Source organism: Marinomonas lutimaris, assembly GCF_019426345.1.
Lineage (GTDB): Bacteria > Pseudomonadota > Gammaproteobacteria > Pseudomonadales > Marinomonadaceae > Marinomonas > Marinomonas lutimaris.
On the sequence record NZ_JAHLLW010000011.1, the window covers coordinates 1 to 57,671 of the forward strand.

Annotated in this window: 54 protein-coding genes and 1 pseudogene (1 of these 55 running past the window's edge); 21 read left to right on the forward strand and 34 right to left on the reverse strand. The window is 43.7% G+C overall.

Features of this window, described 5'->3' with window-relative positions; all coding sequences use genetic code 11:
- Positions 1-68: 68 nt before the first annotated feature.
- The 5 genes from cofC to KPL72_RS13270 all read right to left on the reverse strand — a co-directional run bounded on the left by cofC (position 69) and on the right by KPL72_RS13270 (position 5,027).
- A complete protein-coding gene (cofC, locus tag KPL72_RS13250; RefSeq protein ID WP_219703224.1) occupies positions 69-785 on the reverse strand; it encodes a 2-phospho-L-lactate guanylyltransferase in 717 nt (238 codons plus the stop codon).
- Complete coding sequence (cofD, locus tag KPL72_RS13255) at positions 785-1,744, reverse strand: 2-phospho-L-lactate transferase (RefSeq protein ID WP_219703226.1); 960 nt, start codon at positions 1,742-1,744, stop codon at positions 785-787. The genes cofC and cofD overlap by 1 nt, the downstream gene beginning before the upstream one ends.
- Positions 1,744-2,949: a 5-amino-6-(D-ribitylamino)uracil--L-tyrosine 4-hydroxyphenyl transferase CofH gene (gene cofH / locus KPL72_RS13260; protein WP_219703228.1), complete on the reverse strand. Its 1,206-nt coding sequence runs from the start codon at positions 2,947-2,949 to the stop codon at positions 1,744-1,746. The genes cofD and cofH overlap by 1 nt, the downstream gene beginning before the upstream one ends.
- A complete protein-coding gene (gene cofG, locus KPL72_RS13265) occupies positions 2,946-4,076 on the reverse strand; it encodes a 7,8-didemethyl-8-hydroxy-5-deazariboflavin synthase CofG (protein ID WP_219703230.1) in 1,131 nt (376 codons plus the stop codon). The genes cofH and cofG overlap by 4 nt, the downstream gene beginning before the upstream one ends.
- A gap of 273 nt (positions 4,077-4,349) precedes the next feature.
- On the reverse strand, positions 4,350-5,027 hold the full coding sequence (locus tag KPL72_RS13270) for a TetR/AcrR family transcriptional regulator (protein WP_249422249.1): 678 nt from the start codon (positions 5,025-5,027) through the stop codon (positions 4,350-4,352).
- Positions 5,028-5,244: 217 nt separating this feature from the next.
- Here KPL72_RS13270 and KPL72_RS13275 point away from each other — a divergent pair, with 217 nt between their 5' ends.
- The 3 genes from KPL72_RS13275 to hydA all read left to right on the forward strand — a co-directional run bounded on the left by KPL72_RS13275 (position 5,245) and on the right by hydA (position 9,559).
- Positions 5,245-6,486: a Zn-dependent hydrolase gene (locus tag KPL72_RS13275; RefSeq protein ID WP_219703232.1), complete on the forward strand. Its 1,242-nt coding sequence runs from the start codon at positions 5,245-5,247 to the stop codon at positions 6,484-6,486.
- Between the two features lie 83 nt (positions 6,487-6,569).
- Positions 6,570-8,054 carry an NCS1 family nucleobase:cation symporter-1 gene (locus KPL72_RS13280; protein WP_212916703.1) on the forward strand — a complete coding sequence of 495 codons (1,485 nt, stop codon included), beginning with the start codon at positions 6,570-6,572 and terminating at the stop codon, positions 8,052-8,054.
- A 62-nt stretch (positions 8,055-8,116) separates the two neighbouring features.
- Entirely contained in the window at positions 8,117-9,559 is a 1,443-nt protein-coding gene (hydA, locus tag KPL72_RS13285; RefSeq protein WP_219703234.1) for a dihydropyrimidinase, read from the forward strand.
- A 340-nt stretch (positions 9,560-9,899) separates the two neighbouring features.
- On the opposite strand, the gene KPL72_RS13290 is transcribed toward hydA, so the two are convergent.
- From KPL72_RS13290 to nrdR, 6 genes are all read right to left on the reverse strand, one after another.
- The gene (locus KPL72_RS13290; RefSeq protein WP_219703236.1) at positions 9,900-10,382 is read right to left on the reverse strand and encodes a phosphatidylglycerophosphatase A family protein; all 483 of its coding nucleotides are present in this window, start codon (positions 10,380-10,382) and stop codon (positions 9,900-9,902) included.
- Positions 10,383-10,411: 29 nt separating this feature from the next.
- A complete protein-coding gene (thiL, locus tag KPL72_RS13295; protein WP_219703237.1) occupies positions 10,412-11,362 on the reverse strand; it encodes a thiamine-phosphate kinase in 951 nt (316 codons plus the stop codon).
- A 156-nt stretch (positions 11,363-11,518) separates the two neighbouring features.
- Positions 11,519-11,812, reverse strand: a complete 294-nt coding sequence (locus tag KPL72_RS13300; RefSeq protein ID WP_219703239.1) for a DUF6172 family protein — start codon at positions 11,810-11,812, stop codon at positions 11,519-11,521.
- A 216-nt stretch (positions 11,813-12,028) separates the two neighbouring features.
- Entirely contained in the window at positions 12,029-12,553 is a 525-nt protein-coding gene (nusB, locus tag KPL72_RS13305; protein ID WP_219703241.1) for a transcription antitermination factor NusB, read from the reverse strand.
- A 277-nt stretch (positions 12,554-12,830) separates the two neighbouring features.
- Entirely contained in the window at positions 12,831-13,985 is a 1,155-nt protein-coding gene (gene ribD, locus KPL72_RS13310) for a bifunctional diaminohydroxyphosphoribosylaminopyrimidine deaminase/5-amino-6-(5-phosphoribosylamino)uracil reductase RibD (protein WP_219703242.1), read from the reverse strand.
- Positions 13,982-14,473, reverse strand: a complete 492-nt coding sequence (nrdR, locus tag KPL72_RS13315; protein WP_212916712.1) for a transcriptional regulator NrdR — start codon at positions 14,471-14,473, stop codon at positions 13,982-13,984. Before nrdR ends, ribD begins: the two co-directional genes overlap by 4 nt.
- 163 nt (positions 14,474-14,636) lie before the next feature.
- Here nrdR and KPL72_RS13320 point away from each other — a divergent pair, with 163 nt between their 5' ends.
- Positions 14,637-15,542, forward strand: coding sequence for a DMT family transporter (locus KPL72_RS13320; protein ID WP_219703244.1), 906 nt, complete (start codon positions 14,637-14,639; stop codon positions 15,540-15,542).
- 152 nt (positions 15,543-15,694) lie between these two features.
- Positions 15,695-17,356 carry an energy-dependent translational throttle protein EttA gene (gene ettA / locus KPL72_RS13325; RefSeq protein WP_219703245.1) on the forward strand — a complete coding sequence of 554 codons (1,662 nt, stop codon included), beginning with the start codon at positions 15,695-15,697 and terminating at the stop codon, positions 17,354-17,356.
- A 63-nt stretch (positions 17,357-17,419) separates the two neighbouring features.
- Here the strand turns inward: ettA and KPL72_RS13330 are convergent, their stop codons facing one another.
- The 4 genes and pseudogenes from KPL72_RS13330 to KPL72_RS13345 form a co-directional block, all read right to left on the reverse strand.
- Positions 17,420-18,094 (reverse strand): hypothetical protein, encoded by a 675-nt coding sequence (locus tag KPL72_RS13330; protein ID WP_219703247.1) that lies wholly within the window; start codon positions 18,092-18,094, stop codon positions 17,420-17,422.
- A gap of 20 nt (positions 18,095-18,114) precedes the next feature.
- Positions 18,115-18,519, reverse strand: coding sequence for a type II toxin-antitoxin system HicB family antitoxin (locus KPL72_RS13335; RefSeq protein ID WP_219703249.1), 405 nt, complete (start codon positions 18,517-18,519; stop codon positions 18,115-18,117).
- Positions 18,520-18,551: 32 nt separating this feature from the next.
- Positions 18,552-18,644, reverse strand: a pseudogene (locus KPL72_RS21380) (type II toxin-antitoxin system HicA family toxin); the annotation flags it as partial.
- A gap of 277 nt (positions 18,645-18,921) precedes the next feature.
- A complete protein-coding gene (locus KPL72_RS13345) occupies positions 18,922-19,878 on the reverse strand; it encodes a DMT family transporter (protein WP_219703250.1) in 957 nt (318 codons plus the stop codon).
- Positions 19,879-20,014: 136 nt separating this feature from the next.
- On the opposite strand from KPL72_RS13345, the gene KPL72_RS13350 reads away from it, so the two are divergent.
- Positions 20,015-20,476 (forward strand): Lrp/AsnC family transcriptional regulator, encoded by a 462-nt coding sequence (locus KPL72_RS13350; RefSeq protein WP_219703252.1) that lies wholly within the window; start codon positions 20,015-20,017, stop codon positions 20,474-20,476.
- A gap of 77 nt (positions 20,477-20,553) precedes the next feature.
- Here KPL72_RS13350 and KPL72_RS13355 read toward each other — a convergent pair whose 3' ends face one another.
- Entirely contained in the window at positions 20,554-22,167 is a 1,614-nt protein-coding gene (locus KPL72_RS13355; RefSeq protein ID WP_219703253.1) for a methyl-accepting chemotaxis protein, read from the reverse strand.
- 276 nt (positions 22,168-22,443) lie between these two features.
- On the opposite strand from KPL72_RS13355, the gene KPL72_RS13360 reads away from it, so the two are divergent.
- Together KPL72_RS13360 and KPL72_RS13365 are read left to right on the forward strand one after the other, a co-directional pair.
- Positions 22,444-23,769 (forward strand): DUF2868 domain-containing protein, encoded by a 1,326-nt coding sequence (locus tag KPL72_RS13360; protein ID WP_219703255.1) that lies wholly within the window; start codon positions 22,444-22,446, stop codon positions 23,767-23,769.
- 3 nt (positions 23,770-23,772) lie between these two features.
- Positions 23,773-25,149 carry a DUF3482 domain-containing protein gene (locus KPL72_RS13365; protein ID WP_219703257.1) on the forward strand — a complete coding sequence of 459 codons (1,377 nt, stop codon included), beginning with the start codon at positions 23,773-23,775 and terminating at the stop codon, positions 25,147-25,149.
- Here the strand turns inward: KPL72_RS13365 and KPL72_RS13370 are convergent.
- On the reverse strand, positions 25,146-25,871 hold the full coding sequence (locus KPL72_RS13370) for a 1-acylglycerol-3-phosphate O-acyltransferase (protein WP_219703259.1): 726 nt from the start codon (positions 25,869-25,871) through the stop codon (positions 25,146-25,148). The genes KPL72_RS13365 and KPL72_RS13370 overlap by 4 nt on opposite strands.
- A gap of 51 nt (positions 25,872-25,922) precedes the next feature.
- Positions 25,923-28,229, reverse strand: a complete 2,307-nt coding sequence (locus KPL72_RS13375; protein WP_219703261.1) for an EAL domain-containing protein — start codon at positions 28,227-28,229, stop codon at positions 25,923-25,925.
- 175 nt (positions 28,230-28,404) lie between these two features.
- Between KPL72_RS13375 and KPL72_RS13380 the strand changes: the two genes are divergently transcribed.
- Both KPL72_RS13380 and KPL72_RS13385 read left to right on the forward strand, forming a co-directional pair.
- On the forward strand, positions 28,405-29,481 hold the full coding sequence (locus KPL72_RS13380; protein ID WP_219703263.1) for a carbohydrate kinase: 1,077 nt from the start codon (positions 28,405-28,407) through the stop codon (positions 29,479-29,481).
- On the forward strand, positions 29,478-30,383 hold the full coding sequence (locus KPL72_RS13385) for a pseudouridine-5'-phosphate glycosidase (protein ID WP_212916740.1): 906 nt from the start codon (positions 29,478-29,480) through the stop codon (positions 30,381-30,383). Before KPL72_RS13380 ends, KPL72_RS13385 begins: the two co-directional genes overlap by 4 nt.
- Before the next feature lie 205 nt (positions 30,384-30,588).
- Here the strand turns inward: KPL72_RS13385 and rlmF are convergent, their stop codons facing one another.
- Both rlmF and KPL72_RS13395 read right to left on the reverse strand, forming a co-directional pair.
- Positions 30,589-31,572, reverse strand: a complete 984-nt coding sequence (rlmF, locus tag KPL72_RS13390) for a 23S rRNA (adenine(1618)-N(6))-methyltransferase RlmF (protein ID WP_219703265.1) — start codon at positions 31,570-31,572, stop codon at positions 30,589-30,591.
- Positions 31,573-31,645: 73 nt separating this feature from the next.
- Entirely contained in the window at positions 31,646-32,578 is a 933-nt protein-coding gene (locus KPL72_RS13395; protein WP_219703267.1) for a LysR family transcriptional regulator, read from the reverse strand.
- Positions 32,579-32,688: 110 nt separating this feature from the next.
- Between KPL72_RS13395 and KPL72_RS13400 the strand changes: the two genes are divergently transcribed.
- Positions 32,689-33,654, forward strand: coding sequence for a DMT family transporter (locus KPL72_RS13400; protein WP_219703269.1), 966 nt, complete (start codon positions 32,689-32,691; stop codon positions 33,652-33,654).
- 24 nt (positions 33,655-33,678) lie between these two features.
- On the opposite strand, the gene KPL72_RS13405 is transcribed toward KPL72_RS13400, so the two are convergent.
- From KPL72_RS13405 to KPL72_RS13450, 10 genes are all read right to left on the reverse strand, one after another.
- Positions 33,679-34,029, reverse strand: a complete 351-nt coding sequence (locus KPL72_RS13405; protein ID WP_212916744.1) for a DUF6164 family protein — start codon at positions 34,027-34,029, stop codon at positions 33,679-33,681.
- A gap of 86 nt (positions 34,030-34,115) precedes the next feature.
- Positions 34,116-35,669, reverse strand: coding sequence for an EAL domain-containing protein (locus KPL72_RS13410; RefSeq protein WP_219703270.1), 1,554 nt, complete (start codon positions 35,667-35,669; stop codon positions 34,116-34,118).
- A gap of 257 nt (positions 35,670-35,926) precedes the next feature.
- Complete coding sequence (locus KPL72_RS13415) at positions 35,927-36,484, reverse strand: DUF3833 domain-containing protein (protein WP_219703271.1); 558 nt, start codon at positions 36,482-36,484, stop codon at positions 35,927-35,929.
- Between the two features lie 36 nt (positions 36,485-36,520).
- The gene (locus KPL72_RS13420; RefSeq protein WP_212916747.1) at positions 36,521-37,249 is read right to left on the reverse strand and encodes a hypothetical protein; all 729 of its coding nucleotides are present in this window, start codon (positions 37,247-37,249) and stop codon (positions 36,521-36,523) included.
- 25 nt (positions 37,250-37,274) lie between these two features.
- Positions 37,275-37,790 carry a DUF2878 domain-containing protein gene (locus tag KPL72_RS13425; protein ID WP_212916748.1) on the reverse strand — a complete coding sequence of 172 codons (516 nt, stop codon included), beginning with the start codon at positions 37,788-37,790 and terminating at the stop codon, positions 37,275-37,277.
- A gap of 14 nt (positions 37,791-37,804) precedes the next feature.
- Positions 37,805-39,073 carry an SAM-dependent methyltransferase gene (locus KPL72_RS13430; RefSeq protein ID WP_212916749.1) on the reverse strand — a complete coding sequence of 423 codons (1,269 nt, stop codon included), beginning with the start codon at positions 39,071-39,073 and terminating at the stop codon, positions 37,805-37,807.
- A 39-nt stretch (positions 39,074-39,112) separates the two neighbouring features.
- Positions 39,113-39,898 carry a DUF1365 domain-containing protein gene (locus tag KPL72_RS13435; RefSeq protein WP_219703272.1) on the reverse strand — a complete coding sequence of 262 codons (786 nt, stop codon included), beginning with the start codon at positions 39,896-39,898 and terminating at the stop codon, positions 39,113-39,115.
- Complete coding sequence (locus tag KPL72_RS13440; protein WP_219703273.1) at positions 39,892-41,142, reverse strand: NAD(P)/FAD-dependent oxidoreductase; 1,251 nt, start codon at positions 41,140-41,142, stop codon at positions 39,892-39,894. Before KPL72_RS13440 ends, KPL72_RS13435 begins: the two co-directional genes overlap by 7 nt.
- Before the next feature lie 65 nt (positions 41,143-41,207).
- On the reverse strand, positions 41,208-41,960 hold the full coding sequence (locus KPL72_RS13445) for an SDR family NAD(P)-dependent oxidoreductase (protein WP_219703274.1): 753 nt from the start codon (positions 41,958-41,960) through the stop codon (positions 41,208-41,210).
- A gap of 10 nt (positions 41,961-41,970) precedes the next feature.
- Positions 41,971-42,414, reverse strand: a complete 444-nt coding sequence (locus KPL72_RS13450; RefSeq protein ID WP_249422250.1) for a nuclear transport factor 2 family protein — start codon at positions 42,412-42,414, stop codon at positions 41,971-41,973.
- A gap of 266 nt (positions 42,415-42,680) precedes the next feature.
- On the opposite strand from KPL72_RS13450, the gene KPL72_RS13455 reads away from it, so the two are divergent.
- The 3 genes from KPL72_RS13455 (at position 42,681) to KPL72_RS13465 (ending at position 44,263) form a co-directional block, all read left to right on the forward strand.
- A complete protein-coding gene (locus tag KPL72_RS13455) occupies positions 42,681-43,256 on the forward strand; it encodes a sigma-70 family RNA polymerase sigma factor (protein WP_219703276.1) in 576 nt (191 codons plus the stop codon).
- 5 nt (positions 43,257-43,261) lie between these two features.
- Positions 43,262-43,951 carry a ChrR family anti-sigma-E factor gene (locus KPL72_RS13460; protein WP_219703277.1) on the forward strand — a complete coding sequence of 230 codons (690 nt, stop codon included), beginning with the start codon at positions 43,262-43,264 and terminating at the stop codon, positions 43,949-43,951.
- Positions 43,952-44,080: 129 nt separating this feature from the next.
- Positions 44,081-44,263: a hypothetical protein gene (locus tag KPL72_RS13465; protein WP_048814147.1), complete on the forward strand. Its 183-nt coding sequence runs from the start codon at positions 44,081-44,083 to the stop codon at positions 44,261-44,263.
- 84 nt (positions 44,264-44,347) lie between these two features.
- On the opposite strand, the gene KPL72_RS13470 is transcribed toward KPL72_RS13465, so the two are convergent.
- Positions 44,348-45,193: a MurR/RpiR family transcriptional regulator gene (locus KPL72_RS13470; RefSeq protein WP_212916756.1), complete on the reverse strand. Its 846-nt coding sequence runs from the start codon at positions 45,191-45,193 to the stop codon at positions 44,348-44,350.
- A gap of 186 nt (positions 45,194-45,379) precedes the next feature.
- Between KPL72_RS13470 and KPL72_RS13475 the strand changes: the two genes are divergently transcribed.
- Positions 45,380-45,568: a hypothetical protein gene (locus tag KPL72_RS13475; protein WP_212916757.1), complete on the forward strand. Its 189-nt coding sequence runs from the start codon at positions 45,380-45,382 to the stop codon at positions 45,566-45,568.
- Between the two features lie 71 nt (positions 45,569-45,639).
- Complete coding sequence (locus KPL72_RS13480; protein ID WP_219703278.1) at positions 45,640-46,674, forward strand: LacI family DNA-binding transcriptional regulator; 1,035 nt, start codon at positions 45,640-45,642, stop codon at positions 46,672-46,674.
- Positions 46,675-46,899: 225 nt separating this feature from the next.
- Here KPL72_RS13480 and KPL72_RS13485 read toward each other — a convergent pair whose 3' ends face one another.
- The 3 genes from KPL72_RS13485 to KPL72_RS13495 form a co-directional block, all read right to left on the reverse strand.
- Positions 46,900-47,943 (reverse strand): ABC transporter permease, encoded by a 1,044-nt coding sequence (locus tag KPL72_RS13485; protein WP_212916759.1) that lies wholly within the window; start codon positions 47,941-47,943, stop codon positions 46,900-46,902.
- Between the two features lie 32 nt (positions 47,944-47,975).
- On the reverse strand, positions 47,976-49,526 hold the full coding sequence (locus KPL72_RS13490; protein ID WP_212916760.1) for a sugar ABC transporter ATP-binding protein: 1,551 nt from the start codon (positions 49,524-49,526) through the stop codon (positions 47,976-47,978).
- A gap of 62 nt (positions 49,527-49,588) precedes the next feature.
- The gene (locus tag KPL72_RS13495; protein WP_212916761.1) at positions 49,589-50,515 is read right to left on the reverse strand and encodes a sugar ABC transporter substrate-binding protein; all 927 of its coding nucleotides are present in this window, start codon (positions 50,513-50,515) and stop codon (positions 49,589-49,591) included.
- A gap of 437 nt (positions 50,516-50,952) precedes the next feature.
- On the opposite strand from KPL72_RS13495, the gene KPL72_RS13500 reads away from it, so the two are divergent.
- From KPL72_RS13500 to iolD, 5 genes are all read left to right on the forward strand, one after another.
- Positions 50,953-51,759 carry a TIM barrel protein gene (locus KPL72_RS13500; RefSeq protein WP_212916762.1) on the forward strand — a complete coding sequence of 269 codons (807 nt, stop codon included), beginning with the start codon at positions 50,953-50,955 and terminating at the stop codon, positions 51,757-51,759.
- Between the two features lie 49 nt (positions 51,760-51,808).
- Positions 51,809-52,705, forward strand: coding sequence for a sugar phosphate isomerase/epimerase family protein (locus KPL72_RS13505; protein WP_212916763.1), 897 nt, complete (start codon positions 51,809-51,811; stop codon positions 52,703-52,705).
- Between the two features lie 52 nt (positions 52,706-52,757).
- Positions 52,758-53,768: a bifunctional inositol 2-dehydrogenase/D-chiro-inositol 1-dehydrogenase gene (iolG, locus tag KPL72_RS13510; protein ID WP_219703279.1), complete on the forward strand. Its 1,011-nt coding sequence runs from the start codon at positions 52,758-52,760 to the stop codon at positions 53,766-53,768.
- A gap of 441 nt (positions 53,769-54,209) precedes the next feature.
- A complete protein-coding gene (locus tag KPL72_RS13515; protein ID WP_212916765.1) occupies positions 54,210-56,147 on the forward strand; it encodes a bifunctional 5-dehydro-2-deoxygluconokinase/5-dehydro-2-deoxyphosphogluconate aldolase in 1,938 nt (645 codons plus the stop codon).
- Between the two features lie 11 nt (positions 56,148-56,158).
- Positions 56,159-57,671 carry the 5' portion of a 3D-(3,5/4)-trihydroxycyclohexane-1,2-dione acylhydrolase (decyclizing) gene (gene iolD / locus KPL72_RS13520; protein ID WP_219703280.1) on the forward strand. 338 nt of this gene lie beyond the right edge of the window, so 1,513 of the gene's 1,851 nt are visible here — the first part of the coding sequence; its start codon is at positions 56,159-56,161; its stop codon lies beyond the right edge, outside the window.

Sequence of the window (57,671 nt, forward strand, 5' to 3'; positions counted from 1 at the left end):
TTTTTTGCGCTAAATCATCACCTTCCCGAAAGTTCGGTAAGCCCATCAGACGAAACATGCTCATAGAATCAGGCATAGTGACGCTCCTTAATGTGCGATTTATTTATGAATAGCGGTCCACTGTCGCGCCATGCTTTGAAGCGTTCAGGTTGACGAATCACCGCTACTTGCAGGTCTTCGCTGTGATCAATATCCAACGCGAGATTGGCAAGATGCAGGCTGCGACAAACCAGTCGATTATTCATTGCATTGGCTTTATGGGCAGAGGCCGAATCGCAGCCATATTCAAAGTGAATCGCATCAGGTGGTGATGTTAATAACGCATTGGTGCCGCCATCCTTGGCAACGGCAATCACCACTGGCGCATCATGAGCCGCCTTCATCAATGCGATAATTTCCTCTGGGTCCAACGCCGCAATATCGCTAGGGACGATAAGTTGGCTATCGTATCCAGATTGCTTCACCCAATCGCAGGCAAAATCTAACGCGCCGTTTAGACCTTTCTCTCCATCATCAAATAAGGTGTTGGCTTCATAAGATTGAGCAATACTCAGTACTTCAAGGGATTCACTCACCACCAACACGTCTAGCATGGGGAAATGGCGCTGAAAAAATGCCAAGGTGTTTTCAAACAGTGTCAGGGACAAACTTTCACGAGCTGCATCCGACAAGCTACCAACCAATCTTTGTTTGGAACGTTTAGGCGCTTTCATCGGAATCACCACGCACAGCTTATCGATTAAGTGATAAATGCTTGGCGAATACGTTGCAGAATGATGTTTCATTAGGCCGCCCTCTGCTTTTTATAAGACAAGGCGAACTCGACCACTTGAGTGAGTAACGCCGTTTTCTCCTCAGAGGTTTTCATTAGGATTGGCGTGACCAACACATCCAAACCTTGCCCTTGCAACCAAGTGGCGTCTTGCTGATCCACATTGTCAATCACCATGCCATGCAAAAAGGAGCTATAACAGTCATAGATGCCTTTTGAATCGATGCTTTTCCCTGCACTTTCGAGCATTTTATCCGCAGGGCCTTTTACCGTTTTTCCGCCAATTAGTGGCGAAACAGCAATAATATAGGCGCCGCTTTTTTCCACCGCTTGCTGAATTTCCGGCACAGCGAGAATGGCACCAATACTAACGATAGGATTGCTCGGCGCGATGACAATCAGGTCACTGTTAGCAATTTGCTCTAAGGCTTCAAGAGTCGGTTTGGCATCAGCGATACCTTGATATTCAATATCCAGTACGTCGGACTGACAATGCTCGCGTACAAAAAACTCTTGGAAAGACAACCAACCCTGTGGCGTCTTCACTCGGGTTTGCACTACATCGTTGGTCGGCAACAAAATCGGCACGCTAACGCCATGACGTTTTGCCAAGCGTTCTGTTATTTCACTGGCGCTGACGCCTTGGTGCTTTAAATTCGTTCGGTAAATATGCGTGGCGAGATCCAAATCCCCCAGGGTCATCCAAGTGTCTTGCCCTAAGGCTTTTAGCTCGGTGAGTACTTGGTGCGTTTCGTTTTTACGTCCCCAACCTTGCTGGCGGTCGATCTGATCGCCTAAGGAATAAATCAGCGTATCGATATCTGGCGAGACCCAAAGACCGTGAAATTCATCGTCGTCAGCAATGTTGCCAATGATCTTGGTCGAGCTGGCGTATTGGCTTTTTGCCAAACCTTCTGCGGCTTTGGCACCACCAACCCCGCCAGCCAACAAGGTGATATTTAAACCTGTCATTACGCCACTCCCTGAATCGCAATGCGGTTCGTTAATGCTGAGCTGGCACCATTCCCTTCAACTAAATAGTCCTTTACCACTTCATATTTGGTACTGCGCTGCACCGCATGCAGACCCGCCGCTTGGATATTGGCGACCATGTCTTCTGGGAACACTTCTTGACCATGCGTCGCTCCTGCCGCGCGGGAAATACTTTCGTTCATCAAGGTGCCGCCCAAATCATTAGCGCCTGAGCGCAGCATTCTAGCGGCCACATCTGGGCCCATTTTTACCCATGAGGCTTGAATATTATCGATATGACCTTGCAGCATCAGGCGAGCAATGGCGTGCATTTTAAAATGCTCGTCTTGGGTTGGGCCAGGACGAACCTTGTCTGGGTTGTCGTTGTACAAACGGGTTTCGTAATGGATAAAACCTAAGGGAACAAACTCGGTGAATCCGCCGGTTTCTTTTTGAATATCGCGTAATAATTTGAGGTGATTTGCCCAATGAATTGGCTGATCAACATGACCGTACATGATGGTAGAAGTCGTCGGTACGCCAACAGAATGGGCGGCTTTGATAATGCGCACCCACTCTTCTGTAGTGAGTTTATTTTTGGTCAATTGTTTACGTACTTCGGTATCTAAAATCTCTGCCGCTGTGCCCGGCATAGACCCCAAACCAAGATTTTTTAACTCGGTCAGAAAGACTTCTGGCTCAAGGCGACCTTTTTTGCAGCCATACCAAATTTCAAATGGCGAAAAGGCGTGAATATGAATTTCTGGCACACGTTTTTTCACGGCGATAATGAGGTTTCGGTAATAATCTGCGCCAATTTCTGGATGCAATCCGCCTTGAATACAAACTTCTGTCGCACCGCGCGCCCATGCTTCTTCCGCTCGATCTGCGACTTGCTCAACGGTTAAAAACTCCGCTTCTTTGTCGCCTTTCTCTTTGGCGAAATTGCAAAATCGGCAGCCCATGTAACACACATTGGTAAAGTTGATATTGCGCGTAATCACAAAAGTTCCGACATTGCCGACGCGCTTTTCACGTACTTTGTCGGCGGTGTCTAATACAGCTTGGGCTTCTGCACCTTGCGTAGCAAATAGCACACAAGCGTCTTCGACACTCAGCTCTTCGCCCAATAAAGACTTATCCAAAATTGTTCGAACAGATTCGCTCACTTGGGCATTGTTTGACGTTAAAGGAAATAGGTTCATGCGATAACTCCTCCACTCACTTGAGCAGCACGGCTAACCAGCGACGCGACTCGTTGCGTTAAATTAGGTGTTAGATATTTATTGTCCTGATGCTGAAAGCGGTCATAAATAGTCAGACGTTCTGCCAGCGAATAACCCAAACCTTCACAAGCTTGTGCCACGCTACTGATCTGCGGCCATGCTCGTTCTGGGTTAATGAAGTCTTTGGTCAAAGGCGAAATACCGCCCCAATCGTTGATGCCCGCATTGATGTAACTGCCGTATTCGACTTCCAAATTTGGCGGTGCTTGTATGCTGATGTCATCGGGCAAGATCAAGCGCGCAACGGCGATGGTGCGCTTCATGTCGTCTAGATTGGGTTCTTGGTAATTGGCCATTGCCGTGCCTGCTTTGGCGCGAAAGTTCTGAATAATGACTTCTTGGATGTGCCCATAGGCAAGATGGCGATCACGAATGGCGATAAGGCTGTTTACTCGGTCTGTCCAGCTTTCACCAATGCCAATAAGGATTCCCGTAGTGAAGGCGATATCAAGTCGACCCGCTTGCTCTATGGTGTCGAGTCGACGTTTTGGCGTTTTGTCTGGGCAAGCATAATGAGCTTGGCCTTTCTTGAGTAAATTATTGGACACATTTTCAAGCATCATTCCCATGCTTGCGGCGACGGGTTTTAGGCGTTTCAGTTCGTCGAATGACAAAGCACCCGCATTCACGTGAGGTAGTAAGCTTGTGTGAGTTAAGACACTTTCGCATTGGTCATGCAGATAATCTAAGGTACTGTCGTAACCTAAATTAACCAACATGTCGCGAGCTTTCTGATGACGCTCTTCTGGGCGCTCGCCCAAACTGAACAAAGCTTCTTTGCAATCTAATGCCGCGCCTTCTCGTGCGGTTTTTAACACTTGCTCCGGTGTCATATAGTTAGCGTGAGGCGAATCTGGCGATTGCACAAAAGTGCAATAACCGCAGCTATCACGACACATATTAGTCAAAGGTATAAAGACTTTTTTTGAATAAGTAAGCTGTTTGCCCCAAGCGTTATCACGCGCTTTAGCGGCTTCTTGGCAGAGTGCGTACAAGTCTGGCCCAGTAGCAAACTCATAAGATATGGCTTCAGAATCAGAGATCATATTCACTCCACGCTATTAGTGATTTGATGAGGTTAAATTAACTTTTTTACCATTTGGTATAAAAATTAATAGCAATCATTTTGCGCAGAGTAAATTGTTTTTATTAGTGCAAAACACGCACTAATAAAGGGCTAGCGGTCTAAAGTTTAGTTAAGTAATAAGTTAACCAAAAGGTTAAGATGATGAAAATTGGCGTTTTTTTTACACAATTCAATTGGTCATAAAAAACGCCAGTTATGAAAATATCAGCAGGAAAATTCGATGAAATTATTTTTAATTATTTTTTTTGGCACCAAGAGCGCGCACAACAAAGTCGGTCACCGCTAATTCCGCTCGTTCAAAATCATCTTCATCTAAACGATGCTTGCCTAATAGCACTTCCATTTGCACCGAGAAATCCGCATAGGTTTGTGTCGCGGCCCAAATAGTAAAAAACAGATGTTCTGGATCTATATCGTCGACTAATCCTTTATTTATCCATGACTTAACCAACATAACATCTCGATCAAACTGAGGTTTTAAGTGGCTAATTAGGTACTCTTTTAAGACAGGTGCGCCACTGATAATCTCATGAGCAAAAACCTTAGAACCATTCGGATACATGCGTGAAAGCTGCATTTTTTCGCGCACATAACGACGAATAACTGCCTCAGGTGTGTCACCTTGAGTTTCTAGAAAAGACAGCTTTTCTATCCATATATCGAGCATCTCTTTTAACACACGTTTGTAGAGTAACTCTTTGTTTGGAAAGTAATAAATAAGATTTTGCTTAGAAATATTTGCCGTTACCGCAATCGCTTCCATAGAAGATCCGCTGTAACCTTTTTCTGCAAATAACACTTCGGCAGAACGTAATATACGTGACTCTAATTCTTCTCTATTAATTGATTGCTTTGTGCGTTTCGCTTTCTTCTCAACCAAAATCCAATCCGCCTTAAATAAAAAGTACATTCTTTTTTAATCTTATAAGACGCTGTTTTTATTAAACATTATCTTTTTTACAGGTTTTAAAATAGCACAGTCAGATGACTCTAACGAGCCTTTCTCAGCAAACTTGATTAAAACTTGGCCTACTTATTGCTGACCTAAAAGACAAGTTGTTGATGTTTTTTTATCGACATTTTTTACCTTTTGGTAAAGGTATTGGAAGCAGAAGTAGGAGCTAGTAATGCAAGACCTTCGTATCAACGAGCAACGCCTTTGGGACACCTTAATGGAAATGGGCGACATTGGCGGTACAGAAAAAGGCGGTTGTAACCGTCTTGCAGGAACAGACTTAGACAAGCAAGCCCGCGACCTTTTTGTTTCTTGGTGTGAAGCCTGCGGCTGTAGCGTTGAAGTCGATAAAATCGGCAATATCTTTGCTCGTCGCTCAGGCACAAACAATGATTTACCCGCTGTTGGAACAGGTAGCCACCTTGATACTCAACCTACTGGTGGCAAGTTCGACGGTGTCTTCGGCGTTCTTTCTGGCGTTGAAGTATTACGCACACTTCATGAAAACAACATTGAAACACCCACCGCAATGGAATTCTCCGTTTGGACCAACGAAGAGGGCTCGCGCTTCCAACCCGCTATGCAAGGCTCAGGAACTTACGTCGGTCGCTTCGATCTGGAAACCGAATTAAACAAAACCGACGTCAATGGTATTCGTCTCGGTGACGAACTAGAACGTATTGGTTACTTGGGCGAGATGGAACTGGGCAGCCGGCACATGGGCGCATTTTTCGAAGCGCACATAGAACAAGGGCCGATTCTTGAAGACGAAGAAAAAGCCATCGGCATCGTCCGACTAGGCCAAGGTATTCGCTGGTACAACATTGAGGTAGTGGGTCGCCCTTCTCATTCTGGCACCACGCCAATGCACCTTCGCAAAGATGCGATGTTAACGGCTGCTGCCATTGTTACCGAAATGAATGCCATCGCACTTCGCCATGAAAATGGCTTGGGCACGGTGGGTTTTATGCAAGTCTGGCCAAATTCACGCAATACGATTCCGGGCAATGTGAAATTCAGCGCCGACCTTCGTAACCCTAAACCTGATGTATTGCTCACCATGCACGAAGAGCTATTGGCGTTTTGCAAAGAAATCGCTCTCGATCATGGTGTGGAAGTTAACGTCGATCCTTTTTGGTATTTCGCTCCAGTGGAGTTCAACGCTTCCGACGATGTAAAAGCCGCTACGGAAAAACTCGGTTATAGCCACATGGACATCTATGCTGGTGCGGGTCACGACGCCTGTTACATGGCGGATTTAGTACCAACTGGAATGATTTTTACGCCTTGTTTAAACGGTATCAGTCACAACGAAGCGGAATACAGCTCGCCCGAAGAATGCGCCGCCGGAGCCAATGTGCTGCTACACGCCATGCTCGAAGCCAGCGAACGCATAGCTAAAGAACATCAATAACTCATGATGATAAATAAATGAAGAAAACAAAGAACCATTGAATGAAACCAATAAATAATTGAAAAATAGAAGAGGTGGCAAAAATGACCAGCAAGTCTGTTAAACAAGGTGAGTTTTATGAGTTGGAGGTTGATAGCGACCTCCAACAAAGTTCAGCGTATAACGACGATTTAGCGCCAACCAAAGTAAAAGATCGTACTTGGAGCAAGTGGAATATCGCCGCGTTATGGGTCGGTATGTCTATTTGTGTGCCGACTTATACTTTGGGTGGAGTGTTGACCGCCTACTTCGGCTTGTCGGTGATGGAAGCCTTATTTACTATTCTTATCGCCAACATCATTTTGCTGGTTCCGCTAACTCTAAACGCCTACCCTGGCACCAAGTTCGGTATTCCTTTCCCTGTGTTATTGCGTTCATCATTCGGCATGATTGGATCAAACATCCCTTGCTTGATTCGTGCTCTGGTGGCCTGTGGCTGGTTTGGTATTCAAACTATGTTTGGCGGTTTGGCGATTCATTTGTTCTTGTCTGCCGTATCCGATGGTTGGGCAAGCCTGGGTGGCGTCGGCGAAGTGATCGGCTTCTTCATTTTCTGGGCGCTAAACATGTACGTGGTAATCCGTGGCGCAGAATCTATCAAATGGATGGAAACTTTATCTGCACCCTTGTTATTAATCGTTGCCATTGGACTGATGTTTTGGGCGAGCGACAAGGTATCTTTTACTGAGCTGCTTGCAACACCAGCAAGTCGTCCTGCAGACGCTGGCTTTATGGGCTACTTCCTTGGTGGTCTAACGGCTATGGTTGGTTTCTGGGCGACCTTATCATTGAACATTCCCGATTTTAGCCGTTATGCAAAATCGCAAAAAGATCAGGTTATTGGTCAAATCGTTGGTTTGCCTATCACCATGTTCTTCTTTGCAGCCTTAGGCGTGGTGCTAACGGCAGCTTCTACGACACTGGTTGGTGAAACCATATCTGATCCGATTTCTTTGATTGGCAAAATCGATAGCCCATTTTGGGTTGCTGTTGCGATGATCTTGATCGTCATTGCCACGCTTTCAACGAATACTGCAGCCAACGTGGTTTCTCCAACCAACGATTTCCAAAACATTGCGCCAAAACTGATTAATCATACTCGTGGTGCTTTGCTCACCGGCTTGATTGGTATTCTGCTAATGGGTTGGGAACTACTCAAAAAATTAGGTTTGTTGGAATCGGATGTCAGCGTAGAAGGCATGTACTCAAACTGGCTACTGGGTTATTCAAGTCTACTTGGTCCGATTGCTGGCATCATGATTGTCGATTACTTCTTAATCAAACGTCAGCATTTAGATTTGGTCGCACTTTATACACCAAATAGCCTTTATCCAGCGTTTAACAATGCGGGACTAATCGCCTTTGCTGTGCCGGTTGTCATTACCTTAATCGCGCTAAATATGCCGGCTCTTGGTTGGTTCTATAGCTACGGCTGGTTCACTGGTGCTTTCACTGGTGCCATCGTTTACTTCGTACTTGCCAATATGCAAACGGCTTCTGCGACTCAAACCGACGCGCTGCAATCCTAAATCATTTTCACCGCGGCACTGCTTGGTGCCGCGTATACTTTACAACTAGAAAAGGACGACACATGAGTAGTCTATTTATTAAAGGTGGGACGATCGTCACCCACGAAGAAACCTTCAAAGCCGATATTCTTTGCAAGGACAATAAAATCGTCGAGATTGGCGACATCAGCGTGTTGCCAAAAGACGTTGAAACCATTGATGCCACAGGCAAACTCATCATGCCAGGCGGTATCGATCCACATACTCACATGCAATTGCCTTTCATGGGAACCGTAGCAAAAGATGACTTTGCCTCTGGTACTATTGCGGCTCTAGCGGGTGGCACAACGACTATTATCGATTTTGTGATTCCCAACCCTCAGCAGTCGTTATTAGATGCCTACCACCAATGGCGCGACTGGGCGAAAAAAGCTCATTCTAACTACACCTTTCATGTCGCCATTACTTGGTGGGATGACACAGTAGCGGAAGAAATGAAAATACTGGTAAAAGACCATGGGGTAAACAGCTTCAAACATTTCATGGCTTATAAAAATGCCATCATGGCAACCGATGATATTCTGGTGGCTAGCTTCACCAAGTGTCTAGAGCTCGGTGCTATCCCAACCGTTCACGCAGAAAATGGTGAATTGGTTTATCACTTACAAAACAAACTCATGGCTGAAGGCATGACGGGACCAGAAGCCCATCCACTGTCGCGCCCCTCTTCTGTAGAAGGCGAAGCAGCTAACAGAGCGATTAGCATTGCCAATACGCTTGGCGCGCCAATTTATCTTGTCCATGTATCCACAGAAGAAGCCGTCGATGCCATTCGCTACGCCAAAGACCACGGCCAAACCGTATTTGGCGAAGTATTAGCAGGTCATCTCACGGTTGACGAAAGTGTGTATCAAAATACAGATTGGGCCACAGCTGCGGCTCATGTTATGAGCCCTCCGTTTAGACCCAAACATCACCAAGATGCGTTATGGAAAGGTGTGCAAGGCGGTACCTTACAAACTACTGCTACCGATCATTGTGCCTTTTGTGCCGAACAAAAAGCCATGGGCAAAAACAACTTCACGCAAATTCCTAATGGCACAGCAGGCGTGGAAGAACGCATGATGGTGCTATGGGAAAAAGGCGTAAACGAAGGCAAGATCACCATGAATGAATTTGTCGCCTTAACCTCGACCAACACCGCCAAAATCTTCAACATGTATCCAAACAAAGGCTGTATTCGTGTCGGCGCTGACGCCGATTTGGTGATTTGGAACCCTGCCGCGACTAAAACGATTTCCGCAAAAACGCATCACTCGAAAATCGAACACAGTATTTTTGAAGGCATGGAAATCCACGGTGTGCCAGAAACCACTATTTGTAATGGCAAACTCGCTTGGCATGACAATGTACTGATGGTCGAATCTGGCGATGGAAAATATATAGATCGTCCAGCTTACGCGCCTTTCTACGAATCATTAAGAAAGCGCAAAGAGTTAAATCAACCCAAAGCCGTTGTGCGTTAAAGATAAGCAAAAACAACCCCATCCTAACCTTCCCCTTGGAAGTGATAAGGGGAAGGGACAGTGACAATTCAGGTCTGCTCCTCCCCCTTGTGTCTTGAAGGGGGAGGTTGGGAGGGGGTTATGAGTGTAGTTCAAGAGCTGAACCCCATCCTAGCCTTCCCCTTGGAAAAAGGTCGAAAAACAACTTCCACCGATCTTGTAAGTCGCTATTTATCCTAAACAAAAATATACCGACAAAAAACGCATTACGACAAATCACGTCTTGTCGGGCTAAAGCCGCGACCTACAAAAGCAAAATAACGTCACACGCCTGATCACGGTCGTACCTCCCTCATCAGTCCTACAAAACGAATTCCACCAAAGCTTGTAGGACGACAAAAGACATAATGCCGGCCAGTATATCGTCCAGCATGATACCGAAGCCGCCGTGGACGTTTTTATCGACCCAAGAGATTGGCCAAGGTTTCAAGATATCGAATAGGCGAAACAACACAAAGCCCAGCACGATATAAAACCAACCCGCAGGCGCCAGCCACATGGTGATCCAGAAACCAACGAATTCGTCCCAGACGATACCAGCATGGTCATGTACGCCCATGTCTTTCGATGTTTTACCACAAAGATAAATCCCGACCAGTGACGTCACCACCAGCACAGCAAGATACGCCATCGTGCTTAAATCTTGCAGGAACCAAATAAACAAAGGCACCGCAGCCAATGTTCCAAAGGTTCCCGGCGCTTTTGGCGCGGCACCAGAGCCAAGACCAAACGCCAAAAAATGTATCGGATTACGCCATACCGACGCTGGGGCAGAATTTGCCATGAAGCTTTACCTACTCGTTAAATAAAAAATTAGAAATGTTGCCAACCTGTTACTTCGCCATCATAGTTTTGGATCACAAAACCATTGTCGACAACTTCCCCCACCTTGGTACAAGGCAAGCTTAGGGTTTGCGTGATTAGCGCTATCTCAGCGGCTTGAGCTTTTGATGCAGTAAAACATAACTCGTAATCATCACCACCGGTTAGCGCCAACGCCAGCGCAGATTCTGGCTGCCAACGACTTAACTCAGCGGAAATCGGCACACGACTCGCGTCGATATTTGCCCCGACGCCAGACGCTTTAAGTATATGCTGGATATCTTGAGCAAGGCCATCGGAAATATCCATCATGGAATGAACCACTCGCTTCAGCGCCATACCTGCAATCAGCCTAGGCTGCGGACGCCAAAAACGATCATAAAAATAATCAAAGCGCTCACTGGATACTTGCAACTCGCCCGTAACAATCGGCACCGCGGCCGCGGCATCGCCTAGCAAACCTGTGACATAAATATCATCACCGACCTTTGCCCCGCTACGCTTTACCGCCATGTCTGGCTCTACATAACCATGCACTTGCAGCGTAATGGTCAACGGGCCTTTGGTGGTATCGCCGCCAACCAAGGCCAAGCCTATTGGCTCGGCCAGTTCCGCCATGCCTTGTGCCAAACCTGCTAACCATTGCGGATCAGATTCTGGAATAGTCAGTCCCAAGGTAAAAAACGCTGGTTTTGCGCCCATTGCCGCTAAATCGCTCACACAGCTTGCCACCGCGCGATAACCGATATCAACAGGGTCCGCATCGAAAGGAAAATGTCGCCCTTCGACCAAGGTGTCCATGGAAAACACCAGACTCTGACCTTGCGGCACTTGCACCTGAGCACAATCATCACCAATGCCCAACAAAAGATCTCCCCGCCCCTGTGTACTTGCCATCACAGACGCTTGAAAGATGTTTTGTATCAACTCGAATTCTTTCAACAGACTACCCTTCTATTATTTCGGACCTCACATACAGCACCGAAAACACTGGCAAAGCATACCGTATTAAACCGCCGATGTCAGAAGCAAAACAGGGCAGATTACGCTAGGTAATCTGCCCTGTTTTAATTGTACTTTTTAACGCCAAATTCGCGCTTAATCTTCTGAGCGTTTTGCGCGCTGCTTTGGTGTTGGAATCACTTCTAGATAAAAAGATTTCCAATGCTGGCTTTGTGCCGAGCTAATATTGGTATTGATATCGCCTTCGTGAATCGCACGCGCCTTGTCAGCGGTTTGACCAAATTTGCAGTTAAATCCCCAAAAATCCGCGCCATCTGGCAAGGCTTTATTACGCTCTGCTTTGATGTACTGCTTAACTTCGTTTTTCGCTTCTTCAATAAGACGCTGGTATGATTTTTTGGGGTGAGATAAAACAAAGTTCTTTTTCATTATGATCCTAAAAGTATTGAGTAAGGCAGCGTAACAACCACCTTGATACCGCCTATGATAGCGGGTTCAGAATAAACCAGCCATCAATAAGAACAATGTTTCGAAACAAATCGTTATTTGTTGGCTTTAGCCAAGGCTGAACATGAAGACATAAAAAAGCCCCGCTATTAACAAGTAATAACGGGGCTCTTAGGTATCTTTTAGTAATAGGTTCTATTACTTATTGGACTCTTTATTCGCTTCTCGGCGAGCGGCGATTTCTTCGCGGCGCACGCGTTGTGCAAGCTTGTCTAGAATGCCGTTTACGTATTTGTGACTTTCCGTCGCGCCGAAGCCTTTTGCTAGCTCTACACTTTCGTTGATCGCGACACGGTATGGCACGTCTAAACGTTGAGACAATTCAAATGCACCGATACGCATAACGGCCAATTCAATTGGGTCTAGTTCGCTTAATGGACGATCTAGTAATTCTTCAAACAAAGCGTCCAGTTTTTTCGCGCTGGCTGTTACACCTTGTAGCAATTCGCGGAAGTAGACTTTATCGCAAGAATCCATATCACGGTCTTGGTCTATAACGAATTGAGTTTCGATCTCGCTCACGGCAGATTGGTTCATCTGCCACTGATAGACCGCTTGTAATGCCAAACGACGAGAAGCACTGCGCAATTGCGAACGTGAAGGTTTTTTCTCTTTACGTTTTGGTGCTGGAGTTTGGTCGTTTGCTGTTTCCACTTCGCTCATTTTTTGCCTCAATTGTCCAGACTACGTCGCCTTATGGGCTGACGCTTTGGTCTGTTTGAAAGTACCCTTGGTTGTTAAAGAGCTATATTAGCTACTGCCTTTAGACAGCAACTGAGTCATATCGACCAAAGGTACGAATATACGGGTTGTCTTGGGCGGCGATTATAGCAACATTTATTCTAGGTTTCTCGGCAAAGTTGGCGAAATATCAGCAAGAAAAAACGATTTTCAGGCTTTTCTTAAAAAAAGCCTGAAAAAGCAATGACTCAGCTTTTGGCTATTCGTCAAAATCGCCTTCAAAATCTTCATCGAGGTATTTTGGTATATAGACCAAACGCACATCTTGTCCAACTTGGCGAACCGATTTAAGTGTCAGATCAACCGCTTCGTCCATCGCCTCTAAAGGCAATTTAAATAATGGACGGGCACTGGAACCCAATAGTTTCGGTGCCATGTAAACCACGATTTCGTCGATCAGACCCGCTTCTAAAAAACCACCAGCCAATTCTGCGCCAGCTTCTAATAAAACTTCGTTAATGCCTGCATCGGCAAGTTGTTCCATTGCGTCCAGCAAGTCGAGTCGACCATCTTCGCCACGCGGCGCAAAACGCACCGTCACGCCTTTTTTCGTCAGCACTTCTAAATGCTCTGCTTCAACCTCTTCTTCTACAGAAAATACCCAAGCTTGATTTGCCGGATAAAGGATTTTGGCTTCTGGAAGAATCGACAAAGCCGTGTCCATTACCACACGAATCGGCTGACGTACGCTCTTTGGATCTGCTTCTTGGTCATCGTTGTCGATGCGAACCGTCATGCTTGGGTTATCAGCCAATACCGAGCCAATACCAGTGACAATGGCATCGCTTTGCGCGCGTAAACGCTGTACATCAAGACGCGCCGCTGAATCGGTAATCCATTGGCTTTCGCCAGATTCCATTGCCGTGCGGCCATCCATGCTCATGGCAAGTTTCACTCGCACGTAAGGAAGTCCTTCGCGCATACGTTTGATAAAACCGGGATTGAGCGCTTCGCAATCCGCTTCCAAAACAGGACCGATGATTTCAATGCCGGCTTTTTTGATTTTCGCCAAGCCATTACCAGACACTTCAGGATTCGGATCTTGCATGCCGTATACAACACGCGCGACGCCAGCTTTAATCAAGGCATCAGCACAAGGCGGTGTTTTACCTTGGTGGCTGCAAGGTTCCAAGGTGACGTAAGCCGTTGCCCCAACCGCGTCTTGTTTTGCATCCGCCAAGGCATTGACTTCGGCGTGACCTTCTCCGGCTTTGACATGAAAACCTTGGCCAATGATTTGCTGATCTTTAACCAACACACAACCAACGCGTGGGTTTGGATGAGTGGTATAGCGGCCTTTTTTCGCTAGTTGAATGGCTTTCGCCATCCAGTATTCGTGATTATATGCTGTCATGCTTCGTCTTCTTTTTTCGATTCTGGGGCAGCCGTCTTATGGCTTTCTAGGCGGTCAATCGCTTCGCGAAATTCGCTAATATCTTTAAAGCTTCGATAAACGGAAGCAAAGCGAACGTAGGCCACTTGATCAAGACGCTGCAATTCTTCCATCACGGCTTCGCCAGTCCAACGAGAGGGTAATTCTCGCTCACCAGTGGCTTGCATTTTTTCTTTGATTCGAGTGATCGCAGTTTCTACTGCTTCAATGCTAACGGGACGTTTTTCAATAGCTTTGATAATGCCATTGCGCAACTTGTCCTCGTCAAACACTTCTCGACTTCCATCGCTTTTGATCAGCTTAGGCATTTGTAATTCGGCCACTTCAAAGGTGGTGAAGCGCTCTTGGCAATGGCTACAGGTACGACGGCGGCGAACTTGTGCGCCTTCAGAAACCAATCGAGAATCCACTACTTTAGTATCTTGAGTTCCACAAAAAGGGCATCGCATGGTGCTTCCAATATCGCTAATTTGGTGTAAGAATGCCTGAAAATTAGGCCATCGTGTGATGGGTGAAATCATACCAACCCCGCCATAATATAGCTACCGAGCTACTGTGTGCGCTTTTATCATTCTTCTGCATTAAAGAATGAATGAATTTATAAGGATTTATATGCCGTTCGCAGAATTATCGGGCTTGGTTGCTGCCTTGTGTTGGACTATTTCGAGCCTGATGGCGCCAAACTTAATTCAACGTTTTGGCACCATGCGCTTTAATACCTTTCGTATTGTTATTGCCAGCTCCATTCTTTTGGCAATTTGCTTAATCACCCAGCGCTTCAATTCAACCTTGTGGCAACATGCCGAGATAGTCATGCTGTCTGGTTTGTTGGGAATTTTTATTGGCGACACCATGCTGTTTACCGCAGTGCATCGCCTTGGCCCTCGACGCACAGGGGTGCTTTTCGCCACCAATGCGCCTATGTCGATTCTGTTAGGTTGGCTATTTTTAGGGGAAAACCTTTCTTTTAGTCAGCTATTTGCCTGCGGCTTAGTATTAATTGGCGTGGTGATTGCCATATTGTTTGGTCGCAGAAACAGCCTTCATGCTTGGGAACAAACTAAAGGCAAATTGAGCATGGGAATTTTACTCGCACTCGGTGCAGCGCTTGGTCAAGCCAGTGGTGCTCTACTTAGCAAACCTGCTTTGCTTGATGGTGCTGACCCAATTGCGGTGTCTGCATTACGCGTTGGAACTGGCGCTCTCGCTCTGGTTCTGGCATATGGTTTGTTTTATCGACACAAACAACCTGCTGACGCGATTCCCTTTGCTCAACTAACTCGTGTTGATTTCATGGGCATCGCTACCCTCGCCACCATTGGTATGGTTATCGGCATGAGCGTCCTAGTTTGGGGCGTCGGCAACGCTAACGTGGGTATTGTCACTACGCTATCAGCCGTTGTTCCCGTGCTAATTTTACCGGGTTTGTGGATTACCACAGGTCAACGACCTGCCTTTGGCGCTTGGATAGGGGCTATTTTCGTTGTGGCTGGTGCGGCTTTGATTATTCTGAAATAGCCTTGATTGTGCTATCCTTACCCCACTAATTGCATTTGGCTCTCCATCGACTTGCTAGAGTTCTTTTGGCAACTCCGTGGAGCGTTTTAACGAAGTTTATGCACGACATTAATAGTGCATGGATCTCCAATCATAGGATAAGTTGACTCTTTATGGCTCAGTTTGTATACAGCATGAACCGCGTTGGGAAAGTTGTTCCCCCAAAACGCGAGATTCTTAAAGACATTTCTCTTTCATTCTTCCCTGGCGCTAAAATCGGTGTATTGGGTCTTAACGGTTCTGGTAAATCGACTCTACTTCGCATTATGGCGGGCGTTGATACCGAGCATAATGGCGAAGCTCGTCCAATGCCAGGCATCAAAATCGGCTACTTGGAGCAAGAACCTCACCTTGATCCAGAAAAGAACGTGCGCGGCATTGTTGAAGAAGCCTTCGCTGACGTGATTGAAGCCATGGCTCGTTTGGATGCAGTTTACGCAGAATACGCAGAACCAGACGCTGACTTTGATGCCCTAGCAAAAGAACAAGGCCAGCTTGAAGCCTTGATCGAAGCGAAAGAAGGCCACAACCTAGAGCGTGCCCTTGAAGTGGCGGCTGATGCGTTACGTCTTCCTCATTGGGATGCGAAAGTAGAACACCTTTCTGGTGGTGAGCGTCGCCGTGTTGCCCTATGTCGTCTATTGCTTAACAAGCCGGACATGATCCTTCTGGACGAGCCAACCAACCACTTGGATGCCGAATCCGTTGCTTGGCTAGAACGCTTCCTAAAAGATTATCCGGGCACTGTTGTGGCAATTACCCACGACCGTTACTTCCTAGATAACGCCGCTGGCTGGATTCTGGAACTTGACCGTGGCCACGGTATTCCATACGAAGGCAACTACTCTTCTTGGTTGGAGCAAAAAGACGCTCGACTACAAACTGAAGCGAAGCAACAAGCCTCTCACCAAAAAGCCATTAAGTCTGAGCTTGAGTGGGTTCGCCAAAACGCCAAAGGTCGTCAGTCTAAATCCAAAGCCCGTTTGGCTCGATTCGAAGAAATGAACTCGCAAGAGTTCCAAGATCGTAACGAAACCAACGAATTGTACATTCCACCAGGGCCACGTCTTGGCAACAAAGTCATCGAAATCGAAGGCGTTAGCAAAAGCTTCGAACACAAGATGCTACTAGAAGACTTCAACATGGTGGTACCGCAAGGCGCCATCGTCGGTGTGGTTGGTGGTAACGGTGCAGGTAAATCGACTCTGTTCAAAATGATCGCTGGCACTGAAAAACCGGATACCGGTACCGTCACAATAGGCGAAACCGTACAGCTGGCTTACGTCGATCAAATGCGTGAACTTGACGGCGACAAAACCGTTTTCGAAGAAATCGCTGATGGCCAAGACATGATCACGGTAAACAATTACAAAGTTGTGTCTCGTGCTTACATCGGTCGCTTTAACTTCAAAGGGTCTGATCAACAAAAATTGGTTAAGCATTTGTCTGGTGGTGAGCGTAACCGTTTGCACCTTGCGAAATTGCTTAAAGAAGGCGGCAACGTATTGCTACTGGATGAGCCGACCAACGACCTTGACGTAGAAACCTTACGTGCACTGGAGGACGCGCTACTTGCCTTCCCAGGCGCCGCGATTGTTATTTCCCATGACCGTTGGTTCCTAGACCGTATCGCGACACACATCCTAGCGTACGAAGGCGATTCTAAAGCCGTCTTCTTCGAAGGTAACTATGCCGAATACGAAGCTGACTACAAAGCTCGTACCGGCAACGAAGCCACACCAACTCGTATCAAATACAAACGTATTGATGCTTAATTCTATTTAGTAGGATTGGTTGGTTTGAATGGAAAGCCGCTTATCGGAAGGTAAGCGGTTTTTTTATCTCATTCGATTAATCATAATGCTTTTGCATTTACCTAGCTCTACTTTTAGGTTATCAGGGATTTTTAAGAAAGGTGAGACTGTGCTATCTAGTGTTCGGATAGGATTATATTGTTGCCCAACCACATAATCCATTTCCATTGAAAGTAAAAACAAAGCCTTATAAGAATTCTCAAAATCCTCTTCAAAATCCAAATCCGCTTTTTTTAGACGTTTAGCAAGCTCTAAAGACGGTACTCCAATATCTCTTGATTTACTATGAACTAGTTTATTTCTACTTTTTACTAGCTGTTGCAAAGCTCTAAAAGCAGGTCCTGATTTATCCATCTCATTTCCGCATACTAATTTTGGCACTAACACCCACTTGGAGATCACATCCATACTATAAATATGTTTTTCACAGTACTTATCCCCTAACTGAATTCCAGCGTAATCATTTATCCCAGCTTCTACACACATACTAGAAAAAACTATCGCTTTGAGTGAATGCTGATATGCCAACGAAGAAAATTCACTTATCTCAAACTGATCGGTACTTGCTTTAGCCTTCAGTCTACACTCAATCCCCTGGGCAGCTTCTTGCAAAGCAATATCAAAATACGTTTTAGTTTGAGTGTTCACACGGGCCCAAGAGTCTCTTGGATGCTTTATCTCATTAGATTCATTTATCAAAATCATTCCTTCAACTTCTACTAGAATAAGTTAAGAACTCTCTTCGACGCCTCAGCCAAAAAGCCAGAACGCGATTTGTATTTCGGATTTGCAGCGACCATTTTGTCGATCTTAGTTATAAGTAGATGCGGTAATGTCACGTTAATTTTTTCGCTTTTACCCAACAAGGGTGTGATATCAACATTTACCACTGCCCACACGCCATCGGCGTAGTCTGGGTTGTCTTTATGGACAGAGATTGGGCTGGCGGTTGGAATGTCTTCACCCTCTTCGAATAAGAGTTCAAGGTGAGAAAAGATTGCTTCTTCCGCCATCTCAAGTGCTTCATCAAATGTATCGCCAGCTGAAAAACAGCCAGGCACATCTGGCACAGTCACGCCGTAACTAACGCCATTGTCGGTATGTAATACAATTGGGTATTTCATAGTTCGTACCTCTGCTAAAGCCACTAATGAATTTAGTTGAGCTGAGCTTGTTTCTTTATGTTGTTGAAAGTGCCAATCGGTATGTCTTTCTTCGGATGGGGAACCGTCACTGTGCTTCTTTTATCTGGATGCTTAAATTACACATGACTGCCTTTCACTCTAACTTCATACCATCCGTCTTCGACTAGCATTTGGATTACCTCTCGGCTTTTCATATAAATCCTTTCGCCATTCCTTTCCCTAGGATAATTAACAATAACCCTGATAACTCCTGAAAACCAATTGCTTTTCTATATAACCCCAATAACCCTTTAAATAAATAGCTATTACTTTCTGAACGTATAAAAAACAAAACCCCACTTACCATGGGTAAGCGGGGTTCGGGGTTGCTAATTAGTGTGGCTACCGTTTCTTAAAAATCCCACTAGCAATAACGACACCGATGCTGACGAAGATGAGTCCGGCGATGGAGTAGCCTTCTAGGTGTTCGCCTAGTACAGGAATAGCGATGAGTGCGGCGAGTACTGGAGTGAAGGCGCCGATGGCGGCCATGTTTTCCGCACCGAGTTTTTGGATAGCATAACCGTAGGAAAAGCCCGTCATGAGGCCGACGAGTAAGCTTTGCACGAGAATTTGTCCAGCCAACATGTCCCAAGAGGCATCAGCTAGTCCGCTAGAAGCTAGCCCACTTGCCCATAAAAACGCGAGAGCGATCAAGGATACTAAACCCATCAATGCCGTTGATACCAATGGAGGCAAACCTGCGATACGTAAACTGACGGTATACACCGCCCAAAAGAAGCTCGCAGCTAGCAGTAATAGATCACCTTTCCAGGTGTTTTCTGGCGCGGTTAGTAGTGACAAGCTGAATAAAACAATCACGCCGATACAAACTAAGCTCAAGCCGATTTTGCGCGCTTGGCTGACTTTTTCTTGATAGAAAAGTACGGCTAATAAGGTAACAAAGAAAGGAAAGGCACCAAGAATTAACAAGCCAGCATGAGACGCAGGAGCGTATTTCAAACCTGTGGCACTGAGGTAGAAAAATGGCAGGCCTGCGCCACAAACAATACCTAACAAAAGTATGGGAGAAACCGCTTTTACTTGTGCTCTGGCTCGCCATAAAAAAGGAAACAGTAATAATGCTGGCGGAGAAAATCGCAAGATGCCCAAATCGAAAGCCGTCAAAGTATTGGTCATGCCGGCACGCATACTGACCAGCCAAGATGCCCAAATCAAAATACTCACAAAAGCAGCCAATAGACCAAGGCGAAAGCCCCAACCTGTAGCGTATTGTTTGTATTTAGGCGGCTCTTGAGCGGATATTGATGATGTGTGTTGTGTGACTGTTTGGGGCATAACCACCTCGCGGGAAATCGATAGCTTTATTATCTGCTCTCATCCGCGAGCATGTCCTTGCTATTTACCCTCAAGAAAGGCTACTTTTTAGCATATAACACTCAATTCAATTCTATAAATTACTAAGTGTGCCAATATGGATAAAACAGACCTAGATATTCTCTCTCATCTGCAATCAGACGGACGCCTGACCAACGTCGCATTAGCGGAGGAGATTCACCTATCGCCCTCGCCTTGTTTACGTCGCGTGAAGCAATTGGAAGACACTGGTGTGATCGAGGGTTATCACGCACGTATCGATCGTCAAAAAGCCGGATTTTCCATGACGGTGTTTGTGGAAGTGCGTTTGAAGAGCCATGCTGGCGATAAACATATTGTGTTTGAGAAGGCGATTTTAGAGATGGAAGACATTATCAGCGCGCATCTTGTGTCTGGCATTGCGGATTATCGATTAGAGGTGGTGGCAATGGATTTACCAGACTATGAGCGTATTCTAAAAGCCTTACAGTCCTTACCTCATGTAAAAGACATTCAAAGCCATTTTGCTATTCGCTCGGTCAAAACGGCGGCGCCATTGCCATTAAAAAGAATGGCTTAATCGACTTACCTCAGACTATAAATGAAAAAACCGCTTATCTTTCGATAAACGGTTTTAGTTTACGTTACGCGGTAGACCTAAACTTTAAAGCTTCCAACTTGGTGATCAAGGTTTTTATACAGCTTAGTAATGTCTTTGGACTGCTGTTGGATAAGATCCGATACAGACTGAACAGAATCAGTTTGGTCTTTCAACGACACCATGTTTTGGTTGATGTCATTAGCAACAATTGATTGCTCTTCTGTTGCTTGTGCCGTTTGCGCTGCCATCTCTTGAACCTTCGCAAAGGATTCCTGCAAACTATTGAACACCTTGGTTACTTCGTCAAAATTCTCCACAGTAAACCCAGCGTTATCACGGCTGTTCTGTATCGCTTTAGACGACTCAGACACATTAATCTTAAGTTGCTCAATCATGCCTTCAATTTCATTGGTGCTGTCTTGGGTACGCGTTGCTAGGGTACGAACCTCATCGGCGACCACTGCGAAACCACGACCTTGCTCGCCAGCACGCGCGGCTTCAATTGCGGCGTTCAATGCTAGCAAGTTGGTTTGTTCTGCAATGTTGCGAATCACTTCTAAGACAGAGGCTATGTTCTCAGAACTCTTTTGTAATTCATCAGAGCGGCCTAGTGCCAACTCTATATCAGAAACCAGTTCAGTAATCGCGTGCTGTGATTTATTGACTGCAGTCATACCATTTTGCGTCAAACTATTAGAAGTCTTCGCTTCTTCTGCAGTATCACGTGCTACCGTCGCCATTTGTTGGTTAGACATGTCCATTTCATGACCAGCGCTAACAATAGAGGCAGAGGCATTCGCTAATGCGGTCGTAATTCCAGAAGTTTTCATTGCGACGCTATTTAACTGACCTGTCATTTCTCCCAACGCATCAGACTGTTTATGAATATTAGCAATAATAACTCTTAGGCGACCGACAAAATCGTTAAATTCATTAGCAAGATCCCCCAATTCATCTTTAGTAGAAAATTCGATACGTTGAGTTAAATCGCCGTCGCCTTCCGATATTTCACGAATACGCTGTCCTAAATAACGCACTTGGTGAGCCAAGGTTTTAGGCGTTTTATAACTAAACCAAACGGCAATCAGCAAACCTATCGCAACAATAACAATGGCAACTTTTTCAAACGCTTTTTCTTCTTCTATTATGGCTTTTTTAGACATTTCTGCATGGTTATTTACCGCTTCGCCCGCTTTATCGAGGATACCTCTTAAAGCGCTAAAGTCTGCATTGGCTTTTTGCTCAGCGGCAGTAAAAGTTGAAGCATTTTTGTCTAATGCAACAAAGGCGTTAGAAGAGTTTAACCAAGTCGTAAAGGCTTTATCAAAGTCGCCCAGTGAATTATAAATCTGAGGTTCGGCGGATAAGTACTGACGAAATAAATTAAAACGATCTTTTACTTGTTGGGCATTTTCAACACGATCCTTTTCTTCGTCATCAAGCTTGCCCACACCAACCACAATACGTTGCTCAGCAAGCTTAGCTTGATAAAGATCTCGGTCCGCATTCAGAATAACTGCAGAGGCTTTTCCGTAAGAATCTGCTTGCGCATTAAGAGCAGCGCCTAACTGATTAACGATATACACCATTGAAGCTAAGGCCACAATAAAGGTAATACTCATCACAAGAACGGGTAAAGAGCTTTTCACCCTGATGGAATTAAAACGCATAATATTGTCTCCTAACAAAAATCACCGTGTCTAATGTATAACTCATAGTAGAGTGGTTTTGTACGATGAATCAATTCGATGTAACAATTACCTACATTTATACTGCATTTAATAACTTATAAATACTATCCTGTTGATATAGCTCAACAACATTAACATTAGACTTAATTAAAGATAGGTGACTGACCTTTGCCTTTATCAATAACATCAAGTAAAACAAAGTAATAAAGAGGACAATGGGTGCATACGAATCTATGAAAAGAGCAACGCGATAACATGACTTTCCCAACATTCAAAGCCAAACTCGCCCTAGCAGCTTGGTTAGAAACGCATACCGAGTTTCGATTGTCGACTCACGCAAGCGACCTAACTAGTGCGCTAAAAGAACTAGAAGCATCACCTAAATCCACCAGCTATCTAGCTCAGTTTACACAGCTAAAGCGTTACTTTAATCGTGGAATTTTAGGGTTGCTGATCGTTTCTTTGTTGCTGGGTTTTATGGCTGTGCCACCCGCTTTTGCGACAGGCCAATCCAATCAGGTGAATATTTTTTGGTTGTTCATTATCTTGCTGGGATTTCATGCGCTAAATTTTGTCGTTTGGTTTGTTACCATGATAGCCACCATGAAACAACACACAGAAAGTAAAGGTATATTGTTAAACCTGCTGATTTTTCTTAATCGTAAGATAAGTAAGCACTCACATATAAACACAGATGTGAGTGCGGCTTACATCCATTGGCAATGCCCTGCTCATTCGAATAAATGGTTAATCAGCAGTCTTTCTCATGGTGCATGGGGCTGTTATTTATTGGCAGGTTGGGCCATGACTCTGCTTTTGCTACTGACCAATCAAGTCAACTTTGTCTGGGAAACCACGCTATTAAGCGACGATGCTTTTATTCAACTGACGCAAACGCTCAGCGCTATTCCACAGTGGTTTGGTATTGCTCTTCCTAACCAATTAGACATTCTCGCCAGTCGCGTCGATCTTATTTCACAAACCGCTGCCACCAGACAGCATTGGGCGAACTTTCTACTCGCAAGTATTTTTATATACGGCGTGCTGCCGAGGCTAATTTTTACCGCCATCTGTTTGGGGATGTACCACTTTAAGCGATCTATTCAGCCTCTCAGTACGCAAGAAAAAATCATTCAGAATCGTTATCGCCAACAGGAAAGCCAGAGCCGCAATATCTTAGATGCAGACCATCATAAAGCCTCTCGCTCGCCGATGAATTCGGACGGTACAAATAATGATACTCTTGCAAACAGCGCCTTTTCTCAACATTGGGCTTTATTTGAATGGAGTCATGCTAAACCTGATTATTTAAATACTGCGCGTTCTGTCTCGCTACTAAACAGCCGAGAAGAACAAGATCAATTTTTAGCCTCATCCAAGGAAGAGCCTATTTATATTTTAGTCAACGCTGAACAAAGCCCAGATCGCGGCACACGACGATTTTTCACCCAAGCCAGCAAGGCGTACTCGACTTTGACCATGGTCATTGCAGAGCAAGGCAAGGCTAAATTTATCGAAGATTGGCAACGCCTAGCCAAAGAAGCGCACATTTACTCTACCCAACTCAAGCATAAGGACTAAGCCGTGTCGATATCTCTCTTGGTCGTTGGCCACGCAAACACAGGCAAAACCTCGCTGATCCGTACCTTGTTGCGTAAGCAAGACTTTGGTGAAGTAAGCGATAGAGCTGGAACCACTCGCCACGTTGAAAGTGTGAAAATCAAAATTGGCCAACAATCCGTTATCACCTTAACCGACACACCCGGTTTTGAAGATTCCATTGGCCTTTGGCAAATCCGCCATTCAGAAGCATTCCGATCTTACCAAGGCGCAGACTGGTTACAGCCATTTTGTGAAAGCCACTTTGCACAAGACGAGTTTGAGCAAGAAGCGAAAATCCTTAAGCAATTAACCAAGGCAGATATCATCTTATACGTGATTGATATTCGCCAGGCACCTCTCGGCAAGTATCTAGATGAACTGGCGTTATTGGCCAGCGCGAATAAACCCATTATTCCTATCCTGAATTTTAGCGCGTCGCCAAGTGCTCATCTAGAAGCTTGGCGTAAAGTCTTAGCAGAACGCCATTTGCATGCGGTGATAAAATACGACACGGTGGCTTTTTATTTCGAGGATGAAAAACGTCTATATCAAAGTATTCAAAGCCTGATGCCGGAAGATTATGACGCCATCAAACACCTAATTGAATCACGAGAAGAAGCCGCACAATTACGCCTTACTATGGCGGCGAATCAATTAGCCGAATTAATACTAAAAGCGGCTTGTACTCGCATTGAGTGCTCAAACTACCCGCCAACAGTCAGCGAGTCATCAGCTTTCGAAGGTAAGATTCGAACATTGGAAAGCCGTTATATCGCCGGATTATTGCGCCTTTATGAGTTTCAAGAAGAAGACTTAAAAGCCACACCACTGGCGATTAAAAATGATCGCTGGCAACAAGATATTTTTGATGCCGATACATTAAAAGAATGGGGAATAGAAACCAGTACCAGCGCATTAACTGGCGCGGCAATTGGCGCTGGTATTGATGTGATGTCGGCAGGTTTAACACTAGGCACCGCGACGACAATTGGCGCTATTTTAGGTGCCACATGGAAAACAGGCCAACATTACAAAGACACACTAAAAAGCAAATTTACCAAGCGCTATTATCTGTGTCTTGATAAAGCTACGTTAACGCTTTTATGTCTTCGTGGTTTAACGGTGATTCACCATTTACATCAGCGTGGTCATGCTTCTCAGCAAGCTTACGAACTTGCTAATCAAGCCCAAGACGATGATCTGATTGACCAAATTAAACCTTATTGGAAACAAGCTCAACAACACCCAGAATGGGAAAAGCAAAGTTTGCCAGATACCCACTCAAGTAAACAAGGCTTACAAACCGTACTAGAAAAAATCCTTAACTCAGATAAAAGCTCTAATAAGAATCAAAGCTAGTTTTGTTGATTCAGAAGTTCCTGATCCAAACGCAACTGTGTTTCATGCATCTGCTTTTCACAAGTCTCTAACAGATTCATGACATCACTTTCATGTAGCCCTGTTGTGTCTATTGGCGGCAACATTTCAACAATGACTTTGCCATTATCCCAGCGATTCAAACCCACTTGCCCATGCGTACTGCTGCACACAACGGGGACAACAGGAACACCCGCTTGTACAGCAGCATGAAAAGCACCACGTTTAAAGGGTAACCAACCACGCCCTCGACTGCGTGTACCCTCAGGAAACATCCAAATAGATAAGCCAGTTTTTTTCATGCTAAAGACAATTTGATCTATGGTGGCAAGCGCCTGTTTACGATTTTCTCGATTTATCAAAAAATTACCACTGGCCCAATACAAAGCGCCAAAGAAAGGAATCCAACGTAAGCTGGTTTTACCTACTGTCACCACGCCTTTGGGAACGACGACAGCCAAGGTAAACAAATCAAAATTATTTTGATGGTTAGCAACGTAAACAGCTTGGGGAATATTTTTTGCAGATTCGGCCACTCGACCTTCGACCGATAACCCAAACAGAGGGCCAATTTGGGCAAACACTCGACCTAAATAGTACACGCGATTTTTAGACCATAAGGTAAGCAGACAAAACACAATACCTAATAGTGTTACGCCTACCACCAACAATAATAGCAATGCCATCCGTATCAAAAGCAACATATTGGAATAACCTCACGTTAGCGGCGTGTAAGATTGATCTCTTATTGTCATTTATCGTTTATGAAAAGCTTCACGCCATTTAAAGAACTCTTCTGCAACCAAAGGCTTAGAGAAAAAATAGCCTTGTATTTTATCACAATGATATTGTCTTAAAAGCGCCGTTCCCTCCGCATTCTCAGCGCCTTCAGCGGTTACCTGAAAGCCCAAACTGTGAGACAGCTCAATGGTCGCCTTGGTAATAAACTCGTCGCCTTTATTGCTATCAATAAATTGGATAAAAGCTCGATCGATTTTTACTTCATTCACCGGTAACTCACGCAAATAAGCTAATGATGACTGTCCCGTACCAAAATCATCAATAGCAAGGTGAACGCCCATTTCTTGCAAAGCCTTCAAGACATTAATAACTTTCGCTCGATCTTTCATTACGGCACTTTCTGTGACTTCTAGCGCCAAAGCACGAGTTGGTAAACGATTCGCTAGCAATGCTTCAGACACAATAAATGGCAATTGTTCGTCTAACAGATCATGAGCAGATAAATTGACTGCTACACGTATCTCAAGCCCTTCTGCCCACCATTTACTCAGTTGGGACAACACAGTATTCAGCACCCATTTTGTTAACTGTTGGATGCTGCCAGCGTGTTCTAACAAAGAAATAAACTCATCGGGTGGAAGAAAACCTAATTCGGGATGAATCCAGCGAATCAAAGCTTCAGCTTCATTGCAATCATTATCTGCTAAACCCACTTTAGGTTGATAAACAACAAACAGTTGGTTGCTCTTCAACGCACTAGGCAGATCTCGGATAATTGTCAGCTGACGACGGTGGTTTTCATCCTGACCGACTTCATAAAAAACACATAACTCGCTTGATTCTCGTGCTTCATCAGCCACAATATCCAAGCGGCGCATGGCGCTATTTACACTGGCCGTAGCATGTTCAAATGGCAATATAGCAATACTAATATCAAGACGAATTCCAGAGCCTTTTTCTACTTCAAACTCTTCACTAAACAGACATTTTAAATCGCTACAATCTTGCTCAGTTATTGGACGACCAAAAATCAGCAAAAACTTATCACCGCTTAATCGAGCCAACATATTGGCATCATGCCCCCATGTTTGAAGACGTTCCGCCACTTTTGAAAGCAAGGCATTGCCGACATCAAATCCCAACATATTATTGATATCTTTAAAGTGACGAATATTAACAAGCACTAAACCACCCTGTTCTTTGGGTAATGTGTCGCTTAAATACTGCTCTACTGCACTCTGATTGAACAAACCTGTGAGCTGATCATGGGAAGCTCGATAGGTCAGCTCTTCTTCCCTATTAATAATCGAGTCTTGCATTGTCTTCATGGTATGGGATAAAACGCCAAATTCGCCAACCATACTCGGCGCACTAATTTTTTCTTTATTACCACCCTGACCAATTTGCTTGGCGTAGTCGACCAAACGGCTAATCGGCTGAGTCATATTTCGGGCAAGAGCAATACCAAAAAGCAGCGCCAGCGCCAGCGCACCAGTAAAGATCAAAACTAACTGGTTACGAGTGTTGTTGTAACTCTGTAGCCAAGGACCGTAAGGCAGATGAATAATGCCCCATTGATTTGGCATCCCAAGATCTACACCGAGCGATAGATACTTTTCATCATTAGAAAAAACGGGAGATTTAAGAATACTTTCAACGTTACCAATATCCTTCAGTAGAGCATCTTTCTCTTCTAACGGCAGGGTCGATCCACCAGAAAGAGAGTGTTCATTATCAACTTCATAGACAAAACTGATGTCTAATCCTGTGACATTTTTAATCTGCTCAGCCAAAGCTTGATCTAGCAAAAAAGCCATCCCAACCCACGCCACTACATTGGGTGCTTTTATAGGCACCAAAACCAGCTGATAAGCACGATTATCAAAGGCAATCATAGTACTGATGGATGAACCACCTGAACGACGTGCGGCAAAAACTAGCTCTGCAATCGTATTGTTAATATTCAGCTCTTGAGTGGCCGTAATCAATTCACCTTGAGGGGAAACAAGAAGTGAGATATCCGCGTTTATTCGCGCACCATGATTTTGTAAAACAGAACGAATTGTGCCGGTTTCTCTGGTCGCTACCGCTTGCTTAAAACCAAAGTCAGAGGTCAATATTTCAACGCCTTTGGTTAACTGTTCTGCGCGTGCTTCTAAAAATAAATCGAAGACATTGCGTGATACGTCGATGGAATGAACGCCTTGCCTGTAGTTATCCTCTTTTAGAGACGACAATACAGCTAACGCCGTTCCTAATTGAACCAGCGCAAGCAACACTAAGACAAACATAATGAGTCGTGCTTGAAAGCTTTTTAACACCTTAAAACCTCTTTAATGCTAATGACCTAGCCTGCTTAGCTTAAATTCCAAAAACACAACGGATGATCAAGAATAATAGGGCTTATAACATGTTTATGCTATATCAGACCTAATACACTTGTATATCAACAAAAATTAACTTAAGTTATTTTTTTAAACTTCTGTTAGTGGCCATATGAAAGAGCAAACTTATCGCGTCTACGAAGCCATCAAATTAGATCCTCTAGCCTCACAACAAGCGATTGCCGATCGACTAGGTATGAGCAGAGAATCGGTTGCAGGGCATATAATGCAACTCACTCGACAGGGTTATATCCTAGGGAAAGGCTACTTACTCGCCGAACAAAACGCTTATGTTGTTCTCGGTGGTGCCAATGTCGATATCAATGGTCATAGCAACGCGACCTTAAAATCTGGTGATTCAAACCCAGGAACCATTAGCCAGAGCCCTGGCGGAGTCGGTCGAAATATCGCTGAAAACTTAGCTCGTCTGGGTGAACATGTACATTTGGTCGCCCCCATTGGACTGGATCAACGCGGAGATTGGCTTATTGAGCAAACTCGTTTAAGTGGCGTCGAAACCCATAACGTTTTACGTCATGACACCTTACCAACGGGTACTTACTTAGCCATCAACAATGATAATGGTCAGTTGCAAGCAGCGATTGCTGATATGCGCATCATTGACACACTAGATGAGCAAAAACTTAGTAGCAAGCAGGCATTATTACAAAGCGCTTACAGCATTATTATCGATGCGAATTTGTCAGCCGAGGTTATCGAATGGTTGGCAAAACAACCTCTGTCGGCACGCTTTATTGCCGATGCAGTGTCCACCGCAAAAGCGCCTAGATTACGCTCTATCTTGCCGCAATTGAGCCTATTAAAAGTCAATCAAGATGAAGCTAGAGCCATTCTTGATAGCAATGAAACAGAACCAGAAAAACTAGCAGAAGCCTTACTTAACGCTGGCGTTGAAGAAATATTGCTCAGCCTTGGTAGCCAAGGCGTGCTTTTTGCTAACGTAGAATACAGCCAACGCAAAGCTTGCCACCCAAGCTCATCAGTTAGCGACAGCGGTGCCGGTGACGCATTGTTGGCAGGTTATATAAGTGCTCGTCAGCAGAACAAAAACCTCGATCAGGCTCTATCTTTTGCTCTGGCTTGCGCCGCGATGACATTAGAAAGCCCTCACGCAAATCACCCAGAACTTACTGTTCAAAATGTAACTCAATGGATAGAAAAACTATGAATCAATACCTAGACATACACCCAGATGTTGCCGCAGCCATTGCGGCAGGAAAACCTGTTGTCGCCTTAGAAAGCACCATTATTTCTCATGGCATGCCGTGGCCACAAAATGCCGAAACTGCCAAGAAAGTAGAGCAAATCATCCGTGATAATGGCGCCGTTCCTGCGACTATCGCCATTATTGATGGCCGCCTGAAAGCGGGATTAAGTAATGATGAAATTGATACTTTGGCAAAAGCTGGCTTGTCTGTGACCAAATGCTCACGCCGTGATTTACCCTTTGTTGTCGCACAAAAACAACACGGTGCAACCACGGTTGCAGCGACAATGATTATTGCGGCAATGGCTGGTATTAAAGTATTTGCCACTGGTGGCATTGGTGGCGTTCACCGCGGCGCACAGCAAACCTTTGATATTTCAGCGGATTTACAGGAGTTGGCCAAAACTAATGTAGCCGTTGTCTGTGCCGGCGCAAAGTCGATTCTTGATCTTGCTCTAACACGTGAATATTTGGAAACTCAAGGCGTGCCAGTATTAGGCTATAAAACCGATATGCTGCCTGCTTTTTATACTCGCGAAAGTGATCAAACAGTAGATTACAACATGCAGTCTGCTGGCGATATTGCCGACTTTATTAAGGCAAAATGGGGAATGCAATTGCACGGTGGAGCGATTATCGCGAACCCAATTCCGGAAGAGTTTGCGATGGATAAAGCGGCCATTGATGCTGCTATTAATCAGGCATTAACAGAGATGGAAGCACAAGGCGTAGCAGGTAAAGAGTCCACCCCCTTCTTGCTAGCACGCGTGGCGGAATTAACCGGTGGCGACAGTTTAGCCAGTAATATTCAGCTGGTGTTTAACAACGCTCGCCTTGCTGCCGAAATCGCCTCCGCACTTTAACCAAGCGAACTACATGGCAAACACCTACGTTTGTCATGTCTAACTAGCCTACAATTGGTTGATTTATATTGGTTTTTGTAGGTCGTGGCTTTAGCCCGACAAGACGTAATTTGTCGTGGTGAGTTTTTTGTCGGCATAAATGCGCGACCTACAAGATCAACGGAAGCCGTTTAGCCTCTCTTCGCGGGGAATTCACACTAAGAGATTAGCTTTGCCAATAATTGCCTTTCCAGTAGTCGATTTGATCGTCTCCGAGGAAACTCCACGCGACAAATCGACTAATTTTCTGGCCTTGCGCCATTTCAATCGTTTTCACTTGGCGAGCACCGACTTCCTTTAATGTGCGATAAATCGCCTCTAAATTGCCCTGACGCGCCACTAAAGAGGTAAACCAAAAACAACGATCAGCGTACTGCACACTTTCTTTTACCATGCGCGAGACAAAGCCAGCTTCGCCGCCATCACACCATAATTCTGCGGCTGTACCGCCAAAGTTCAGCACAGGCTTTTCCGTCGTCGTTGTTTTGCCTTTCACACCACGCCATTTTCGCTGAGATTCGTCAATCATTGCCGATTCGCTGGTATGAAATGGCGGATTACATAAGGTCAAATCAAAGCGATCTTTTTCCTTCCACACACCATCAAAAAGCTTAGTGGGTTGAGTTTGCAAGCGCGCACTAATCACGCCTTTGAGACAAGCGTTAGATTTCACAATGGTGTCACAGGTTGCCACAGCAACAGGATTCACATCGGAACCAACAAACTGCCAGCCATATTCTTGATGACCAATAATCGGATACACACAGTTTGCACCAACACCAACATCCAAAACTTTTATACCTTTGCCACGAGGAATCACGCCCTGATTACTGGCGGCCAGTAAATCAGCTAAATAATGAATGTAATCCGCTCGCCCAGGAATAGGTGGACAAAGATAACCCGGTGGAATATCCCAAAAGGCAACACCATAGAAATGACTAAGCAAGGCACGGTTTAAGGTTTTCACCGCATCAGGATTGGCAAAGTCCACTGACTCATTACCGTATTGATTGAGTTGAATAAAACCAGATAATTCAGGGCAAGAATCCGCCAATAGGGCAAAATCGTAGCGCGCACGATGCGGGTTACGAGGATGAAGCTCTAATTTATTGGTGCGTTTGCTTTTCGTATTCTTGCTTTTTAAGACCACTGTGATGCCATTGTTTTAAACCAAAACGCGAGTATAACCGAATTCCTCAGCTTGGACTAAATGTGCTGGAAGGTTACGGTTCTGGGTAAGGAATTAAGCTTTTTGCCACCTCTTCTGTGAGCTTTCTAAACCATTCAACGGCAGGGTCTCGCTCAATACTTTTTGGCCAACTTAAAAAATATTTTGAATCAGGAAATTCAACGGGCAGCGGTTTCATTGTAAGGTTAAATTGATCACAAAATCGCTCTGCCAATAAACCGCTGGTACTAATTAACAACGAAGTACGCCCTACTGTTTCTAACGCAGACAAAAAGTACGGCGTACGAAATGCAAAACGCCGTTCATGGGCCCTGTCAGCCAAAACAAAATCACTCACCACGCGTCGAGTTCCGCCCATACTAACCAGCACATGGGAAAAGCTTAAATATTCATCAAGACTAATTTTGTCTTGCTTAGCAAGTGGGTGATTATTCGACATGATGCAGCGAAACTTTTCACGCCCCAACAAAACTTTGCGGTAGGTATTCGGAATCTCAATGTATTCACTACATAACACCACATCGACAGAATGCTCGGTTTGACTGATTAAACTGGTTTCAGTAATAGTCGTTGTTTCCAAAGAGGCGAATGGCGCTTCTTGGTAAAAGCGTTCCGCTATAGCTGGCACATAGGCTTGAGCCTGATAATGGGTGGTTTGTAAGCGGAAAACACGGTTGCTGCTTTGCGGTTGAAAGTCTGGAGGAGACTCCAGCCCCGCCATTTGTTCCATCATTAACTTTAATGGCGCTTCTAGTGCTAATGCTTTTGATGTTGGCACCATGCCTTTTGAGGTACGAATAAACAAAGGATCATCAAAAGCGTCACGTAGTCGATTAAGCAATCGACTCATGGCTGATTGGCTTAAATACAGGCGATCCGCCGCCCGGCCAACGTTACGCTCTTCCAATAAATATAGAAGTCCAGTTAAGGATTTAAGATCCAAATGTTGTAGCGAACTAGGGATCATGACCAAATCTCGATTTATGCATAATGATTAGAACTATTATGCATTGGATTTAACAGAGGGGGGAAGCCATTATGGCATTTCTGGTTCACTTAATTTAAAAGGCTACTGCCATGTTAACTGCAAAACAGACTTTCTTGTACGGCCTCTTTTTTAGTTCTGTTACCGTGCTGTTTTGGGGAATGCTTCCTATTGCTCTTAAACTATCAGGTGGATTTTCCGATCCGATTACTCTGACTTGGCTGCGCTTTTCTATAGCGGGTATCATATTGGGCTTATGGCAATGGCAACGCGGCAAGCTAGGAGAATTTAAATCCTTGTCTAAAAATGACTGGCTACGTCTTTTCGCTGCAGGAACCTTTTTGATTATTAACTACACCAGCTTTGCGTGGAGCTTGAACTTTTTATTACCGGGTTCAGCGCAATTGAGTTTTCAAATTGCACCGTTGTTTCTCGCCTTAGGTGGTTTGTTCTTTCTGAAAGAAAACATTAACTGGCAACAATGGCTATGTTTTGTGGGAATAGGTCTAGGGATGTTGGTATTCTTCCACCCTATTTTTGGGCAAGGTGGTCAAGGCTCAATTTGGGTTGGTTTTGCTATTGTTCAAATGTCTGCCGCAGCGTGGTCTATGTATGCATTACTGCAAAAATCTTTGTTCAAACATCTAGCACCGTCCAATATTTTACTGGCGATTTATATTTATGCCTTGATCGTTATGCTGCCATTTTCATCGCCAAGCGAGCTATTAAAGATGTCTTCTGATGATGCTTGGATTGCGGCATTTTGCTGTCTTAATACACTTATCGCTTATGGCGCTTTTGCGCAAGCCATGCGTTATTGGCAAACAGTGCAAGTAAGCGCGTCTGTTGCTTTGACGCCTGTAATGGCATTTATACTGACCGAGCTTTGTGTCGCCTTTGGATGGTGGACGAGCAGTATTAGCTCATCTCATGCTGACTTGTTAAGTTTATTTGGAATGTTAATTGTTATCGTCAGTGCGATTAACGTGCAATTGATTAGTGCAAGAGTTCAGCGTAAAGCCGCGTTACTAACAAAGTCACTCAGTGAAGCGGCTTAATTTGATCTTCAAAGCTTTAGGCGGTTACAGCCATAACGTAAATGGAATAATTGAAATACCTAAAATAATCAACACGGCGATTAGAGTAAAAATTGCTTCCGTAGGATTCTGACGAGCGTGTTGTAAATAACCCAATATCCATTGCCCAAAAGTGATGGGACGCATGGTTTGAGCTCGGGCAATTTGGTCTTCTCGAATTAACTCTCTTGCTTTGATGGCTTGCTCTTTGTCTTTTACCCACAGACCAGCCATGGAAATTTGCCAGCGCCCTGCAGTGGTTTCGTAGAAGGCAATATCGTGGTCGGTTAATAGTTGACGAATATCATCCGCTTCCTCATCAGGAACATATTTAAGCCGAAAAACCAGAGTTGCCATATTGTAAAAACCTTGAGCGTAGAAATTGAGCGATAGAGGGTAAGAGAAGCGGACACATAATACAATCTAGTATCGCAATAGCGTCTTTATTTAATAGTGTTTTCTTCAAACCAGGCAATAACTTGCTCTTTCGGTAAAGGCCGGCAGAAGTAGTAACCTTGCACTCTGTCTACGCCAAGTTCTCGAACTGCGTTTAATTGGTCTTCTCGCTCAACACCTTCAGCCACCAGCTCCATGTTTAACTCTTTTGCTAATTTGGTAACCGAGGTAAGTATCTGACGGGTAAATTGATCATCTTTCAAACTAGCAATAAAGACTTGATCCAACTTTAATGTGTCGTATGGGAAACGCCGAAGAAAATCTAAACCTGCATAGCCCGTTCCAAAATCATCCACGGACAAACCGACACCCAAGGCTTTAATGTGTTCAAAACGACTCACCATCAAAGGCAACTCCACAGCGTTTAATGCACTGGTTTCAGTGACTTCCAGCCCTAGTCGACCTTTTAACTCTGGGTACTCTTCAAGAATAGTAGCCAAGGTGTCAGCAAAACCGTCTTTAAGTAAGCTGTGTCTATCAACATTGACAGCCGTTTTTATATTACGTAATTGCTCCGGATACTCTCTATAAAAGTCCCCAACTTTTCGAATTACCATCCAAGTAAGGTCATCAATCAGGCCAAGTCGATCTGCCATATCTACAATGACCAATGGCGAAACCTGACCATGGCGAAAGGAACGCCAACGGATAAGCGCTTCCATTTCATGAAAGCAACCAGCATTAAGCGAAACAATAGGCTGGAAGTGTACTTCCATGGTCTCACTTTTAATCGCTCGTTTGATGCAGTGGCGCAAAGAACGACGATAATAAACCAGTACGAAATGCCCGATAAAAAATGCAGCTAACAACAGCGCCCAACAAATTAGCATAACCGGCAAGAGCGACCAGAAGTGCCGCCAGTATAGACTTGAAGGCAAAAGTACGACCAATGACATAGACCAATCAGCCAAAGACGCTTCTTGTTCAGCCATAACACTTGAATCAATACCTTCTCTATTGGAAGAAAGAATTTGCTTGCCCAGAGTCAACTCATAGAAATAATCTGGCAAGAGTATTATATCAACGCTGATGGCAATCCTATCTGGTGGAGCTAGCCCATTAGCACCAAGACCGTCGCTTCTTTGATAAAAAGCAAAAAAAGTCGACTCACTCAAGGTATTAGAGCGCATGAGTGAAACCGTTTTTCTATCTGCACTACCTTTAATACGAGAGATAATAGAGTCATATATCTTGATATTAGCGGGACCTAGATTAGAGCAATAAACCTTAAAATTAGAGTTAAATAAGCCAATCTCTTTAAAGGTGGGCGAATAAAATGTTGCTCGACGTAACAGCTTGATATTATCCCTGTCACATGACAAATCAGCATCATCTGTAACCTGCTTTAGCTCAGTAAAAATGCCATCCATTCGCTCAGATAAAGCACGTTTAGCGGCTGTGGTTTTATTTTCTAAATCGTTTAATAAAGAAAGATAAAGCCCTAAAGTGAAAAGGGTCAGAATGAGAAATAGGGATAGAAGGCCATAAAAAGAAAGTACTTTTTTTTTCGAGGGCATTAATGCACTGATATTTTTAAACACAAAGCCGCCTCCCTACATTTAATATCTAACAACATACTTAATCTAACCACATAAACATACTATTTATAGGGTCATGAAAATATCCGCATAATTACACAGATATTTAAAAGTACCAATAAAAAAGACCGCTTTAAAGCAGTCTTTTATGCATAACCTAGAAGATAATCCTTACACTCACTACCTCTATCCAGCTTAGTAATAAAGTCTCTTAAGCATTATTCATTTCTGGGTAAAAAGTCAGAATACCACTAAATTACTCAGTACTGTTGAGGTGTTTTTTCAATAACAATAGTTAAGTAACCCACTTCGACCCCAAATTTTTTCATCACAGATTCGTTGATAACCACACCTTCTTTTACCATGTACATACGATCATCAACATTCACATCGATTAAGTCACCATCATAGGGAACTTGTAAGACATAATTCATAAACAAGGCATTACCGGATATTTTAATGTCACCAGATCCAACTACATCATTCGCTGTTGCTGAGTATTCGCCCTGCTCATTTGGCGTCATAATCCAAGTTCTATGTTGGATTTCACCATCATCAAACACAAATTTCTCAGCTAATATGCCAACACCACCTTTCCAACGACCTTCTAACGTAGCATTGAAATAACGAGTCACTTCACCGCTACGATTTTTCAAAATGCCATGCGCAGTTAAAGGCCCAGTAAAGAAACTTTGTAAGTCAAACTTTGGCTCATTTTTAGCGTACAAAGACACATCAGACGTAGAGCATGCCGTAAGCAATAATACACACAGTAAAACAGTGAGTTTACCCGTAACAGATCGGAACAGATGTCTCATATTACTTACTTCTCCTAAGCTAACGTTGAAAATAAATTACATATAATGGTATTGAATATCGACTGTTTGATATTTACCTTGTTCATCACAAATATTTGCTCGACCAGTAAAGCGTAATAATCTTTTGTCTGCTGGGTCATAAGCAACCACAATAGGATCGACCGCCAATTTTACCAACCAAGATACTGGAGTAAGTGCGAAACACTGAGCGCCGTCCGCAGTACCTTCCACACAGGAGGCTTTGCTAAAACGGAAGGAAAAGGTTGTTTGTTTGCTGGGCACTAGATATTCAATATCCATGTTTTTACCTGCTTCTAAGGCATCCCAGTACTGTTTGATGAATGCATCAAAGCCAGCATCGACAATCATACCTGCCGCAAGTTTCACAGAGGCTTTTTCTTCTTTAGCAGCACGATTTTCTTGATAAACGATGTTTAATTTCCCACCAGACTGAGTGACTCCAATCTTTTCGCCATTACGCTCATTAACCTGAGAAAAGCTAGGTGTCATCTTCGACTGAGAAAAATCGAGTTTTTTATGCCCAAAAACACGACCATCAGGCTCTGAATATTCTACATTGTAAGCTTCGTCGCTGAGTTTCTCGTGAGTTTCTCTATACAACAAAGCACCTGTTTTCACACTATAAGCACTGCCTACTATTTTTGAAAAAGATGTATCGGCCAAACAGAAAGAGCTAAAGAAGAAGGCACAAAGGGCTGCTATAAAAAACCGCTGCTGCGGAAAAAATACGAAAGAACGCTTCATTTTCTTATCTATCCTCACTTTTTAACTAATGCTCTCTTTGAAACAAGGCCCATTTTTCACAAAGCCATACGCCCAACGGTAACACCAAAGACCAAATAATCGCTACTATAAAAAGAGTCAAGATCACAGGTTCTGCCAAGCTGATACCGGCTAAATTAGCACCAGCAAAATAACTCATCGTTGGCCCAACTACGCCCATTACAGCGCTCAAAACATAACGTGAGCGCAAAAAAGCCAAACTATGAGCAAATAAGGTACCGACGCAAACCCAAAGACAGAGCAACCAAATGGGCGGCAATGCTGTTTGTCCAAACAATGTTACGTTCGATGAAAACACTCCGATTTGAAACAAAGTACCATCAATGACGACACCTAGTGCTAGGAAGGAAAACAGCAGACGCCATTCTCTACGAGAATGCATAAAATAGCGATCATGCAAAAAAAGATAAGCCAAAGTGGCGACCAATGCCCAAGCATTACCAGCAAGCAAGCAGACAAACCAAACGACTTGAAACAAAATGGCATTCATCAAAGGTTTCATGCCATTTACTCCATTTACTTAGTGCCAATCGACAAGCGATGATCCGGCTTAGCAAAAACAAACTGTCCTGTACTAATGGCTCGCTCTTTAAAACCACCTTCACAATAAGCTAGATAAAAGTCCCACATGCGACAAAACACATCATCGAATCCCATGTCGGTTACTTCACGACGTGCCGCATGAAAACGTGTACGCCAATCCGCAAGAGTTTTCGCGTAATGTTCAGTGATGTCTTCTAGCCCGACAATCTGCATGTCTGTTTTAGAAGCAATCTTGTGAGCAATCACTTGGTTGGATGGTAAACAACCACCAGGGAAAATATAACGCTGGATAAAGTCCACAGAGCTGCGTGCGTAATCATAGCGCTGATCAGCAATAGTGATAGCTTGAATCACCATGACACCGTGCGGTTTCAATAGCGCACTGCACTTAGAAAAATAACTGTCATAGTATTCGTGGCCGACCGCTTCTATCATTTCGATAGATACGAGTTTGTCGTATTGGCCTTGAAGATCACGATAATCTTCAAGCAACAAAGTGATCTTGTCTTGCAAGCCTTCGGCTTCAACCCGCGCTTTGGCAAATTCGTACTGCTCTTTCGAGATAGTCGTAGTAGTCACTTGGCAACCATAATGCTTCGCGGCATGAATCGCCATCCCGCCCCAGCCTGTGCCAATTTCTAAAAGATGATCATCTTCACTAAGCTGAAGTTTTTGGCAAATACGATCCAGTTTATTCACCGACGCTTCTTCTAAAGAGGAGTTAATCTGAGGATAAACCGCGGAGGAATACATCATGGTTGGATCTAAAAACAAAGAGAAAAAGTCATTACCCAAATCATAATGAGCAGAAATATTGTCCTTTGAGCCTTTTTTAGTATTAGCATTTAACTTGTGTACAATTTTGGCACCGATACGGCTCCAGATTGGGCGTTTCGCGTCCATTTTATTGATTAAATTCAGGTTAGCGACCATCAAACGAATAACACCAACAACGTCTGAAGACGACCACCAGCCTTTCATATAAGCTTCGCCCGCACCGATACTGCTGTTTTGGAATACATCTCGGTAAGCATGAATATCGTGAACATGAATATGAGCAATGTATTGAGTATTATCTTTCGCTTCACCAAAGGAATAGGTTTCACCATTCTCTTCCAACGTAAGATGACCCACTTCCAATTTACCCAGCATAGTAAAGACCATTTTGCGGGCTAAATTATCAAACCATGTTGTTGTGCGATTTTTTCTCACTTTTTGATTATCCATACTGACGGAGTTCATACTTGTTAGTCTCCTAATGCATTTGTTCTACTTAATTTATTATTTCAATTTAGTAGTGGTAGACGATGAATTCGGATGTGAATAAAAAGGGACTTTCTTCATCCAAAGCTTAAGTGCTTGCCAATAAATACCGAATGCGACTTTCATCGTCATGACAGGGTAATTAAACAGCACCCTAGCCATGGAGTTTGACGTTAGTGTCATTCGAGTCAGCGACAATGTGGCATCAAACACACATTGCTCACCCTCTAATTCTTTGTTCTGCATGTGTACAGCTAACTTCTTATTCGGAACATTGCTGCGCCAATCGTAAAAATGTTCCATCGGATGAAAAGGCGACACATGCATTGCCTTATTGAATTGAATACGCTGCATTTGATCGCTTGGATCACATTTTAAAACGTAAGGTATTTTCTCGTTCCAAGGCGTGTTTGTCACTTCAAGCAACATGGCTTGCAGCTGCTCATTTTCATCAAAGCAGTAATAGATGGTAATGGGGTTAATGATGAAGCCAAAGTAGCGGCAATTGGTCAGCATGCGCACAGAGCCAGATAACTTCAGCCCCAGACGATCATTCACTTCCGACAACACCGATTGTTTAATGGAAAGAGATTGGTTCCCGAAATAATCCTTCCGACAGAATCGAGCGAGAGACCAATTCTTCATTGACCACCAAGGACACATCGCCAACACATCGTCTAACTCGTCTAAATCGAAATACATCATAAAAACACGATAACGAAACGCATGTTCGCGTGGAGTGAAGCGACGATGACGCACCATTCCCTGATAAATAGCACTGTGCTTAGGAACAAAATCTACCATGAAACACCAAGTCCATTCGCGACACGAACACCGCTCCAGCAACCATCTTCATGAAATCCGTTGCGCCAATAGGCACCACAGAACCATGTTTTGTTCACACCATTTATCTCTGACCAACGGTCCTGAGCCTTGATGCCTTCCAAAGTAAAGGTAGGATGAGAATACTGAAAGCGCCCAACTATTTTGTCTTCCGCGATCATATCCGTCTGATTCAAGGTCACCACATAAGTCGTGTCGCTGGAAAAATGCTGCAGAATATTCATGTTGTAGCTAAGGGTTGCAGGTTTAGTTCGATCCGTGCCGAGGTGATAATTCCAGCTCGACCAAGCCAGCTTTTTCTTAGGTAAAAGTCGTGTGTCGGTGTGAAGTACCACGTCGTTATTTCGATAAGGAATCGCACCCAAAACTGCTTGCTCGTCTTGGGAGGGATCAGCTAACAAAGCCAAGGCTTCGTCACTGTGACAAGCGAATACCACTTGATCAAAAATTTGTGCTGAGCCATCACCAAAATGAATAATGACTTTATCTTCAGAGCGATGCACTTGAGTAATATCTGCCCCAAGCTCGATTCTGTCTTTGAACTTTTCAACCAGAGGCTGTAAATACGCCGAAGAACCTCCTTCGATTACTCGCCATTGCGGGCGATCATTAACGCTCAATAAACCATGATTTTTAAAGAAACGAACGAAGAATACCAAAGGGAATTCCATCATTTCATCCAAGGTAGACGACCAAATAGCGCTTCCCATAGGAATCAAGTAATGGCTCGCAAAGCGGCTACCGTAACCCTTTTCTTTTAGATATTCGCCAAGCGTCACGCCTTCTTTTAACTGGCCGCTTTCTAGGTCAAAAATGGCTTCTTTATTAAAACGTAGGATGTCTTTTAACATGCCAATAAAAGAGAAGTTCAATAGGTTTCGACGCTGAGCAAACAAGGTGTTTAAGTTGTTTCCACCATACTCTAATCCACTACGCTGACAGCTGACGCTAAAGCTCATTTCTGTTGCTTTAGATTTCACACCTAACTCGTCCATCAAACGAATGAAGTTTGGGTAAGTCCAGTCATTAAAGACAATAAAGCCAGTATCAATTGCCCGAGTACTCCCTGCTTCTTCTACTTGTACGGTCGCAGTATGGCCGCCGATCCGCTCTGCAGATTCAAACACCGTCACATCATGTTGCTGCTGTAAAAGATAAGCGCTGGTTAGACCGGAAATCCCTGATCCAATAATGGCAATTTTCACTCATTGTCCCCTTAAAACATATTTTGTGATTACCAGCTGAACTGGTGTTTTTAGATTTGAAATCGTTATTTAGTTTTTGGCGCCAACATCGAAAGCCATAATTTAGGAAAATGTCTTCCTGCCCACAACATGGCCGTTAGCCGTTTTGGAAAGGCGTACTCGAATGGACGAGACTCTAACGCGTTAAACATTCGTTTTGCGGCATCATCCGGTGACATTAGAAACGGCATAGAAAAGGTGTTTTTCTGCGTCAAAGGCGTATCAACAAAACCCGGCAATAAACAGGTGACATCGACATTAAATTGCTTTAGATCCATTCGTAAAGAAGATAAGAAATATCGAATAGCGGCTTTACTTGCTCCATAGGCTTCAGCTTGAGGGAAGGCGGCTTGTACAGCTTGAGAACTCACACCCACCAAATGCGGACTTGATGCTTTTTTAAGCAAAGGTAAACACACTTCAACACTGTTCACTAGACCAAAGAAATTAACCGACATTATGCGATCCATCATTTTCCAATCTGGTTCATTAATATCTAAATATTCACAGGTTCCTGCATTCAATACAGCACAATCTAAATGAGCAGAATAGGAACTCAAAGTATCATGAACCGCTTCGATCTGACTGTCATCGGTCATGTCAAAGGGCACAAAGGCTAAGCTATCAAACGCTTCTAATAGATCCTCAAGCTCACCGGACTTTCTTGCGCTAGCTAACACTCGCCAGCCGTCTTCTAGATAACGCTTAGTTAAAGCAAGCCCTATACCAGAACTTGCTCCGGTTATCCAAACGACTTTTTTATCCATTGCCTGACTCATAGGACTCTCCTTAGTTCGCTAGGCGCTTTTTTAAGCCTTTTACCACAGCACCCAACAAAGGCACGTGCTCATAAATCAACTGACCAAGGTCATAAACATCTTCATGAAAATAGATACGCTCGTTAAATTGCACCTGGCTAATGCCGCGAACAGTAATGGTTTTATTGCCTAGTTTTGGATGTTTGAAATGCATATTCCATTTTATGTAGGCCGTATTATCGGACACAATTTGATCTAAATATTCGAAACGGCCACTGTGAACGTTGACACACATCTCTGACAAATAAGCATGCAAGTTTTCTGCACCACGTAGCTCATGGACAGGATCTTTAAACAATACATCTTCTGTATATACGTCATCTATTTTGTCTAGCTTTGGATGCTTTACATCAAGATAAAACGCTTTAAAACGCTCTATTAACAAAGAATTGGGATCCATTTTAGAGTCCGTCATGCCCATCACTTACCTTAGCCATCTTGATCTGGAGAATTGATCAAAATCAATTCGTTTCATTTATTTTCCTTAAACGTGTTCAAGCAAATTCTGGATCACTCTTTTTTTAAATAGAGGGTCTGAAAAGTAAGATTTTTCACACCCTTATTTTTACCTATTTAAAAGTACAAATGTTTTTACTATTAAAAAAGACGAATGTGATCCATCCTTCTAATTAGCACGTATATTTGAGAAACGACATGTCAGCCTTCCTTTTGGAGCGATAAATGGAACGCGCAATACAAATAGAACCAGATGAACAACGCGTAGCAGATATGCTTGCTATTGCGGAGCACAGAGATCAAGCGGCACTCGTTCGTCTGTTTGATCACTATGTTCCGAAAGTAAGAGCTTTTTGCCTAGCAGCACAGCCTGGTGCCAATTTAATGGCCGATGATATTGCTCAAGAAGTGATGATTCGCATATGGAACAAGGCTCACACTTACAAGCCTGAATCCGCGTCTCTTAACACTTGGGTTTTTACTCTAGCTAGAAACGCACGTATTGATTATTTGCGTAAAAACAGTCGCCATCAGTCAGATATTGACCCTGAGTATCTTTGGCAAAATGTGGTCGATGAAAATGCGGACCCATTCAAAGATGCGCAACAAAAAAGAGATCAGGAACGGATTCAACAAGGCTTAGACAAATTGCCTGCGGATCAAAAACAGGTTTTGGCCAAAGTCTATTTGGAAGGCAAAACTCATAAAGAAGCGGCAGAAGAGTTATCTCTTCCACTTGGGACGATTAAGTCTCGAGTTCGCCTAGCTTTGCACAAACTCACTATTTACGTTAAGAGGTAGTATCGATGATTCACTACCATCCATCGATTGAAATACTGACCGACTACGCTGCCGGCTCATTACCATTAGCACATTCTTTATGCGTATCTACACATCTAGAACGTTGCCATGAGTGCCAACAGCAAATCCGCAAGTTGGAAATGCTCGGCTCACATCTTTTTGATCAGACTAAGACCGACAGTCGTCAGCTTAGTAATTTAAAAGACAGCTTTTTCGAAAAGCTAAACGCACAAGCCGAGCAAAACAACAGTCTGAAGGTAGAAGAAGAGCCAACAGCGATTGATTGGGATAACTACGCGATTCCTAAGAGCCTGCGTCAATTTATTAAGAAAAATTACGATGACTTAAATTGGATGCGCTTATCACCGTCGTTTAAGATTGCCACCCTTTACAACGAAGAAGGCGGTGCTCAGATTGCGCTCACCAGAGTAAAAGCGGGCGCTCACATGCCAACTCACACGCATACTGGTGACGAAATAACTTTGGTATTGGAAGGCGCATTTTCTGATGAGAGCGGCGTCTATCGCCAAGGCGATTTTATTAATCGTGACGCCAGCCATAAACACAAGCCAATCGTCACCAAAGACGCGGAATGCATCTGTTTAACCGTATTAGACGCACCAATTGAATTTACTGGTTGGTTAACACGATTATTGAATCCAATTATTCGTCGATACCATCCACATTCGAGTTAATAAAAGCAGACTGTGCCTATCAGCAGAGCCAACGATAGGCACACGATAGCAGACGTTAGCCAATAACAAGCAAATTTTGTGAAAATCTGGTATAGTCCTTGTTCAAACTAAAAACAAGGACTATTTATCATGGCAACTAAGAAGAAACAGCCAGCAGCTTCGGAGACGTCTGAATCCATTGAAAAGCAAATGCAAGAGTTTCTAGCTCGCGGTGGACACATAGATAAAATCGATTCAGGAGTTAGTGGACAATCTCAACTAACAGGATCACGTCACATTTCCCTAGGAAATAGCAAAACGAAAGCACAATAAGCCTTCGTTTTATTCAGCTAAGACTAAGCTCATTAGTGAAAGAATAACGCAGACTTGGCTTCCTTTATCGAGCCTGAAGCCAGTCTAAGCGTTCTTTCTCTCTAGCTCATAAGCTAATCCAATCGATAATGCCTGCGCTAAGCAAAGCGAGGAAGACAAAGAACGAAAAGAGTCTATCTCAGCTTCTTTGACAACAAAACATACCGATGCAATAGAAGCCAACGGACTAATTTGATTATCCGTAATCACGATAAGAGGCACATTTTTCTCTGCCGCCGCTTTCGCAACACTTTGCGTTTCCTCAGCATAAGGGTGAAAGCTCACCGCAATAAGCACATCATTCTTGTCTAAAGCGCTAGCCTGTTCCTTGTACATCCCACCCACGCCATCGACCAAATACGCTTTTTGATCAATATGACGCAAGGCATAAGCAAAATAGCTGGCGACAACAAACGCCCGTCTTACTCCGACAATATGCGCCGCATGAGCTTGAGACAATATTTGTATCGCCTTATCCAAATCCTCTGCAGCTGTCGTTTCACCCAAATGCCCAAGGGCGATTGCATTAGCGTGTGAAAAACGAGTTAATAATTGAGACGGAGACTGCTGATTACTTTCTTCCCCAAACGCTTCTCTAGCTAAACGAATTCGATCTTGATAGCTAGGCGCTTCCTCCATCAAGTTCTGTTGGAATAACTTCTGCATTTCGCTAAAACCGCTAAAACCAAAAGCATTCGCAAATCGAACCCATGTAGAAGGATGCACTCCAGCATCTTTAGACAAGGTAGCAACGGTGCCAAAGGCAACTTCGCTTGGCGCATCTAATACAAACTCAGCCACCTGGCGTAGTCGTTTACTTAATTTTGAATAATGCTGTTTAATGATCTCTTTCAAATCTGTTAGCGATTCTGGAGCTAGGACGTCTGACATGAAATACTCTCTGTACTCAAAGTTCTCCCAAAAAACCAAGCATAGTCACATAGAGAAATAGTGAGCCTATAGAGAGAAGTAATTATTGCAATTTTAGAATAAAAATTCTAACTTAGTAATTACTAACATGTCTAGTATCAAAACGCCTAGACAAAGATACTTATTTAATAAAATAGGATATTTAAATTGAACGAAGCAGATCGTAAATTCTTCCGCCCTAAATGGCGTCGTGTTGCAGCTACCGTATTTTGTTTTGGCTGGACATTAGTCGAGTGGCTATCAGGAGAACCATTCTGGGGGATCATTGCTGCAGGTATTACTTTTTATTGTTTATGGCACTTTTTTTATAAATTCGATGAAAACCAAGACGCATAAGACATTAAATTCCACGCTAAGATATCAGCCCTAATAACAACTACGTACTGCATAATATCAGGTTATCTTCTATGTCTAAAAGACCGACTATTCACGATTTAGCGGATGCGGCAGGTGTTAGCATTGCCACTGTTGATAGAGTATTGAATAAGCGTTCCAAAGTGCGAGAATCGACCTCTCAGCGCGTTCTTATTGCTGCTGAAGATATTGGCTACCACGCGTCTGGTTTGCTCAAAAGACGCGTACGAGAATCCAAACCATTTAAGCATTTATCCATTTTGCTGCAACGCAGTAATGATGAGTTCTATGAAGGTTTAGGAGCAGCGATTCGCCAAGCTTGCGCCCAGGAAACACAATTCCAATTTGAAACAAAAGTGATCTTTATGGATGAAGTCACTCCTGAATACATCACCGAGCAAATAATCAAAGAAAGTAAGCATGCTGACGGTATTGCGCTAGTCGCTCTAGATGATCACATTCTTAATCGTCATATCGAACAACTGGTTGAAGAAAACACACCCGTTTTTACTATTTTATCGCCTCTATCTACTAATACCTGCACTGGACATATTGGTGTAGACAATAGAAAGGCCGGACGCACTGCCGCTTGGGCCATTTCTAGATTGGCTAAAACCGCTGGTAAAGTTGGCATATTGCTTGGTAGTCACCGCTATTTGAACCAAGATATTGCCGAGATCAGTTTCATTTCCTACTTTAGAGAAATTAAGCATAACTTCGATTTGCTTTCCCCGCTCACCAACCTAGATGATGAAACACTCGCATATCAAGCCACCAAAACACTGCTGACCGATTATCCGAACGATTTAACGGCTATTTACAGTGCCGGAGGTGGCGTAAAAGGCATTATTAAAGCCTTAAAAGAAGCGGGGAAAAGTCAGCAAATCACACTTATCTGCAATGAATTAACGTCTTATACACGCCTAGCGTTAAGCGATGGCACCATAGATATGATTATTGCTACGCCAGTTCAAAAACTAGCACATAGACTGTCAGACTTGTTTGCTGAATCTTTTAGCAGCAAAAAATACCGACCTCTTGCACCAGTCCAACTTTCGGTCGAGCTGCATGTAGCGGAAAACTTATAAAGAGATTTATCGCTTACAGCCCTTCTCTTAATCCTCTCTGTTCATCCCCTCTCAGCTTGAATGTGGACTTGAAATCATTTCCACATCCAGATCTTATCAAAACAACAGCCTAACCTTACCTAAACAGTCCCAGCAACTTAAAATCCACGCATAAAAAAGCAGCTCGATGTATAACAAAGAGCTGCAATAGGGAGTTTAGATCCCCGACAGAGACAGTAGGTAACGCTATGTAGTCTTCTTACGCTTGTTCTGACGTTGTTGGTCAATAACAACCGCTACAACGATAATCGCGCCTTTGATAATGTCTTGGTAATAAGCATCGATTCGTAGGAAAGTAAAACCAGACAACATCACACCCAGAATCAGGGCACCAATTACCGTTCCTGCAATACGGCCTCGACCACCAGAGAGAGAAACACCACCGATAACAGCAGCGGCAATCGCATCTAACTCATACATCAAGCCCATACCAGCTTGAGCTGTTTTAATACGTGCAATTGCAACCATTGCAGCTAAACCAACAAGCAACCCAGCGATGGTATATACCTTGATTAAATGACGATCAATATTGATACCAGAGACACGTGCAGCCTGAGGGTTTGCACCAATTGCATAGGTGAACTTACCGAATCGTGTGTAGCGCATAACGATGTGAAAGATAATCGCGACAACGATGAAGATAACAACTGGCATCCAACGATCTAAGGCATTACCCAGCATAGCAAATTCTTTTGTGAAACCTGATACAGGACTACCATCAGTGTACCAACGAGCCACACCACGCGCCGAAACCATCATCCCTAACGTTGCAATAAATGGTGGTATTTTCGTCTTCGTAATTAACCAACCATTCACAAAACCAGCCATAGCACCGACAGCAAGACCAACAAGAATGGGGACAAAAAATGGTAAATCGGTCAAAGCAGGAGACAGTACTTTAGGCCAATTACTTGACTGAGCAAAGGTTGCCGCAATCATTGCGGACATCGCCACAACAGACCCAGAGGATAAATCTATCCCTCCGGTTATGATAACCATGGTCACCCCAATGGCGATAATCCCAATCACGGACACTTGCAAAACAATAATCTGTAGACGACTCATGTTCATCAAAAAGCTTTGACCAATAAACATCCAGCCAAGTATTTCAAACATAATAGAAATACCTACTAAAACAAGAAGAATACTCACCTCAGGAGGAATTCTTTTTGTTTTCTTGGCTCCCTGACTATCTTTAGCCGTTTTAATGGTGTCATTTAACGTAGTCATAAAAAAACCTCTTATTTTTCTAATTTTTTATACTATTGTGCGGCCAAATTCATTACAGATACTTGGTCTGCTTCAGAACGGTCCAAGATTCCAGTAACATGCCCTTCGTGCATAACAAGTACTCTATCGCTCATGCCGAGCACTTCAGGTAACTCGGAAGAAATCATAATAACGGCAACGCCTTTATGAGCGAGCTGTGTAACTAATGTGTGAATTTCGGACTTAGCTCCAACATCAATACCTCGTGTCGGCTCATCCAAAATCAAAATGCGCGGATGGGTAAGCAACCAACGACCTATTAATACTTTTTGTTGGTTACCACCTGAAAGGTTCTCAATGGACTCTTCCATATTTGGAGTTTTAACTCGTAATTTTCGGCATAACTCTTCGGATTCTTCATTCAATTTAGCTTGATCGACAAAGCCACCGCTATTAACAAAATTTTCATGCAAAACGGCAGATTGAATATTCTCTTGGATATCTAAGGAAAGAAAACAACCGGTTTCTTTACGATCTTCGGTTAAAAAAGCCATACCTTGCATAATGGCATCGTTTGGATTTTTGATATGAACTTCTTCGCCATTAATCCAAACCGTACCTGAATCTGCTGGTGTCACGCCGAAAATAGCTTCCGCGACGTTTGAGCGTCCAGAACCAACAAGACCTGCAAACCCCAAAATCTCACCCGCTCTAACGTCAAACGAAACATCGTGAAAAACACCTTCTAATGTTAGGTTTTTTACAGATAACAAGACATCGCCCAACTCAACTTCTTCTTTTGGAAACATCTGATCAACACTACGACCAACCATCATTTGAATGATGTCATCACGCGTCACATCACTAGATGCATGTGTTCCAATGTATTTTCCATCACGGAAAACCGAAAACTCGTCTGCAATTTCAAACAGCTCGTTCATTTTATGAGTAATATAAACAATACCAATGCCCTGTTTACGCAGACTGCGAATAATATCAAAAAGGTGAGCCACTTCCGTTTCGGTAATCGCCGAAGTTGGTTCATCCATAATCAAAACATCTGAGTTAAAAGACACGGCTTTGGCTATTTCGACCATTTGACGGTTAGCTACCGATAGCGTGCTGATTTCAGCTTCAGGATCAAGTTGAATGTTTAGACGCTCAAATAGCTCCTCTGTCATTCTGTGCATTTCAGAATGGTCGATGAAACCAAAAGAATTGGTTGGCTCGCGTCGTATCCAAATATTTTCAGCGACAGTCATCTGGTTCATCAGCAGTAGCTCTTGATGAATCATGGCGATACCAGATTCCTGAGCTTTTAGTGGCGTCTCTAAAGTAATAGTCTCGCCTCTCAATCTAATTTCACCGCTATCAGGCTGATAAATACCAGCAATAACTTTCATTAGTGTTGATTTGCCAGCTCCGTTTTCTCCCATAAGTGCATGTACACTCCCTGGGCGAACTTTTAACATCACATCATCTAATGCCAGCACACCAGGAAATTCCTTGCGTACATGGTCAACTTCTAAAACATATTCGAACGATTGTTCTCGGGGAATTGCGCCATTAACAGGCACTGCTTCCTCAACTGCTGCGCTATTCATAACGCAATCCCTCCAATTTTTATTTTAATTTAATGGATTTCTAGTTTTTTAACCTTTAACTATTATTTCAAATAGTTATGAAGGTTTTCTGGTGTTACCAATTCAAATGGAACCCAAACTTTTTGGTCAACACTTTGACCTTTTGCCAATTTCATCGCGGCATCAACAGAGCCTCGACCTTGACCTTCCGCACTCTGGAAAACCGTTACATCAAGTTCCCCAGCTTTCATCGCTGCCAATGCATCTGTCGTTGCATCAATACCTGCAATGACAACATCATCCATTGACCGACCAGATGCTTTTAAAGCTTGAATAGCACCAATAGCCATTTCATCATTGTTAGCAATAACGGCGTCAAACTGAATACCTGCTGCGATCCAGTTGGTCATCAAATCATTGCCTTCAGTACGAGACCACTCAGCTGTTTGCTGCTCAACTACTTTAATGCCTGAACACTCTTTGGTTTCTAAAACATCATGAATATCTTGTGTTCGTTGTAACGCTGCTTGGTTTGTTAACTCTCCCATCATAACCACAACGTTACCTTTGCCTCCGAGTAGGCGGCACACCTCTTGTGTTTGTAGCGTCCCTGACACTCTCTCATCAGAAGCAACAAAAGCCTGATTGTCTGGTAGTAAATCGACATTTATCGGTTGACGATTCACATAAATAAGGGGAATACCAGCAGCTTGCGCGTCATCGGAAATAGACGTCGTAGCATCAGTATCAACAGGGTTAACGATAATCGCGTCTACACCTGATGCAATAAAGTTCTGAATTTGGTTTAACTGATTGCCAACGCCATTCTTAGCATCCTCAATCTGAACATCTACTCCGTTCTCTTTTGCGCCGGCTTGAATACCATTTCGCAGACTCGTTAAGAAATTGTCATCAAAAAGAGCCATAGATACGCCTATCTTTAGATCGGCTGCCGAAACAGAAGTTGCGATAACTGAAGAAGCTATAGCTGTAAGAATTAATTTTTTCATTGTGCGATTTCCTCGAAAATAAGCGTTTATACGCTCTAATTGTTTTTATTTTTTCCGGTAAAGCGCGTTTAGGAGATGGACAACTCAGCACATATAGAGATCCCTTTCTTCTAAACAATCGAATTGAACGTCTCATCGGTAACACGTTCAATTCGAATATATATATTCCATGGATAAACACATATGGAATATACATTCCAATTTGCTTGATGAGACTTATTTTGTCAAGCCTAAAATTACGATTTCATAGAGATTCATAATTCCCCAAAAATGATGTGATTTGATAGTTTATGAGTTAATCACAACATTCTTGATTGACGGTTTTTTTTCACCAGCAGTACTATGCCAAGGCAAAAATAATTCTAAAACCGCACTTTTGTATTGCTTGCTTTGCAATTTAAGAAGAAATACAAGGTACACATTAAAGGTATAAAAACATGTCTACATTACCGAAATTCGGTTTAAACCATATGGTTTGCCCATCCTATTCCTTGAAAGATTTTCTAACTCTTTCGTCTCAACTTAATGCAAAAACCGTTGAATTTAGGAACGATGTTGGCGAGAACAGCTTAACAGACTTAGCGACTGCAAAGATGGCTGGAAAGTTGGCTGATGAGCTCAATATCAAAGTTCTGTCGATAAATGCCCTTTACCCGTTTAATGTTTGGAATGATGAACGTGCCCAACAAGCCAGAGACATGGCGGAACTTGCAAAAGCTGCCAAGGCAGAAGGATTAGTGGTTTGCCCTTTAAATGATGGCAATGAGGTAAGTTTCGAAGACCTCAAATATGCGCTTTCAGAACTCGCAAAAATTTTAGAAGAATATGATCTTAAGGGTTTCGTAGAACCATTAGGCTTCCCAATTTCTTCACTTCGTTCTAAACGCGTGGCTATAGAAGCCATTGATGCGATTGGCCAGCAAGATAGATTCTCTCTAGTTCACGACACATTCCACCATAAAGGAGCTGGGGAAGATGAGTTTTTTCCAGAACGTACAGGCCTAATTCACATTTCCGGCTTAGAAGACAATATCACCTTTAATGACATGCTTGATGGCGACCGTGTTTTAGTTGGCCCAAATGATCGACTAGATAATGTCGAGCAGCTCCGTACTTTACTGGCAGCAGGTTATTCAGGCCCGGTGTCATTCGAACCTTTCTCTAAAAAAGTGTGGGATCTTCCAAACCCAAAACAAGCGGTTCAAGACAGCATTGATTTTGTGAACCAATCATTAGCTCAATAATCACTGACCGAATTCATTCTATAAAAATAAATAATAGGTTTTTATTATTATGAAAATTGCACTCGATCCCTACATGCACCGCCACCTTTCTTTAGAGGCGCTGTGCCGAGCCACTAAAGAAATGGGCTACGATCACATTGAATTGTCACCGCGAGCTGACTTTTTACAATGGTGGACTCGTCCTCGCGTTTACCCTGAGCGCTTGCAAAGCTTTAAAAAAGCCATGAAAGATCACGACGTTTCATTGTCCACTATCCAGCCCATGTATCGTTGGTCTAGTCCATACGAAGACGAATGGAAAATGGCCATGGACAACTGGAAGCGAACGATTGAGATCGCTGTCGAGCTGGATAATCCATTGCTTATTTCCGAGTTTGGTCGAGGCGGTTCGCCAGAACGTTCCAATGCTGATCGCCAAGGCATTCATACACCAGAAGCCTGCGAAAATGCCTTTTGGCGATCAATGGATGTCTTGGTTCCGTTACTTGAAAAGGAAGGCTTAACCTTGTGTGTAGAGCCGCACCCAGAAGATTGGGTGGAAGAGATGGCGCCTGCTATCGATATCATCAAAACCATTAATTCGTCGGCGGTTCAGTGCTCTTATATCGCGCCCCATTCTTTCTACTATGGGGATGATTTAGCCGAGACAATTCGCGCCACCAAAGGTGTTTTGCAGCATGCACGAGTAGCAGACACCTACAACCATAAAGGTTCGTCACAGCTACGTTATATCGTCAACCCACCTGGCTCTAATGCTCGCGTCCACCAGCATTTAGACATAGGAGAAGGCGAAATAGATTGGGACATATTCTTTAAAACCCTGCATGAAATTGGCTTTAATGGCGTGCTATCCAGCTGCGTCTTTGCATGGGATGAAAGAGCTGAACAGTCATCGCGCTTCATGCGTGATGAAATCCAACGCTATGTCGACAAATACTGGAAATAACAACCATTTATTGACGACAACCAACAACAAAAATAATGAAAAGGAAACCAACATGACACTTAAAATTGGCGTAATTGGCACGGGCGCTATCGGCGCAGACCACACTCGACGCATCACAAATACATTAACTGGTGCAGAAGTCATTGCTCTGACGGATGTAAACCAAGAACAGGCAGAAAAAGTAAAACAATCATTAGGCCTCAAGGCGACTATTTATAAGGATGGTCATGAGCTGATTGAAAAGAGCGGAGTAGATGCTGTTCTCATAACATCTTGGGGCGGCACTCATGAAGAATATGTTCTAGCAGCCATCAAAGCCGGTAAATATGTATTCTGCGAAAAACCACTAGCAACTACAGCTCAAGGCTGTCAGAACATAGTGGACGCAGAAATGGCCGCAGGAAAACGCCTTGTACAAGTTGGCTTCATGCGCCCCTACGACTCTGGCTACAAAATGCTAAAAGAAGCCATTGACTCAGGTGCTATTGGTGAACCATTAATGATTCACGCGGCACACCGCAACCCAAGCGTACCAGAAATGTACATTACACCAATGGCTATTCATGACACGCTTATCCACGAATTGGACGTATTCCGCTGGTTACTAGATGACGAATATGTATCTGCACAAGTCGTTTTCCCTCGTAAATCAAAATACGCTCACAGCAAAGTTGCCGATCCACAAATCGTCATGCTGGAAACGAAGAAAGGCACTCGTATAGACGTGGAAGTGTTCGTTAATTGCCAATACGGCTACGACATCCAATGTTCAGTAGTGGGTGAAGAAGGTGTCGCGAATTTGCCTGAACCTCAAGCTCTTACCATGCGTAAAAACGCCAACTTAGGACAATCCATCCTAACTGATTGGAAAGACCGCTTTATAGAATCCTATGATGTTGAACTGCAAGACTTCATTAATGGCGTGCAAGCAGGCAAATTGACAGGTCCATCCTCATGGAATGGCCTAGCGGCTGCGGTATCTGGCGATGCCTGTGTGAAAGCACAAGAAAGTGGCTTAATCGAACCAATCAACTTGCCAGATCGTCCGGTATTTTACAGTTAAACATGATACGCAAATCCCGCCTTAAGTTAGATTAAGGTGGGATTCTTTTATTATTTCCAAATTAATAAATGACCAGTAGCGTTCATTTGGTCGTTATACATTTTATTGGAAGCAACAGAGTTCACACACCTAACAAGATATAGATTTGCCGCTTAAAACATAAAAAACGTTTTTTTTTGAAAAAATTAAAATATTTGTTTCATTTCGCTGGCATGAAAAGACGAGAAAAACACCAAATAAAACACCCAAGTATTTGTTTTTAAATAGTTTTTATATTTTTAAATCGATATGGAATATTTCATTCTAATCTATTGAAAATATGGAATATATATTCTAATATCATTTCAGATATATTTAACAATAAAAAAAACAGCCACTTCATTTTGACAAAGTACTAATTCACCTTGTTGTCATTTCGGCTGATATGGGAGATGAAGAACCATGCTCAAAGATAAAACGTTAGATCTTATTTGTCTTGGACGCGCAGCAGTCGATATGTATTCAGAGCAAATAGGCAGCCGTTTAGAAGACGTTAGCAGTTTTGCAAAATACCTTGGTGGCTCATCAGGCAACATGGCATTTGGTACAGCGCGTCTTGGCTTAAAAAGTGCTATGTTAACGCGCGTTGGTAATGAGCACATGGGGCGCTTCGTAAAAGAAGAATTAGCCCGCGCCGGTGTCGATACCAGCCACGTTATTACTGATCCAGAGCGCTTAACGGCCTTGGTAGTACTCGGCATTAAAGACCAAGACACTTTTCCATTAATTTTCTACCGCAATGATTGTGCCGACATGGCCGTCAGTAAAGACGACTTTGACGCTGATTTTATTGGCTCTGCAAAAGCGCTTGTTATTACTGGCACTCACTTCTCTACAGAAAGCACTTACGAAACCAGTAAACAAGCTATTGCCTACGCTAAACAAGCGGGCACAAAATGCGCTTTGGACATCGACTACCGTCCAGTTCTTTGGGGATTAACCAGCCCTGGCGATGGCGAAACACGTTTTATTTCCAATGAAAAAGTCTCTGCTCACTTACAAAGTATTTTGGCTGATTTTGATCTTATCGTTGGGACAGAAGAAGAAGTTCATATTGCAGGTGGCAGCACAGACACTATCACGGCCCTGAAAAAGATCCGTGAGCTAAGTAGTGCCACTATCGTACTTAAACTTGGTTCTCAAGGCTGTACAGTACTTGAAGGTACAATCCCTGACTCTATGGATGAATTTGAACTGCATGTTGGCGTTCGCGTAGATGTACTCAACGTGCTTGGTGCTGGCGATGCTTTCATGAGTGGTTTCTTGCGAGGCTGGATTCGAGGCGAGTCAGCAGAGCAATCTTGCACTTATGCAAATGCATGTGGCGCTTTGGTTGTATCTCGCCATGGTTGTGCTCCAGCGATTCCAAGTGCAGAAGAATTAGATAATTACATAGCTCGTGCAGCACAAATTAAACGCCCAGATTTAGATCGTGAACTAAATCATTTACATCGTGTCACCACAGAACGATTACCTTACGACTGGCAAGATCTATGTATTTTTGCCTTTGATCATCGTAAACAACTCTTTGATATGGCTCGTGAAGAAGGTGCAGATCCTTCTCGCATTAAAAGACTCAAACGTCTATTGGTTGATGCATTAGATGTTGGCGCTCGCGAGCTAGGCGGTAGCCAATACGGCGTATTAATCGACGACACTTATGGTCAAGATGCACTAAATGCCGTTACAGGTCGTGGCCTTTGGATTGGTCGCCCTGTCGAGTTGCCAAGCTCTCGTCCTATCGAATTAGAAGGTGGCCGCAGTATTGGCTCACGTCTAAAGAGCTGGCCAAAAGAACACATCGTAAAATGCCTTGTTTTCTATCACTCTCAAGATGAAATAGAAATGCGTGCAGCTCAAGAACGTCAAGTTGTAGAGTTGTATAAAGCCTGCTGTGCTTCTGGCCACGAACTCTTACTGGAAATTATTCCTCCACGCGACAAAGACTTCGACGACAGTCTATTCACTGACTCGATCAAACGCTTCTATCACTTAGATGTGCGCCCAGACTGGTGGAAACTACCACCTCAGTCTAAATCGAACTGGCAGGCCATTACAGACATTATTCATCATCATGACAAACACTGCCGTGGTGTAGTGATGTTGGGGTTGGATGCGCCAATGAACGAACTAAAAGAAGGTTTTGCTAACAGTGCAGGATTTAATATCTGCAAAGGCTTTGCCGTTGGTCGCTCTATTTTTAGTGAGCCAAGCCGTGCGTGGTTGGGCAATCGTTTTGATGACCAACAACTTATCGATGCCATCGTATCGAACTATTTGGAATTAGTGTCCTACTGGAAAGAACGCCACAACACTCAGCCACAACAGAAACAGGCTTAAAGGAAATCCACATGACAACAATAAAACTTACCATGGCCCAAGCCGTCGTCCGATTCATGATGGCGCAAAAAATAGAAACAGATAACGGCATCCAGCCTATGTTTGCAGGTGTATGGGGGATTTTTGGTCACGGCAACGTCGCAGGCCTTGGAGAAGCGCTTTATCAAGTAAAAGACAAACTTCCGACTTATCGCGCGCACAATGAACAAGGCATGGCACACGCTGCTATTGCTTATGCAAAAACGAAAAATCGCCAACAAATGATGGCCTGCACTGCATCTGCGGGCCCTGGTGCCGTAAACATGGTAACGGCTGCTGCTGTTGCCCATGTGAACCGTATCCCGGTTTTATTTCTTCCTGGCGATACTTTTGCTACTCGCATGCCTGACCCGGTATTACAGCAAGTAGAAAGCTTTCAGGATATGACCATCACATCGAATGATTGTTTCCGCCCAGTTAGCCGATTTTTCGATCGTATTACTCGTCCAGAACAGCTAATCACAGCATTGCCACAAGCCATGCGTGTATTGACCGACCCAATTGAATGTGGCCCTGCAACGTTAGCATTACCGCAAGACGTTCAAACCATGGCGTTCGACTACCCAGTGAGTTTATTCGATGAAAAAATCCATCGTCTACGTCGCCAAACGCCTGATTTTTATGAGCTAAATGATGCTTTAAAACTAATTAGACAAGCTAAAAAACCAGTCGTTATTGCTGGTGGTGGTCTTCATTATTCTGGTGCATTAAAAGAATTTGACGCATTTGTCAGTCAGTTCCAACTACCAGTTGGCGAAACACAAGCCGGCAAAGGTGCGCTTCCTTGGGACCACAAACACAACATGGGCAGCATAGGTGTAACTGGTGCTGCATCAACGAATAATCTATGCGCCGATGCAGATCTTATTATTGCGGTAGGCACACGCCTTGGGGATTTCACCTCAGGCTCTCGTTCTCTTATAAACCCAAATGCAAAAATAGTGAGCCTAAACGTGGCTTCCTTTGATGCGATCAAACATAAGAGCCAAGCATTAGTGGGTGACGCTAAATCAACGCTTCCTCTATTAAGTAAAGCTCTGCAAGGTTGGAAAATAGAACCATCTTGGATCAAAAAAGCCGAAGCAGAACGCGTTAATTGGCAACAGGTTGTCGACAAAGTGACAACTGATCGAGGAACGAGTTTACCAAGCGATGCCGAAGTTGTTGGAGCTGTAAACCGTGCCGCTGGCGAAAAAGACATGGTGGTTTGTGCAGCAGGAGGTCTGCCTGGTGAACTACAAAAACTGTGGCGTACTCGTTATAACCGCGGCTATCACATGGAATACGGTTATTCCTGCATGGGTTATGAATTAGCTGGCGGTTTAGGCGCAAAAATGGCGAGTCCAGAGTCCGAAGTTTTCGTTATGGTAGGCGATGGTTCTTACTTAATGCTGAACTCCGAAATAGCTACTTCGGTGATGTTAGGGAAAAAAATCATCGCCGTTGTATTGGATAACCGCGGTTTTGGCTGTATTAACCGTTTGC

What these genes read in the sequence shown, in the direction of transcription:
- cofC (WP_219703224.1), bottom strand. Translation starts at nt 785, where the DNA reads ATGAAACATCATTCTGCAACGTATTCGCCAAGCATTTATCACTTAATC.
- cofD (WP_219703226.1), bottom strand. Translation starts at nt 1,744, where the DNA reads ATGACAGGTTTAAATATCACCTTGTTGGCTGGCGGGGTTGGTGGTGCC.
- cofH (WP_219703228.1), bottom strand. Translation starts at nt 2,949, where the DNA reads ATGAACCTATTTCCTTTAACGTCAAACAATGCCCAAGTGAGCGAATCT.
- cofG (WP_219703230.1), bottom strand. Translation starts at nt 4,076, where the DNA reads ATGATCTCTGATTCTGAAGCCATATCTTATGAGTTTGCTACTGGGCCA.
- KPL72_RS13270 (WP_249422249.1), bottom strand. Translation starts at nt 5,027, where the DNA reads ATGTACTTTTTATTTAAGGCGGATTGGATTTTGGTTGAGAAGAAAGCG.
- KPL72_RS13275 (WP_219703232.1), top strand. Translation starts at nt 5,245, where the DNA reads ATGCAAGACCTTCGTATCAACGAGCAACGCCTTTGGGACACCTTAATG.
- KPL72_RS13280 (WP_212916703.1), top strand. Translation starts at nt 6,570, where the DNA reads ATGACCAGCAAGTCTGTTAAACAAGGTGAGTTTTATGAGTTGGAGGTT.
- hydA (WP_219703234.1), top strand. Translation starts at nt 8,117, where the DNA reads ATGAGTAGTCTATTTATTAAAGGTGGGACGATCGTCACCCACGAAGAA.
- KPL72_RS13290 (WP_219703236.1), bottom strand. Translation starts at nt 10,382, where the DNA reads ATGGCAAATTCTGCCCCAGCGTCGGTATGGCGTAATCCGATACATTTT.
- KPL72_RS13300 (WP_219703239.1), bottom strand. Translation starts at nt 11,812, where the DNA reads ATGAAAAAGAACTTTGTTTTATCTCACCCCAAAAAATCATACCAGCGT.
- nusB (WP_219703241.1), bottom strand. Translation starts at nt 12,553, where the DNA reads ATGAGCGAAGTGGAAACAGCAAACGACCAAACTCCAGCACCAAAACGT.
- ribD (WP_219703242.1), bottom strand. Translation starts at nt 13,985, where the DNA reads ATGACAGCATATAATCACGAATACTGGATGGCGAAAGCCATTCAACTA.
- nrdR (WP_212916712.1), bottom strand. Translation starts at nt 14,473, where the DNA reads ATGCGATGCCCTTTTTGTGGAACTCAAGATACTAAAGTAGTGGATTCT.
- KPL72_RS13320 (WP_219703244.1), top strand. Translation starts at nt 14,637, where the DNA reads ATGCCGTTCGCAGAATTATCGGGCTTGGTTGCTGCCTTGTGTTGGACT.
- ettA (WP_219703245.1), top strand. Translation starts at nt 15,695, where the DNA reads ATGGCTCAGTTTGTATACAGCATGAACCGCGTTGGGAAAGTTGTTCCC.
- KPL72_RS13335 (WP_219703249.1), bottom strand. Translation starts at nt 18,519, where the DNA reads ATGAAATACCCAATTGTATTACATACCGACAATGGCGTTAGTTACGGC.
- KPL72_RS13345 (WP_219703250.1), bottom strand. Translation starts at nt 19,878, where the DNA reads ATGCCCCAAACAGTCACACAACACACATCATCAATATCCGCTCAAGAG.
- KPL72_RS13350 (WP_219703252.1), top strand. Translation starts at nt 20,015, where the DNA reads ATGGATAAAACAGACCTAGATATTCTCTCTCATCTGCAATCAGACGGA.
- KPL72_RS13355 (WP_219703253.1), bottom strand. Translation starts at nt 22,167, where the DNA reads ATGCGTTTTAATTCCATCAGGGTGAAAAGCTCTTTACCCGTTCTTGTG.
- KPL72_RS13360 (WP_219703255.1), top strand. Translation starts at nt 22,444, where the DNA reads ATGACTTTCCCAACATTCAAAGCCAAACTCGCCCTAGCAGCTTGGTTA.
- KPL72_RS13370 (WP_219703259.1), bottom strand. Translation starts at nt 25,871, where the DNA reads ATGTTGCTTTTGATACGGATGGCATTGCTATTATTGTTGGTGGTAGGC.
- KPL72_RS13380 (WP_219703263.1), top strand. Translation starts at nt 28,405, where the DNA reads ATGAAAGAGCAAACTTATCGCGTCTACGAAGCCATCAAATTAGATCCT.
- KPL72_RS13385 (WP_212916740.1), top strand. Translation starts at nt 29,478, where the DNA reads ATGAATCAATACCTAGACATACACCCAGATGTTGCCGCAGCCATTGCG.
- KPL72_RS13395 (WP_219703267.1), bottom strand. Translation starts at nt 32,578, where the DNA reads ATGATCCCTAGTTCGCTACAACATTTGGATCTTAAATCCTTAACTGGA.
- KPL72_RS13400 (WP_219703269.1), top strand. Translation starts at nt 32,689, where the DNA reads ATGTTAACTGCAAAACAGACTTTCTTGTACGGCCTCTTTTTTAGTTCT.
- KPL72_RS13405 (WP_212916744.1), bottom strand. Translation starts at nt 34,029, where the DNA reads ATGGCAACTCTGGTTTTTCGGCTTAAATATGTTCCTGATGAGGAAGCG.
- KPL72_RS13415 (WP_219703271.1), bottom strand. Translation starts at nt 36,484, where the DNA reads ATGAGACATCTGTTCCGATCTGTTACGGGTAAACTCACTGTTTTACTG.
- KPL72_RS13420 (WP_212916747.1), bottom strand. Translation starts at nt 37,249, where the DNA reads ATGAAGCGTTCTTTCGTATTTTTTCCGCAGCAGCGGTTTTTTATAGCA.
- KPL72_RS13425 (WP_212916748.1), bottom strand. Translation starts at nt 37,790, where the DNA reads ATGAAACCTTTGATGAATGCCATTTTGTTTCAAGTCGTTTGGTTTGTC.
- KPL72_RS13430 (WP_212916749.1), bottom strand. Translation starts at nt 39,073, where the DNA reads ATGAACTCCGTCAGTATGGATAATCAAAAAGTGAGAAAAAATCGCACA.
- KPL72_RS13435 (WP_219703272.1), bottom strand. Translation starts at nt 39,898, where the DNA reads ATGGTAGATTTTGTTCCTAAGCACAGTGCTATTTATCAGGGAATGGTG.
- KPL72_RS13445 (WP_219703274.1), bottom strand. Translation starts at nt 41,960, where the DNA reads ATGAGTCAGGCAATGGATAAAAAAGTCGTTTGGATAACCGGAGCAAGT.
- KPL72_RS13450 (WP_249422250.1), bottom strand. Translation starts at nt 42,414, where the DNA reads ATGACGGACTCTAAAATGGATCCCAATTCTTTGTTAATAGAGCGTTTT.
- KPL72_RS13455 (WP_219703276.1), top strand. Translation starts at nt 42,681, where the DNA reads ATGGAACGCGCAATACAAATAGAACCAGATGAACAACGCGTAGCAGAT.
- KPL72_RS13460 (WP_219703277.1), top strand. Translation starts at nt 43,262, where the DNA reads ATGATTCACTACCATCCATCGATTGAAATACTGACCGACTACGCTGCC.
- KPL72_RS13465 (WP_048814147.1), top strand. Translation starts at nt 44,081, where the DNA reads ATGGCAACTAAGAAGAAACAGCCAGCAGCTTCGGAGACGTCTGAATCC.
- KPL72_RS13470 (WP_212916756.1), bottom strand. Translation starts at nt 45,193, where the DNA reads ATGTCAGACGTCCTAGCTCCAGAATCGCTAACAGATTTGAAAGAGATC.
- KPL72_RS13480 (WP_219703278.1), top strand. Translation starts at nt 45,640, where the DNA reads ATGTCTAAAAGACCGACTATTCACGATTTAGCGGATGCGGCAGGTGTT.
- KPL72_RS13485 (WP_212916759.1), bottom strand. Translation starts at nt 47,943, where the DNA reads ATGACTACGTTAAATGACACCATTAAAACGGCTAAAGATAGTCAGGGA.
- KPL72_RS13490 (WP_212916760.1), bottom strand. Translation starts at nt 49,526, where the DNA reads ATGAATAGCGCAGCAGTTGAGGAAGCAGTGCCTGTTAATGGCGCAATT.
- KPL72_RS13495 (WP_212916761.1), bottom strand. Translation starts at nt 50,515, where the DNA reads ATGAAAAAATTAATTCTTACAGCTATAGCTTCTTCAGTTATCGCAACT.
- KPL72_RS13500 (WP_212916762.1), top strand. Translation starts at nt 50,953, where the DNA reads ATGTCTACATTACCGAAATTCGGTTTAAACCATATGGTTTGCCCATCC.
- KPL72_RS13505 (WP_212916763.1), top strand. Translation starts at nt 51,809, where the DNA reads ATGAAAATTGCACTCGATCCCTACATGCACCGCCACCTTTCTTTAGAG.
- iolG (WP_219703279.1), top strand. Translation starts at nt 52,758, where the DNA reads ATGACACTTAAAATTGGCGTAATTGGCACGGGCGCTATCGGCGCAGAC.
- KPL72_RS13515 (WP_212916765.1), top strand. Translation starts at nt 54,210, where the DNA reads ATGCTCAAAGATAAAACGTTAGATCTTATTTGTCTTGGACGCGCAGCA.